This is a genomic window from Mesorhizobium sp. M0011 (assembly GCF_040324155.1).
GTDB lineage: Bacteria > Pseudomonadota > Alphaproteobacteria > Rhizobiales > Rhizobiaceae > Mesorhizobium.
In genome coordinates, this window is the sequence record NZ_JAMYVQ010000022.1 from 1 (window position 1) to 56,382 (window position 56,382).

Sequence of the window (56,382 nt, forward strand, 5' to 3'; positions counted from 1 at the left end):
CCACCATCATCGGCCGGCCGCTCGAATTCTATTTCGGCATGCGCGGCCGCGAGCGCGACAGGCGCGTTACCGAACTGCTCGACAAGATCGAGATGGGCAAGGGCTTTTCCGATCGCTACCCGGCCGAGCTTTCCGGCGGCCAGAAGCAACGCGTCTGCATCGCCCGGTCACTTGCCGCCAAGCCCAAGTTGATTATCTGCGACGAGGTCACCTCGGCACTCGATCCGCTGGTGGCACACGGCATTCTCGAGCTGCTGCTCGAGCTGCAGAAGGAAGAGAACGTCGCCTATCTGTTCATCACGCATGACCTCGCGACGGTGAAGTCTATCGCCGATTCGATCGCGGTGATGTATCGCGGCGAAGTGGTGCGCTATGGCCCCAAGAGCAAGGTGCTGAGCCCGCCCTTCGACGCCTATACCGACCTCCTGCTCTCCTCGGTTCCAGAGATGGAAATCGGCTGGCTGGAAAAGGCAATCAAGGGACGGCGCATGGCCAGCGCGGGGAACTAAAGCAATTCCGGGAAAACTGGAGACCAGTACTCCCGGAAGAAATGCAGGGCGCTTCCCTGGAAATCGCGTCAGATCAAGCCGCCACATCGGGGCGCCGGCGACCGTCATCCGGATGCAACACTAGAACGCCAAACGTCCTTCGGGACAAGCGCCGCTCGCACGACTTTTAAACAGGGGTAGGACATGAAGACTGAACTCGATTATCTCGCTGAACTCGCCGGTCAAGGCCGGATATCGCGTCGCGCCTTTCTCGGGCGCGCCGCCGCGCTCGGCGTATCGGCGGCCCTGATGCCGGCGCTGGCCGGCAAGGCATTTGCCCAGACGGCGGTGAAGGGCGGTATCATCAAGGCCGGCCTGCAGGGCGGTGAATCCACCAACAGTCTCGATCCCGCGCTGAACCTCAGCCAGGTTACCTTCAGCTTCGGCAAGCTTTGGGGCGAGTATCTCGTGCGCCTCACACCGGACAACAAGCTGGTCAACCTGATTGCCGAGGAGATTGGCGCCTCGGCCGACGCCAAGACATGGACAATCAAGATCCGCGACGGCATCGAGTTCCACAATGGCAAGACGGTCGGCGCGGAGGATGTTGCCGCCACCATCGAGCGCCATGCGGACGAGAAGTCCAAGTCCGGAGCACTCGGCATCCTCAAGAACATCAAGGGGATCAAGGCGAGCGGCAAGGAGGTCATCGTCACGCTCGGCGACGCCGATGCCGACTTCCCTTATCTGATGGCCGACTATCATCTCACCATCCAGCCGAATGGCGGCAAGGACGATCCGAATGCCGGTATCAGCGCCGGACCCTACAAGGTTAGCGTCAACCAGCCAGGCGTTCGCCATGGCGGCGAGCGTTTCGCCAATTACTGGCTGCGCGACAAGGCCGGCCATGCCGATCAGGTCGAGATCATCGTCATCAATGATGCGACCGCACGGCTTGCAGCCTTGCAGGGCGGCCAGGTGCACATGATCAACCGCGTCGAACCCAAGGTCGTCGATCTGGTCAAGCGCATCGCCGGCGTTTCCATCGAGAACGTCTCGGGCAAAGGCTACTATCCGTTCAACATGTTCTGCGACACCGCACCTTTCGACAGCAACGACCTGCGCATGGCGCTGAAGCTAGCCATGGACCGCGACGAGATGCTGGAAAAGATCCTGCGCGGCTATGGCTCGGTGGGTAACGACTTCCCGATCAACGAGGCCTATCCGCTGTTTTCCGCCGACATCGAACAGCGCAAGTTCGACCCGGAAAAGGCAGCGGCAGCCTACAAGAAATCCGGCCACAGCGGCTCGATCGTGCTGCGCACCTCGGACGTCGCTTTTCCGGGCGCCGTCGATGCCGCACAGCTCTATCAGCAGTCCTGCGCCAAAGCCGGCATCAAGATCGAGATCAAGCGCGAACCCGGCGACGGCTACTGGTCTGAGGTCTGGAACAAGCAGCCTTTCTCGCTCTCCTACTGGGGCGGACGCGCCACGCAGGACCAGATGTATTCCACCGGCTATGTCTCGACCGCCGACTGGAACGACACGCGCTTCAAGCGGCCGGAATTCGACAAGATGCTGTTTACCGCGCGCGGCGAGCTCGACCAGGCCAAGCGCCAGGCGATCTACCACGATATGGCAGTGATGATGCGTGACGAAGGCGGGCTGATCGTGCCCTTCTTCAACCAGTTCATCGACGCGGCCGCCACCAACAAGATCGGCGGCTATGCCAAGAGCCCTATCGGCGAAATGATGGACGGCTACGCGCTTGCCGAGTGCTGGCTCAACGCTTGAGCGGACTCTGATCGTCCGATTTCATCTATCAAGAACGCCGTGTGCCCGGGACGGCACACGGCGTTCCCGTTTCAACCGCCAACCGCATGGAGCAGCTCATGGCGCTCAAATCCAAGCTTCTGCTGATCATCCTCGATGGCGTGCCCTACCGGAACTGGCGCCGGCTGATGGGCAATCTCGAAGGTTGGGTGCAATCGGGCGAGGCGCGCGTCTGGAAGATGCGCTCGGTGCTGCCGTCGACCTCGGCCTGCTGCTATGCGTCGATCCACACCGGGGTCTCACCGCAGGTGCACGGGATTCTCTCCAACGAGAACCGGTTCCGCGTCGAGCAGCCCGATATCTTCTCCGAGGTCAGCAAGGCAGGCGGCAAGACGGGGGCGGTGACCCATTCCTACTGGTCGGAGTTCTTCCGCGCCTATCCGTTCGACCTGGTCGAGGACATGGAGTTCGACGAGCCAAGCGGGCCGATCACGCATGGCCGCTTCCACACCATGACCGGTTACAATCTTCGCAACCAGATGACGCCGAGCGATGTCGACCTGTTCGCGACACTGACGATGCTGACGAAACGCCATGGCATCGACTACGGCATCCTGCACACCTGCACGCTGGATTCGATGGGGCACCGCTTCGGCCACGACTGCCATGAGATGGACCACGCTGTCTATGCGATGGACGGCATGCTGGCGGCCTTCCTGCCCCGTTGGATCGAAGCCGGTTACGAGGTGATGGTCACCGCCGACCATGGCCAGACCGATCGTGGTCATCATGGCGGCCATGACGACGAGATGCAGGATTTCGCGCTGTATTATTTCGGGCCTGGCACGGGGCCGCAGGCCGATACTCTGCTCGACCAGTTGCAGCTGGCGCCGACAATCTTAAGCCGGCTGGATGTTCCCGTGCCCGCGACGATGAAGGCGAAGTCGTTCTTGGGATGAACTGAATGCGACGTTGGCGTCTCCTCTCCCCGTCCTTTACCGGGAGAGGGTGAGGGGCAGCGCCAAAGTCGAATATAAGACCTCACGCCGGCGCCGCCCCTCATCCGCCTGCCGGCACCTTCTCCCCGTATAGTGACTGGGAGAAGGGATGCTCTGGCAACCGCCTCGCTCTTCGGTTAGCCTCCCAAAAATTCCTTGGCGGAGGATGAACCTTTTTGGACCGATCAGCGACAGAGCAGACAGGAGCCAGGCGGCTCGACCGGCCATGACGGCAGCGACGGAGACCGATCGCGCGCTTGTCGACCGGGTCGCGAAGGGCGACCGTGCCGCCGTGCGGCTCCTGTTCATGCGTCACCACGCGCGGGTCTACCGCTTCGTGGCGCGCCAGACGGGATCGGAAATGATGGCCGACGATATCGCCAACGAAGTCTTCCTCGAGCTGTGGCGCCAGGCGCCCGCCTTCGAAGGGCGTTCCGAAGTCTCGACATGGCTGCTCGGCATTGCCCGTTTCAAGGCGCTGTCCTTGCTGCGTAAGAAGAAGGAAGACTGGATCGACGACGAGGCCGCCGCCGCGGTGCCCGACGGCGCCGACACGCCGGAAGTCGTCACCATGAAGGAAGACAAGGCTGCCGCCCTGCGGCGCTTCGTTAACGCCTTACCCGAAGAGCACCGCGTGGTGATCGACCTTGCCTACTATCACGGACAGTCGGTGAACGAGATCGGCGAGGTGCTCGACATTCCGGTCGCAACCGTCAAGACCCGGATGTTTTACGCCCGCAAGAAACTCGGCGAAGCCCTTAAGGCCGCCGGTTACGACAGGGGGTGGCCATGAGTGCCGCTGAAAAAATGTCGCGCCGCGACGAAATGGAAACGCTGCTGCCGTTCTACCTGAACGGCTCGCTGGAAGGTTCCGACCTGGAAGCGGTCGAGGAATGGCTGGCCAGCGATCCGGCCGCACTTGCCGCCCTTGGCGAGGCTGAAGCCGAATTCTCCGGCGCCACGGCCGCCAACGAAGCAATCCGGCCGCCGGCCGATGCGCTCAGCCGCTTTGCCAAGGCACTCGACGCCGAGGCCGGGCCTGCGCGCAAGCCGGCAGGATCGTCCTGGCTGGCGCAGGCCTGGGGCCGCTTCATGGCGGTGCCGGTCGGTGTCGCCTGGGCGGCAGCCGCGGTTCTGCTGGCTCTGGTCATGGTGCAGTCGTTTGTCGAACCCGGCGGCAAGGGCAATGATTTCGAGATTGCCGGCGCGGAAAACGATCTGGCGAAAATGCCGTTCGCTCTGGTCAAGTTCAAGCCGGATGCCAAGATGTCTGACATATCCGCCTTCCTCGGCAGCAACGGGCTGAAGATCATCGGCGGACCGACCGCCGACGGCGTGTTCCGGCTTGGCATTTCGGCCGCGACCGCTGCCGACTACAACAAGCAAGTCGGCCTTGTTGCCGCCCAGGCTTTCACGGAAACTGTGATCGAGGGAAGGAAACCGGTTGATGGCGGCTGAGGCGGTCATTCGATTTGCGGCAATGCTTGCGGCGGCGATGACAATCGTCGCCGTGCCCGTGTCGGCGCAGACCAACGACCCCAATCCAGACCAGACGAAAATCGACTGCCGCGACGGGACCAACGCGGCGGGCGTCGACTGCGCCAAGGATGGCAGCGACACAAAGGGCGGATCGGACGCAGGCCAATCCGGCCCCGTCTTCCTGCCGGCGCTGATCGTCGACCTGTTTCCCAACCCGGTGGCGTCTCCAACACCGGTGCCGACGCCCCGGCCGGCGCCCGCAACGCCCCCGGCCGATACTCAAGCCGGCCCCCCGCCCGGTGGCCCGATCGTCTCGCCGACCGATCTCATTGCCGTTCAGCCGCGGCGCGCGGTAGTCGGCGATTTCGTGCCCGACGAGGTGCTGGTGACCGTCGACGGCGATGCCGGCGCCGTCCAGCAGATCGCCGCTTCCTTCGGCCTCCAGGTGCGCTCGCAGCGCCAGTCGCGGCTGCTTGGCACCACGCTGGTGCGCTTCGGCATTCCCGACGGCCGGCCCGTCGGCGTCGTGCTGGCGCAACTGGCCGCCGACGGCCGCACCCAGCGGCGCGAGCCCAACCATGTCTATTCGCTGCAGCAGGCCGCCGGCATCGTAAACTATGCCTTCGATCGTATCGCGCTCGATTCCAAGCAGGCCAGCGGCGAGAACGTCCGCATCGCGGTGATCGACACCGGCATCGACGACACCAATCCGGCGCTGTCAGGAGTCATTGCCGGGCAGTTCGACGCCATGCCCGACGTGCCGACAGAAAAGCGCGATCACGGCACGTCGATCGACGGGCTGATCGCCGGCGTCGGCGCGCTGGAAGGCATGGCGCCGGGCGCAAAAATCTATCACGCCCGCGCCTTCGAGGGCGGCAAGTCGACCATGGATGTCATCCTGTCGGCGCTCGACTGGGCGGCGGAACAGGACGTGCGCATCATCAATATGAGTTTCGTCGGGCCGAAGAACGATTTGCTCGGCGTCGCCTGCCGCAATGCCCGCGCGCTCGGCATGGTGCTGGTCGCTGCCGCCGGCAACAACGGGCCGAAAGCGCCTTATGGCTATCCGGCCGCCTTCGACGGCGTCATCGCGGTGACCGCAACCGACGCCAGGGACGGACTGATGCCGCAGGCCAATCGCGGCGCCTATGTCTTCATTTCGGCGCCCGGCGTCGAGATGGTGGCGCCGAGCGGCGGCGGCTCGGACGTGGTCACCGGCACCTCATTCGCGGCGGCGATCGTAAGCGGCGCCATCGCCAATCTCATCCATGCCGCGCCTGATCGCTCGGCCGACGACATCGAGAAGGCGCTCGCCGCAACGGCCAGAGATCTCGGCCCCAAGGGCCGCGACAATGATTTCGGCTATGGGCTGCTGGACATCAAGGCGGCGGCGGTGGTGAAGGAATGAGGTCGGCGCTTGCAGCGCTTCGGGAGACAGTTCTAAACAGGCGCGCCGGCGACCGATCCCCTGACCACCAGATCGACCGGCCAGACCTCGCCTCGCGCCCCCTCCTCCAGTCCTGAAATCCGTGCCGCCAGCCGCTCGGCGACACGGGCGCCGGCGAGACGGATCGATGAACGCGTCGTCGACAACGGCACCGAAAAATTCTCCGGCCTCAGCCAGGGGAAGACGTCATCATGAGCGATCAGCGACACGTCGCCGGGAATGCTCAAGCCGAGGTCGCGCACGGCGCGCACGACGCCGAGTGCCATGATCAGGCTGGAGCAGGCGATCGCCGTCGGCGCGTCACCTTCTTCCAGCAAACGCCTGGTGGCGCGATAGCCGTTCTCTTCGGTCATATCGACCGAGCAGACATGGCGTTCGCTCAATGACAGTCCGCTCGCGGCGAGTGCCCGGCGCACGCCGCGTTCGCGATGGATGGCGAAGGTTTCGCGGTCGTCACCGTTGATCAACGCCAGCCGCCGATGACCGAGCTGGATCAGCAGCCTGGCTGCCTCGTGGAAGGCGCCCTCATTGTCGATGTCGGTGAAGGCATAGTCGAAATCGAAACCTTCGCTGCGGCCATGGACGATGAAGGGAATGCCGAGTGTGTTGACCAGCGCCACGCGCCGGTCGGCGGGCCTTGGAGAGGAGATATAAACAGCGTCGACCTGCCGGTTGGCGACGATGCGCCGGTAGGTCGTCTCCTGGTCGTCGGCGTCGGCCGGCGACAGCACAAGATCAAGCTCGTGCGAGCGGGCATAGTCACCAAGGCCGGACAGGAACTCGACGAAATGCGGATCGATGTCGACCGACGTACCGGTCGGCAGGACATAGCCGATCATGCCGGTCTTGCCGGTCGCCAGCCGGCGCGCGCTCGGGTTGGGACGATAGCCATGGCGCTTGGCGGCATCCATGACACGCCTGCGCGTCTCCTCGTTGACCTCGGGATAGCCGTTCAGCGCACGGCTCACCGTGGTTTGCGAAAGTGCCAGCATGTGGGCGAGCTGCTTGAGGTTCACGAAGTCTCCATTCCCTCAAAGCGCTTTTAAATTGAATCGACCCAAGTGCCACCGGGGCCGAGCCATACGAAGCAGAACCATAGACGCGGTTTGGGCGTGTTTGAAACAGAAATTGCTGCTGCATCGCCAAAATAGTATGTTGCAGCGCACTTTTAGGAGTGAAAACGGGCCAACCTAAATCGATTAACTCGCCAAGCCTCTTGACTTCCCAGCAATTCAATGGCGTGATCGAAAAAGCCAAAGCGCTTTGGAAGACTCTTCGAAAGGTTGCGGTTCCTTTCCGACTGAGTCACAGTCCTGCGGCGTCGGCGGGCGGAATGGAGGTTCCGTCCGGTGTGTGAGACCCACTGGGAGGAATACCGATGAAGAAAATGCTTTTGCTGGGTGCTGCGTTTGCCACGTTCGCCCTGAACGCGCCCGCGCAGGCCGAACTGAAGTTCAAGCCCGGCGAAGACAAGCGCTTCAACTGGGCGAACTACGAAGAGCTCAAGAAAGTCGACCTCAAGGGTGAGACGCTGTCGATCTTCGGACCGTGGCGCGGCGAGGACGAAGGCCTGGTGCGCGGCGTTCTCGACTATTTCGCGGAAGCCACCGGCGTCGAGATCAAATATTCCTCCTCGGAGAATTACGAGCAGCAGATCGTCATCGACACACAGGCCGGCAGCCCGCCGAATATCGCCGTGCTGCCGCAGCCGGGCCTCATCCAGGACCTGGCGTCGAAGGGCCTTTTGACACCGCTCGGCGACGACACCGCCAAATGGGTCAAGGACAATTACGGTGCCGGCCAGTCATGGGTCGATCTCGGCACCTTCAAGGACAAGGACGGCAAGCCGGGCTTCTTCGCCTTCCCTTACAAGGCCGACGTGAAGTCGCTGGTCTGGTACTCGCCGGATAATTTCGAGGAAGCCGGCTACAAGGTGCCGAAGACCCAGGAAGAACTCGCCGATCTCGAAAAGAAGATCATCGCCGATGGCGGCAAGCCGTGGTGCATCGGCCTCGGCTCCGGCGGCGCCACCGGCTGGCCGGCGACCGACTGGGTCGAAGACCTGATGCTGCGCACCCAGCCTCCGGAGGTCTACGACAAATGGGTGAAGAACGAGATCCCGTTCAACGACCCCGCAGTGGTCAATGCCATCGACATTTTCGGCAAGATCGCCACCGACGACAAGATGGTCGACGGCGGCGCCAAGGCGGTTGCGGCGACCGATTTCCGCGACAGCCCGAAGGGCCTCTTTTCGGTGCCGCCGAAATGCTACCTGCACCACCAGGCATCGTTCATCCCGACCTTCTTCCCGGAAGGCACCAAGGTCGGCCAGGACGCGGACTTCTTCTACTTCCCGCCCTATGCCTCCAAGCCTGAACTGGGCACGCCGGTGCTCGGCGCCGGCACGCTGGCGATGATCACCAAGGACAGCAAGAGTGCGCGCGCGTTCATCGAATTCCTGAAGATGCCGCTCGCCCACGAGATCTGGATGGCCGAAGGCGCCTTCGTGACGCCGCTCAAGTCGGTCAACAAGGATGCCTATGCCAGCGACGCGCTGAAGAAGCAGGGCGAAATCCTCGCCAATGCCTCGACTTTCCGCTTCGACGGTTCCGACCTGATGCCGGGCAAGATCGGCGCTGGCGCCTTCTGGACCGGCATGATCGACCTGGTCGGCGGCAAGTCGGCACAGGACGTCGCCACCGACATCCAGAAGAGCTGGGACGCGATCAAGTAGCGGCCGGCACGTAAGCGACCAACCATTCTCGCACTGGATCCGGGCCGTACTGGCCCGGATCCGACGGCGGCCCGTGCCGCAGCCTTTCGTCATGAGCGCATTGACATGAAGCGCGATCGGCAATGTGCGCAAGCCGCCGATGACGCGCTCCAAACAACTGAATCGGCGCCTGGTCCCCGTCACCAAGGTCATTCCTTGTCGGATCATGCGCAGGGGGAGAGGGACCCATGGCGGCTCAGATTTTCTCGGCCATATTCGTCATCATCATCGGGGTCGGCGGTTGCGTCGCCTATTTCTGGGGCGCCAACAAACTGGTCGACCTGATATTCCCGTCACGCGGCGTCGCCGGTGCCGCGGCCATCGACAATCTGCGCCGGCAAGGACTGGTCCGGCCATGGCTGTTCGTCGGCCCGGCGATGATCATCCTCACCATCTACCTGATCTATCCGGTGGTCGAGACGCTGCGGCTGTCGTTCCTCGATCGCAGCGGCATCAATTTCGTCGGCCTGGCGAACTATGAATGGGCGTTCGGCGATCGCGAGTTCCGCAACTCGATCCTCAACAACATCATCTGGCTGGCGGTGGTGCCGGCCGCCTGCACCTTCCTTGGGCTGATCATCGCCGTGCTTACGGACAAGATCTGGTGGGGCACGATCGCCAAGAGCCTGATCTTCCTGCCGCTGGCGATCTCCTTCGTCGGCGCCAGCGTGATCTGGAAATTCATCTACGAATATCGCGGCGAAGGCCAGACGCAGATCGGCATCCTCAACGCCATCATTCAGCATTTCGGCGGCCAGCCGCAGGTCTGGATATCGCTGCCGTTCTGGAACAATTTCTTCCTGATGATCATCCTGATCTGGATCCAGACCGGCTTTGCCATGGTCATCCTGTCTTCCGCCCTGCGCGGCATTCCCGAAGAAACGCTGGAAGCCGCCGTCATCGACGGCGCCAATCCGTTCCAGATCTTCTGGAAGATCATGGTGCCGCAGATCTGGGGCACCATCGCCGTGGTCTGGACCACGATCACCATTCTGGTGCTCAAAGTGTTCGACATCGTGCTGACCATGACCAACGGCCAGTGGAACAGCCAGGTGCTGGCCAATCTGATGTTCGACTGGATGTTCCGCGGCGGCGGCGATTTCGGCCGCGGCGCCACCATCGCCATCATCATCATGATCGCGGTCATTCCGATCATGGTCTGGAACATCCGCCAGGCGAACAAAGAGACGGGAGGACATTGAGATGGCCGTCGCGACCGGAAAATCCTTCGCCAGCCGCTTTGGCGTCCACATCGCAGTGCTCGTCTTCGTCGCCATCTGGACCATCCCGACGCTCGGCATCCTGGTCTCGTCGCTGCGCGACAAGAACCAGATCATCGCCTCGGGCTGGTGGAATTCGTTCTCCAACTCCACCCAGACCGAAGCCGGCCGGCTGCCAGCCGCCTCGACGCAAGTCGAAAAGGACGGCAAGTTCGTTCTCGAGGGCAACATCTTCGGCGACGGTGCTGCCCGCGACATCAGCGCCTTCGGCGTCAAATCGGCGGCACCGACGCAATATCCCGCCGGCACGACGGCCGATCTCGGCGACGGCGTGACCCTGCAGCTCAACGCCGACGGCAGCTTCGTCATGCAGTCCCCGAAAGCATTCGAAGGCGATCGCGGCCAGCGCGTCTATTATGCTTCGTCGGCGCCGCCGAAATTCACCACCGACAATTACAGAACCGTGCTGTTCTCCGAGGGCATCGGACGGTCATTCATGAATTCGCTGACCGTCACTATCCCAGCGACAATCATCCCGATCCTGATCGCCGCCTTTGCCGCCTATGCGCTAGCCTGGATGCGGTTTCCCGGCCGGGCGCTGCTGATCGCGGTTATCATCGGCCTGCTGGTGGTGCCATTGCAGATGTCGCTGATCCCGTTGTTGAAACTCTATAATGGCGTCGGCGCTTTCTTCGGCATGCCGTCGAAGACCTATCTCGGCATCTGGCTGGCGCATACCGGCTTCGGCCTGCCCTTCGCCATCTACCTGCTGCGCAGCTATATTGCCGGTCTGCCGCGCGAGATCATGGAATCGGCGCGCATCGACGGCGCCAGCGATTTCGAGATCTTCGTCAAGATCGTCTTGCCGTTGTCGTTCCCGGTGCTGGCTTCGTTTGCCATCTTCCAATTCCTGTGGGTATGGAACGATCTGCTGGTGGCGATGGTTTTCCTCGGTACAGAGGCAGACCAGATCGTGCTGACCGCCAAGCTCAACGCGCTGTTGGGCTCACGCGGCGGCGACTGGGAGATTCTGACGACATCGGCTTTCGTGACCATCATCGTGCCGCTGATCGTCTTCTTCTCGCTGCAACGCTATTTTGTCCGCGGGCTGCTTGCCGGCTCGGTGAAAGGAGGCTGAGACGATGCAATCTGCTTTGAAGGCCAGCTCGAAGCCGGATCTCGCCATCGATCGCGACTGGTGGCGAGGTGCGGTGATCTACCAGATCTATCCGCGCAGCTACCAGGACTCGAACGGCGACGGCATCGGCGACCTCAAGGGCATCATCGGGCGGCTTCCCTACATCGCGGCGCTAGGGGCGGACGCCATCTGGATTTCACCGTTCTTCAAGTCGCCGATGAAGGATTTCGGCTACGACGTGTCAGATTACTGCGACGTCGATCCGATGTTCGGCACGCTGGCCGACTTCGACGCGCTGACCGCCGAGGCACACAGGCTGGGCTTGAAGGTGATGATCGACGAGGTGCTGTCGCATACGGCGGACAATCATCCCTGGTTCAAGGAAAGCCGGTCGAGCCGCACCAACCCGAAGGCCGACTGGTATGTCTGGGCAGACGCCAGGCCGGACGGCACGCCGCCCAACAACTGGCTGTCGATCTTCGGTGGCTCGGCGTGGCACTGGGACACCAGCCGCCAGCAATATTACATGCACAATTTCCTGGCCGAACAGCCCGACCTCAACTTTCACAACCGCGAAGTCCAGGACGCATTGCTCGACGTCACCCGCTTCTGGCTGGAACGCGGCGTCGATGGTTTCCGGCTCGATACCATCAATTTCTACTTCCACAGCCAGGGTCTGGAAAACAATCCGCCGCTGCCGCCGGAAGAGCGCAACGACCAGACCGCGCCGGCGGTCAACCCCTACAACTACCAGGACCATCTCTACGACAAGAGCCGGCCCGAGAACCTCGGCTTCCTCGAACGGTTCCGTACCCTGCTCGATGAATATCCGGCAACCGCAGCGGTCGGCGAGGTCGGCGATTCGCAGCGCGGGCTTGAAGTGGTTGCCGCCTACACCGCCGGCGGCAAGCGCGTGCATATGTGCTACTCCTTCGATTTCCTGGCGCCGGAAAAGATCAGCGCGGGCAAGGTCCGCTCGGTGCTGGAATCCTTCAGCAAGGTCGCCAGCGACGGCTGGTCGTGCTGGGCCTTTTCCAACCATGATGTGATGCGCCCGGCCTCGCGCTGGGCGGCCAATGAGGCCGACCCGATCGCCTACCTCAAGGTCATCTCGGCGCTGCTGATGTCCCTGCGCGGCTCGGTCTGCATCTATCAGGGCGAGGAGCTTGGGCTCGGCGAAGCCGACCTTCGGTTCGAGGATCTGCAGGACCCCTATGGCATTCGCTTCTGGCCGGAATTCAAGGGCCGCGACGGCTGCCGCACACCGATGGTGTGGGAAGGCAGCGCCAAAAATGGCGGCTTCTCCTCGGCAAAGCCCTGGCTACCGGTGCCGGCCAAGCATCTGTCGCAAGCGGTCGATGTCCAGCAGGACGACGAGACTTCGCTACTCGAGCACTACCGGCGCTTTCTCAGCTTCCGGCGCGCCCATCCGGCGCTGGCCAAGGGCGATATCAATTTCATCGAAAGTGAGGGCGACACCGTCGCCTTCACACGCCGCGCGGGCAATGAGCAGATCGTCTGCATCTTCAATCTGGGAGCCGGGCCGGCCAAGGTTGACCTTGGCGGCCGATCGCTGCAACCTCTGCCCGGGCACGGATTTTCGGGGCAGGCGAACAGCGGTTCCATCGAGCTTGGCGGCTACGGCGCCTGGTTCGGGCGTCTCGACTGAATTTCCAATCACTGGAGGAAACCAATGGCCGATGTCACGCTAAGACAAGTGAAGAAGTCCTACGGCAATCTGAACATTCTCCACGGCATCGATCTCGATATTAAGTCGGGCGAGTTCATCGTCTTCGTCGGCCCGTCGGGCTGCGGCAAGTCGACATTGCTGAGATCGATCGCCGGGCTCGAGGAAATCACCTCCGGCGAACTCAGAATAGCCGGCGAAGTGGTGAACGACGTGCCGCCGTCGAAGCGCGGCATCGCCATGGTGTTCCAGTCCTACGCGCTCTACCCGCACATGACCGTCTATGACAACATGGCGTTCTCGATGAAGATCGGCAAAGAGAACAAGGCCGAGATCGACCGCCGCGTGCGTCAGGCCGCCGAGATCCTGCAATTGACCAAATATCTCGACCGCCTGCCCAAGGCGATGTCAGGCGGCCAGCGCCAGCGCGTCGCCATCGGCCGCGCCATCGTGCGCAATCCGAAGGTGTTCCTGTTCGACGAGCCGCTTTCGAACCTCGACGCCGCGCTGCGCGTCGCCACCCGCATCGAAATCGCCAAGCTCAAGGAATCGATGCCCAACACGACCATGATCTACGTCACCCACGATCAGGTCGAGGCGATGACGCTGGCCGACCGCATCGTGGTGCTCAAGGACGGCCATATCGAGCAGGTCGGCACGCCGATGGATCTCTACAAGAAGCCCGGCAATCTGTTCGTTGCCCAGTTCATTGGCTCGCCGGCCATGAACATCCTGCCCGCGACCATCGAAAAGACCGGCAATCCGACCGTCGTCAGCCATGTCGGCGGACGCAAGGCAACCGTGCCGATCGCAACGCCTGCTTCGGCGAAGGGTGCTGCGGTGAGCTTTGGCGTGCGGCCGGAGGACCTGATCATCGCCAGCGGCGCGGACTATCTGTTCGAGGGGACGGTCGACTATCTCGAGCAGCTCGGCGAGGTTCAGCTGGTCTATGTCGACATCGGTCGCGCCGACCTGCCGCTGGTGACCAAGCTGCCCGGCAATGTCGAGGTCAAGCGTGGTTCGACATTGCGGCTGAGCGCCAATGGCGAGGACCTGCATATCTTCGACGCTGACGGACGGTCGTTTGCCCTTCATGAGGCTGAAGCGAAGGCGGCCTGAGGCAGGAACGCGTCTTGGACGCAAAAGAGCGGCGGGCTAGGCCCGCCGCTCTTTTGTTGAAGATCAGCTTCGGCTGTTAACGGCCGAAGAGGTTCCGGTCGCTGCCCTGAGGGGCGGACTTCTCCACGTCGCCCGACGAATTGAGCAGCTTCTCGACGAGGCCACCGCTGTTGCGGACCGAGCTCGTATGCGCGCTGTCAACCGAAGTAACCGCAGGCTGATTGGCGCCGTTGGAGCCAAAGTTGTCGCTGCCGGCGAACGCGCTGCCGGTGATGGCCAGAACGGCGGCGGCAGCAATAAGGATCTTGTTCATTTTAATCTCCTGAATTCTGGATTTCGCCAGGACGGCAGACACAGCTGCCGTCGCTTGCGAATTGGTTATTAGCGACCGAAGAGGTTACGGTCGCTGCCCTGAGCGGGCGTCTGGGCAGTCGATTCCGCGGTCTTGGTGGAAGCCGTGTACGACTGGTCCACCGTGGCGGCAGGCTGGTTGGAGCCGTTCGAACCGTAGTTGTCGCTGCCGGCGAAAGCGCTGCCGGAGATGGCCAGAACGGCGGCGGCAGCAATGAGGATCTTGTTCATCTTAAATACTCCTGAATGTCTGAATTTCGCCAGGGCGGCGGGCGAGCCCGCCGTCGACTGGGAATCGGCTGTTAGTTGTTGTCGAAGAGGTTGCGGTCAGCACCCTGGGCAGGCGCCTGAGCAGCCGGTTCCGACTTCTTGGTCGAAGCGGTGTACGAGCTGTCGACAGCAGTGGCTGCCGCGGCGTTCGAACCGTAGTGGTCGCTACCAGCGAAGGCGCTGCCGGAAATGGCCAGAAGGGCTGCGGCAGTGAGAATGATCTTTTTCATTTTTGTACTCCAGTATCGTCTTTTTCCGTCCGTCTAGCGGCGTGTCTTGGAAATGAAATCGCGTCGTTCGGACAGCCCCGATGTGGGAGGGCAACCCCGCCTTTTCCAATCACGAAGTTGTTCCGTGTGGACCATGAATCCACACCTTGAAATTGTGCCAAGGGAATCTACGGTATATTTTTCTTCTTTAAATCAGCATGTTAAGTGTAACCGCTGGATGGATCACTGACTGTTTCAGAGGCCCAGCGTTCACACCGTCCTGCACGCACCGTCAACAGAAACGAACCGTTCGGTTCGATTTTAGATCGAGCTAATAGTCACTTTTCGAAACCGTTAACCTTTTTTGACCCCGCCAAGGGGTCCGATTCGGGGATATCGCAGCCGGCAAAATGGTCATCCGGGAGGTGGATTTCAGCCCGCGACGGTCTGCGGGAACGTTCGCAGGCCGTGTCGCGCCGCATGGATACGATGTCGTTTTCATGCCGACGGCGCGCCCCCGATCGTGGTTAGATCATACCATCTCAGGTGCCGCTTCGTGACGACGAGGCGGAGAATTGGGAAGCCGGTCAGAATCCGGCGCTGCCCCCGCAACGGTGGTGGAGTTCAAGTCGCAACGGGAGACCACTGGGCAACTGCCTGGGAAGGTGTCGCGATGGTCCGCAAGGACAACTCCAGAGCCCGGAAACCAGCCCGAGATTGTTAGACTCGACTGATCGCGGTGGGCGGTCAAGAGGTGGATAGCGCATGTCTGGCACCTAGCCGGCCTGCGTTTCAATCCTTCCTCCATCACCACCAGTTCAGTCCTTAGAAACGAGGACAGGACATGGATACCCGCAACGACATGCTGAGGCTCCTGAAGGGGCGCCGGCAAGGCTTTTCGCTGGAGCAGCCCTTCTACACCGATCCGGACTACTTCAAGCTCGACATGGAGCTGATCTGGTATCGCGACTGGCTGTTCATCGGCCATGATTGCGAACTGCCGAAGCCGGGCAGCTACATCACCGTGCAGATCGGCGACTATCCGGTGGTCCTTGTCCGCGACCAGCACGGCAAGATCAACGCCTTCCACAATTCCTGCCGCCATCGCGGCAGCCGTGTATGCAACACGGAGAAGGGCACGGCGGCAAAGCTCGTCTGCCCCTATCACCAGTGGACCTATGAGCTGGACGGCCGCCTGCTGTTTGCCCGCCAGATGGCCGACGGTTTCGACAAGAGTGATTTCAGCCTGAAGCCGGTCGCCTGCGAGAGCGTCGGCGGCTACATCTTCATCTGTCTGGCCAAGGAGCCGGCGGATTTCGCGCCGATGCGGGCGATGATCGAACCCTATCTTTTGCCGCACCGGTTGCGTGAAGCAAAGATCGCCTTCGAGAGCACGATCGTCGAGAAGGGCAACTGGAAGCTGGTCTGGGAAAACAACCGCGAGTGCTATCACTGCGCCGCCAATCATCCTGAGCTGTGCAAGACCTTCCCCGAGGCTCCGACCGTGACCGGCGTCAACGGCGCCGACAGCGACCCTGAAATGGTCGCGCACTGGGCCAAATGCGAGGCATCAGGCCTGCCGAGCAAATTCCGCATCGATCCGGCAGGGCAGTACCGCGCCACCCGCGCGCCGCTGCTGCGCGATGCCGTCAGCTACACCATGACGGGAAAACGGGCGGTCCAGAAGAACCTGTCCGACAGCGTTTCAACCGACCGCATCGGCTCCTTGCTGCTTTATCATTATCCGACAACCTGGAACCATATCCTCGGCGACCATGCCGTCACCTTCCTCGTGCTGCCGATCAGTGCCACGGAAACCGCGGTGACGACAAAATGGCTCGTCCACAAGGATGCGGTCGAAGGCGTCGACTACGATCTCGCTGAGCTCACCCATGTCTGGACCGAGACCAACGACCAGGACCGTCGCATCGTCGAGGAAAACGCCTTCGGCATCTTGTCGCCGGCCTACGAACCAGGCCCCTATTCGGAGCTGCATGAGGGCGGCGTGATCCAGTTCGTCGAGTGGTACGCGTCGTTCATCGGACCGCGCCTTGCAGAAGGCGACCGGCCGGCCCTGCGCAGCGTCGCCTAGCCCAGGGGACAAGAGGATGAATGCGATGACGGACCTTGGCCTCTATCGCCATCTCGACCAGATGACGCCCTGGAACGACAGGCTGCAGGTGCTGGAAGTGATCGGCGTCAGTGACGAAGCGCCTGACGTGAAGACCTTCACCTTCCGCTCCGACAACCAGACCTGGTTCCGCTACAAACCGGGCCAGTTCGTGACGCTGGAATTGCCGACATCGGACGGGCCGCTGATGCGCACCTACACGCTGTCGTCCTCGCCGTCGCGGCCGTTCTCGATCGCGGTGACGGTCAAGGCGCAGGCGGGCAGCACCGGTACGCGCTGGATGTTCGACCATCTGACGCCCGGTTCGCACGTCAAGGCCTATGGGCCGACCGGCGACTTCTCGCTGCACAGCCACCCGGCGGCCAAATATCTGTTCATTTCGGCCGGCTCCGGCGTGACGCCGATGATGTCGATGCTGCGCTGGCTGAACGACTGCGCGCCATGGACCGATGTCGGCTTCGTCAACTGCGCGCGCCGCCCGGAAGAGATCATTTTCCGCAAGGAACTCGAGCTGCTCGGCAGCCGCATGCCCGGCCTGTCGCTCGGCTTCATGATCGAGGAGCGGTCGAGCCGCGAGGGCTGGTTCGGCCATATGGGCCGCATCGACGCGATCCGGCTGCCATTGCTGGCGCCCGATTTCCGCGAGCGCGAGATCTTCTGCTGCGGCCCCGATCCCTTCATGCGCGCCGTGCGCGGCATGCTGGAAGCCGCCGGCTTCGACATGGCGAAATACCATCAGGAAAGCTTCGCGGCGCCTGCCGTGGAGGAGATCCCGGCGCCGTTCTCGCCGCCGGCGGAAGACGGCGCCGCTGCTGCTGTCGAGGCCGTGACACCAATCCGGTTCTCGCTTTCCGATGTCGATGCCGAATGCGTCGCCGGCCAGACCGTGCTGCAGACGGCACGCGCCTCTGGGGTGCGGATTCCCGCCGCCTGCGAGTTCGGCCTGTGCGGCACCTGCAAGGTGAGGAAGGTCGCGGGCGACGTCGAGATGAGTCACAATGGCGGCATCCTCGATCACGAAATCGAGGACGGCTTTATCCTCGCCTGTTGCTCGAAGCCGCTTTCGGCGCTTGAAATCGAAGCGTGACCGGCTGCGCTCGCCCGGAGCCTGCGCCATCTTGCCAAAAACCCTGCAAATGGTTAGACGCCTGCAACGGTGGGGTTGACCGTAAGGCCCGAAGATCATCTCCGCGGCCTGCTCGGCGGGGGAGCAAATATGCGACAATCCGGCATCTATGCCATTGCCAGCAAGGATATCGTCTTTGAATCCTTCGACGGCGAAGCCGTCGTTCTTGACCTGACCACGGGCAAATATTTCGGCTTTTCTGATTCAGGCAGCAGGCTTTGGGATGCACTGTCGTCCGGCGTGCCTGCCTCCGAACTGGTCGGCGCCGCGACCGGAATTGGCGCCCTCGATGCCGCCGCGATTGACGGCTTTGTTTCACAATTGCTCGAATTCGGCTTGCTGGCGGCCGTAACCGATGGCGTGGCAAGACCGGTTTCCAGCGAATTTCTGGCTCAGCTCGCCGCTGCCAGAGAGCCCCTCAAGGTCGATATCCATGATGATCTCGCCGATCTCATCGTCGTCGATCCCATCCACGAGGTCGAGGAGCCCCTCGGCTGGCCGGCGGTAAAGCAGGCCAACTGAGCCGCCCACTAGGTTCTCGCTGCCGGACAGCTCCGGAACAGGCAAACCCATGCCGAACATCACTCTCGAAAACTTGGTTGACTACGCACGTCATGTCCTGGCGCAAGCAGAGAGCAGCGCCGCGCATTATCCACTGACCCGCAAGGCGAGCTTGCCGCATCTGGATCTGACCGCGCATGTCAGCGCCGGCGCGTTGGCGGATGCCGTCGCTCATGGCTTTGTCACTGCTCCGGGCAACCGAACGCCTGCCGACATCTGCCGCGTCTTCGTCGCGCATCCCGGCATAGACGGCATCGCGGCACCGGCCAGGTGGGGCCAGGGAGCCTTCACGCAGCATGGCTTCGCCACCCAACTGGCGGAAGCCGGTTTGCGTGGCAACCATTTCCACGACCTGGATTTCTGGCAGTTCTATGATCCGCAACGTCGCGTTGGCGTGCAATTGATGGCTTCGGCCGACGCCTTTCCGCCGTGGGAGCCGGGAGCGCCGCTGCGGGCTTTCCTGCATTGGGAATATGGGGCGCGCGGCATGCGCCTTGCCCATGCCGGCACGCTCGGCGCCAATGGCAAGGGCGTCCTGCTGGCCGGCGCGGGCGGCGCCGGGAAATCCGGAACCGTCGCCGCCGGCCTCCTCAACGGACTGGACAGCGTCGGCGACGACTATGTGCTGGTCGACCTTGCCAACGGCGTGACTGCCCGCCCACTGTTTTCAACACTCAAGCAGGATCCCCAAGGGTTCGCGCGGCTTGGGCTGAAGCATCGGCTGCCGGCGCATGGTCCGCTCAACTGGCAAGGCAAGCATGCTTTTCACATTGATGACATCGCGCCCCGACCGGTGCCCGAAACTCTGGACATCGTCGCGCTGTTGGCGCCACATATCGACGGTGGCGGGGCAAGTTCGATCGTGCCGGTGTCGCGCAGGGATGCCATGATCGCCTTGGCGCCGTCGGGCATAGCGCAGATGCCGGGCGAGCGGGAGAGCGGCTTTCGCTTCTTCAGCGACCTGACCCGCCTGCTGCCGTGCTATCGTCTGTCGCTGGGGACGCAGCCCCAGGAGATAGCCGGCACGATTGCGGACTTTCTCGCGCGGGGCGATTCGTGAAACTGAGCGTGATAATGCCCGTCTACAACCGTGAACGCTATGTCGTTTCGGCATTGCGCTCGCTGGTGCGGCAGCGGGACGCCGCCGATCTCGACATCATCGTCATCGACGACGGCTCGACCGACGGCTCTGCTGAGGCCGTGCGCTCGATGATGCGCGAAAACCCCTGTATCCGACTGTTCCAGCAATCCAACATGGGCGTGGCCAGGGCGCGCAACGCCGGGCTGCGGCAACTGCCGCCGGATGCGGAGTTCGTTTCGTTTCTGGATTCTGACGACATCTCGCCGGCCGGACGGTTCAAGGCCGATCTCGCCCGCTTCGAGGCTACCCCCGGGCTTGAGCTGACCTATTCGCTGATGACGCTGGTCGACCGGATCGACGACGAGCGGCTGGAGCCTACAGTGGATAGCCGTACGATGACGCTTCGGGGAATTTCGCTGAGCACCGCCGTGTTCAGAAGGGCGCTTGTAGACCGGATGGGCCAGTTCGATGATGATTTCGAGCAGGCGGAGGACACCGACTATCTGCTGCGCGTTTTCGAAACGGGACCGAACTATGAGTTGATGGACACCGTCGCGATTTACTACCGACGCCACGCCGGGAATGTTACCAAGGAGCGTAGCGGCAGGGTCCGCAACCATCTGCGTGCAATCCACAAGTCGATGCGGCGACGCAAGGCCGATCCGTCTCTGCTGGAGGTCCAGGGTATTTTCGAACTGAAGAGCCCCGCTGATTGGCAGATGCTATGATGCTCGACACAATCGGGTCGGATCAGCCAAGCCCGGAACGCTGCTGGAGACTCCGATGAGGCTGAGCGTCATCATGCCGGTCTACAATCGCGAACAGTTCGTTGGCCTGGCGCTGCGCTCGTTGCTCAGGCAGCGCGAAGACATCGATCTCGACATCATCGTCATCGACGATGGGTCGACCGATGGCTCTGCGGCCGTCGTGCGGTCATTGATCGACGAGGCCCCGTGCATTCGTCTTTTCCAGCAGAGCAATGGCGGGGTCACCAAAGCGCGCAATGCCGGGCTGAAGCAGTTGCTGCCGCAGACTCGTCTGGTGTCGTTTCTCGATTCGGACGACATCTCCCCGATAGGGCGGTTCAAGGCGGATCTCGCCTGCTTCGAAGAGGATCCGGGCCTCGACCTGACCTATTCGCGCATGACGCTGATAGACAAGATAGATGGCGAGACGCTGGAACCGGCCGCCGACAGCCACTCCATCACCGTGCGAGGGATCCACCTGTCCGCCGGGATCTTTGCGCGAGACCTCATCGAGCGCACCGGTGGTTTCGACGAGGATTTCAAACAGGCCGAGGACACCGACTATCTGTTGCGTATCTTTGAGAGCCAGGCAAAATACGTTATGCCCGATACGGTGGCTCTCTATTACAGGCGTCATCCCGGCAACATGACCAAGGAAGCCGATGTGCCCTTTCGCGAGTTCATGCGCGCCATTCACAAGTCGATGAAGCGTCGCAAGGCCGATCCCAGCTTGCGCCGGGTGGAGGGGATCTTCGACTTCAAGGATCTCGCGCAGTGGCGGTTCCTTTGATGGCAGGCTACGGCGTCGTCATTCCGGCTTTCAACGCGGCCGCCACCATAGGCGCGGCCCTGAACTCCGTTCTGGCCCAGACGGCAAAGGCGGAGGCCATCGTCGTGGTCGATGACGGTTCAACCGACGATACGGCTGCGGTGATCGATGCGATGAACCTGCCGGTGACGGTGCTGCGACAGGACAATGCCGGACCTGGCAGCGCAACGACCCGTGGCATTGCGGCACTCTCGACGCCGCTCATCGCGACGCTCGATGCCGACGATTTGTGGCTGCCGGACAAGGTCGAAAAGCAGCTGACCTATCTCGGCCGTCATCCCGGGACAGCGGGCGTCTTTACGCATTGGCGGACGTTTCGCGGCGACAGCCCCGATTTGCCCGATGCGACCAGTGGAGCTGGCTGGTCGCGCACGACGATGATGATCCGCCAGGAGGTGGTGCCGCGCATCGGTCCCATCATCGACCCACCAGGCGGTCGCGGCGAGATGATCGACTGGATCGCCCGGGTTCGTGAGGCAGGCCTTGCCCTTGCCATGCTCGACGACGTGCTTGCATTGCGCCGCATCCGTCCGGGCAGCCTTTCCTACGGCCGCGATCCGGCACGCGACCGGGGCTATCTCCAGGTCGCAAGGCTCGCCATGCAGCGGCGAGCCCGGAACAAGGCAGGCTCCAATTGAACGCCAGGCCCGTTCGCCGCATCGGCCGCCGCTTCCCGGACTATGGCTGGTCGTGGCCCACCGGCCAGCTGGACCTGTTGCTAAAGGCGGCGCTGCTCTCCGACGAGGACGCAGCCGCCGGCTGCGCCGCGCGCTGGCTGGACGAGAACGACATCGATCTCGTCTCGTTTCGAGAACATCGCCTGCTCGCCGCCATCTCCGACAGGTTCGGCAGGAAGCTGGCCGGGCATACCGCGCACCCGCGCCTCGTCGGCCTGCAGAAGATGCTGTGGACGAAGTCGCGCATGGCGATGCGCGAGGCCGAACCGGCGCTGAAGGCGATGGCAGACGGCGGCGCCGACATCATGCTGATCAAGGGCGCCAGCCGCATTGCCTTGAACGCGTCGGCGCAGCGTGGCCGGGTGGCGCACGACATCGATATACTGGTGCGCCCGCGCGACATGGCTGCCGTCTTCGACATCTTGCGCGACCGCGACTGGCAGATCGCCTCGGGCGTCAGCGCGCAATATCTGCGAACCCGGTTGGCGTCGCTGCGGTCGATGAACTTCTTCAAGGGCCGTTTCGGTGACATCGACCTGCACCAGCTCGGCTATGACGGGTCGCAGACGAGCGCGGAAGACGACCTGGCGATCTGGCAACGGGCGGTCCCAGCCGAATTCAGCGGCGTCGCGGTCTTCGTGCCGTCGCCGGCCGATCGCATGGCCCTGGCCATCGCCCATGGCGGCCTCGACGCCCACACCCACAGCGACTGGCTTGTCGACTGCGCGGTCGCCATCCATGGCGAAGAGGTCGATTGGGACATGTTCCTCGACATCGTCGGCAGACGCGGCCTGGCGGTTCCAGCGGCGGTGGCGCTATCCTATCTGGCGTTCGAGATCGGCATTCCGGTGCCGGAATCGACAATGGTCAGAATCTTAGAGATGGCCGACGGAGCTGGCTTGTCGCGTTGGTCGTCGGTTCTGCAAGCCAAGCCGCGCACGGATTTCGGCGGCCTGGTCTGGCTGTCGCGCGGGCTTGCCAAGCAGTTGCGCCTGAAGCGGAAGAAGGGCCGGTTGCAACAGGAGCCACCCGCCAAACCTTGGCGCGGCAGACCGGCCGCGCGCAAGCCGCAAGCAGCATCGGCGCCTCTGATGTTTTCGCAGGCCATCGCCTGTCCGCAAACCACCGGCGACATGATGCTCGATATCACCGTCAGGATCGGCGTTCCGCCGGTCCGGCGCCGCATCGAAATGGAGATCAATGACGGTGGCGAGCATATCGCTCGCCTGCGCGCCATGGCCATCAGCCGATCCGGCAGGGAACGCGTGCTGCATTTTCGCGGCAAGGTGACGCTCGACGGCGCGCGAGCTGCCTGGACGCTAGAGGCGCGACCGTCGCGGCAGTTTCGTGAATGGAACGACGCGGCCACGGTGGCTGCTTATGGCGCCTTACCCTTCGAGCTGCTGTCGGCGGATTTCTCGCCGGTTGGCTAACGGCGAATCCGACGAACCTTTCTCGAAAGGCGGCGTCGGTTCACACTCCGTAGCGTTCGGTGCGAATGATTTCGGCTGCAACGCCGGCATCGATCAGTGCCTGGGCGGCCGCGGAAACGAAGGCGTTGGAGCCGCAGACGAAGGCGATGCCAGGCGGCTCCGGCAGCCGCGTCATGGCTTGCACCATCATCGCGACGTCCACCCGCCGCGCATAGTCGGCTGGACGGCGTGCAGCTTCGCGGGTCAGTGTCAGCACCAGGTCGAAGCCGTCCTGGCGCTCGTCGAGAACGATCAGCTCGTCACGAAAGATCACTTCGTCCCAGACCCGGACCGAAAAGACCAGGACGACGGGCACCGCTGAAATACGTGCGGCGCGGTGGCGGAGCATCGACATCAAGGGCACGACGCCCGAACCGCCGCCGACCAGAACAAGCGGCCCACTCTCATCCTCGGGCCAGACGAAATGCCCGCCAAGCGGCCCGCGCAGTTCTACTTCATCGCCCACTGCCGCGACCTCGTGGAAGAAGGGCGAGACCTCGCCATCGTCGAGTTTTTCGATCGCCAGTTCAATTACGCCATGCGTTTCGGGCGCGGAGGCGATGGAATAGGAGCGGCGCGCCTGATAGCCGTCCGGCGCCGTTAGCCTGACGTCGACATGCTGCCCTGCGCGATAGGCGAAGGGCCGAGACGGCTGGAAAAAGAAGCTGGTGACACGCGGCGTGCGCTTTTCGATGCGGACGATGCTGGCTGTTTGCCAGGGCGACTGCACTGCTGCCGCATCGCTCATGGATCGTCCGTGTAGCGCTGCTCGCGCCATGGGTCGCCATAGATGTGGTAGCCGCGCAATTCCCAGAAACCGGGCTCGTCGCGCGTGGTGAATTGCAGGCCGTTCAACCATTTGGCCGATTTCCAGAAATAAAGATGCGGCACCAGCAGCCTTGCCGGGCCGCCATGGTCCGGTGTGATCGGCTTGCCTTCGTAGAGCAGCGCCACCATGGCCTTGCCGGCGGTGAGATCCGTGACCGGCACGTTGGTGGTGTAGCCGTCGAACGCGTGCGCCAACGTGAAGCCGGTCGGCGGCTCGACCCCCGCATCGGCAAGGATATCGTCGACCAGCACACCCTGCCACGGCGTGTCGAATTTGGTCCATGCTGTCACGCAATGGATATCGCGTGTCATTTTGGTCATCGGCAGCGCGTTGAACTCGGTCCAGTTCCATTTCTTGATCGGGCGTGGCCCGTGTTTCAGCGTGAAAGACCAATCCTCGGTACGCACGCGCGGCGTCGGACCGGCCGACAGCACCGGGAAACCCTGTTCTAGATACTGGCCTGGCGGGATGCGGGCATCGCCATCGGTTGGCGGGCGCCGTCCTGAAGAGAAACCTCGGGTGACCATAGCGGCAATCCCCATGCGATCAGGCCACTATCGGCCTGACGCAATGTTCTCGAAGATGTCGTGACGGGCAACCTAAATCTTGACGGGCGGAGACCGGCGGGACCGTCACCGATGGACCTGCCGCTCCGCGTGCACGTCAACGCCATTTCTCAGCCATTGGCGAAAGGCACCGCGATGTACATTTGAGCGTCGCCACGCTCGACCAGCAACAGCACCGATTTCCTGCCGGACTTGCCGGCCAAGGCGATCGCCTGGGTTACCTGCCTGGCATTCTTGACCGGCACCTGATTGACGGCAACGATGATGTCGCCGGCCTGTATTCCGGAAGCGGCGGCCGCTTTGTCGGGGTTGACGCTGGCAACCACCGCGCCGTGCTGCTTGCCGGCAAGGTTCATCTGCTGGCGAATGTCGGGTGTTATATCCATCAAGCCGAGCCCTATCGCCGGAGCGCGCCCGGCGCTCGGCGCGTCGGACCCGTCGTCCAGCGACGCGGTCCTCGCATCGGCGCTGTTTTGGCCGACATCGACGGAAATCCGAATCGGCTTGCCTTTGCGCCAGACATCGACCGTTTCCCGGGCGCCCGGCGCGACATCTGCGACCGCCCGCGACAGGTCCTTGGGATCCTTCACGTCCTGCCCGGCAAAGCTGGTGATGACGTCACCCGTCTCGATGCCGGCCTTGGCCGCCGGCGAACCGTCGTTGACCTCTGAAACCAGCGCACCGCCGGAATGGTCGAGCCCGATGGCGCTCGCGACATCCGGCGTCACCTCCTGGATCTGAACGCCGATATAGCCGTACTGGATGGAGCCGCCCTTCATCAGCTTGGCGACCACCTTCTGGGCCTGGCCCGACGGAATGGCAAAACCGACGCCGACGCTGCCGCCATTGGGTGAATAGATCGCCGTGTTGATGCCGACGACATTGCCGGCGACATCCACCAGCGGGCCGCCGGAATTGCCGTGGTTGATCGGCGCGTCGATCTGGATGAAATCGTCGAAAGGCCCACTATGCAGGTCACGGCCGCGCGCCGAGACGATGCCTGCCGTGACGGTGGTGCCGATGCCGAACGGGTTGCCGAAGGCCAGCACCTGGTCGCCTGGCATGAGCTTGTCGGAATCGCCCCATTTAACTGTCGGCAGGGGTTTGTCCGACTTGATCTTGAGTACGGCGAGATCGTTCTTGGCATCGCGGCCGACAAGCTTGGCCGGAAGTTCGGTGCCGTCGTCGAGCGTAACCTTGATCGAAGAGGCGCCATCGATGACGTGATTGTTGGTGACGATGGTACCATCCGCGCCGACGATGAAGCCGGAACCCAGCGCCTCGGCGCGCTGCGGTTGCTGTTGTGGCGGCGTCTTGGGCGTCGGCATGCCCTGGTCACCGAAGAACTGGCGGAAATAGTCATCGAAAGGCGAGCCGCCGTCGAAAGGAGAGGCACCGCTCATCGTTTCAGGCTGTGCCTTCATGACGGTGGTGACCGTCACCACCGCCGGCTTGTCGGCGGCAACGATGGGTGCGAACGAGCCATTGGGCGCGGTGATGCCGGCGACAGGCGTCTGGGTCGTCGGAATAGTGTTGCCCTCGCCTTGGGCGAAAGACATGACGAAGGGGGATATGATCAGCGCAGCGCCCAGCAAGGCCGCGACGCGATGCCTACGAAGGATATCTGACATGGTCGTTTGTCCGGGCGAGAGTTGATCCAGCGCCGTGGCCTCTCCCGTGCGGGGAAAATCGGTCATCGGCGTGTCGAGGTCGCAATTGCCCGTCTCGCCTACATGGCAGTCAACCGGATCGACGGCCTTGCATCTAGGGCGCGGATTCGCCCGATTTAGGGTTTTAGGGCGACTTTACGAAGATTTAATATCCGCACGGCGGCAGCGTCGCAAAGTCGTCGGGCCCCGCCTTGCTGCCTCGCTGGAGCCTCAGCCACCGGCGGTTCGCTCGAGATAGGCCGTGGCAATCTCGCGCATGCGCTTGCCGTCGAAGCTCGGTCCGTGTCCTCCGTGACCGATGCGGATCGGCAAGTCGAGCAGGCGCTGCATCGTGCTGACATAGGCGGCTCGGTCGGAATCCGGCAGGTCGTCGATCAGCATGGCGTCGTAGATGGCATCGCCGCTGAAGAACAGGCCGTCGACCTCGTCGAACAGCGCGATCGAGTCGGGCGAATGGCCAGGCAGATGCAGCACACGGAATTGCCGGTCCCCGAGATCGACGATGTCGCCCTCGTCCAGGGTCCGCGTCAACGGCGCACGCGGGATCTTGTAGTCGGCCGCCTTCCAGCCCGGCGCCGGCGGTTTCGAAACGGCGCCCTCGAGATCGCGGAACATGTAAGCGTAGGTCGCCGCCTCATCCATGCTCTCGAACTGTTCCGCGCTGTACCTTGGCCCTGCTCGCCATGGGAATTCGTGCAGCGAGCCGACATGATCGAGATGGATGTGGGTGGCGACGACCAGCAGCGGCTTGCCCTGCGGCGTCTGGATCTGCGGCGCCAGCGGACGGATGCCCATGCCGGTGTCGACCAAAAGATCGGCGTCGCGGCCGCGCAGGTGCCAGATGTTGGCGCGCAGGTACTCATGCACGAACGGTTCGGTCAGCATCGTCATCTTGTCGTCGACGATGCTCCTGCTGAACCACTCCGGCATCAGCTGTGAGCCAGGCATCAGCTGTGACCCGGCATCAGACGAAGGGCTTCCCAACCTTGTACTTTTCCGGCACCAGCCGCTTGAGATAGGCCATGCCGGCATCGGACAGCTGATTGACATCGGGCTTCATGAAATTATCCGGCATGTGGCGGGTCTTGCCGGCGACGTTCTTCAGCGGCACCTTCTTCAGCACCGTTCTGGTGCCGTCATATTGCAGCGCCACCGAGCCGCCGCCCTGTTCAGCGACAGTGACGGCGAAAGCGCCGGCATCGAAGGCCTCCTGCGCGTCGACCGCGCTGATGGCGCCGATATAGCCGCGCGGCATGTAGCCGAGCGCATCGACGCGGGCGCGCTTGCCGGGCAGGCCTTCGGCCAGTGCGCGCTCAAGTGCGGCCGGCAGATCGCTGCCCGACAGCTTGACGTTGCCATGCGCATCTCGCTCGAGCTTGTCCGGCGGCACCAGGCTTTCGACCAGCGCCTTGCCGTCGGCGGTGCTGACGCCTTCCGAGACAGCGACGATACAGCGTTTGTGGCGGTCGAGCGTGGCGCGCACGTCGTCGATGAAGCCGGCGGCCGAGAACGGGCGTTCGGGCACATAGACCAGGTGCGGGCCGCCGTCGGGGTCGAGCTGCCATGCTGCTGCGGCGGCGGTCAGGAAGCCGGCATGCCGGCCCATGACGATGCCGACATAGATACCGGGCAGCGCTCGGAAATCGAGATCGACGGACAGGAAGGCGCCGGCGACGAACTCGGCCGCCGAAATGAATCCCGGCGTGTGGTCGTTTTCCTCGAGATCATTGTCGATGGTTTTTGGCGCATGGACGAAGGCGATCTTGCCGCCGGCGGCATCGGTCAGGATCTGCTGCGTACCCGACGTGTCGTTGCCGCCGATATAGACGAAGGCGTCGGCGCCGGCCTTCTTCAGGCCGTCGAGGATGACATCGCAATAGGCGGCGTCGGGCTTGTCGCGGGTCGAGCCGAGGGCGGCGCTCGGCGTGCCGGCAATCAGCCGCAGCCGGTCCTCGGGGATGGCGGAAAGGTCGACATAATTGCCGTCACGGATGCCGCGCACACCATGGATGGAGCCCAGCACCTTGGCACCGGGATGCCGCTTGCGGATCTCCAGCGTCGCTCCGACAACCGTCTGGTTGATGACAGCGGTTGGGCCGCCGCCCTGCGCGATGACAAACGTTCCAGCCATGCTTGATTTCTCCCGGCGCGATGGTTTTCAAGGCACCTTGGCCTGTCTTGCCGCATCGCGCAACGGGAGTTTCGAGCGGCGCCAACACGCCGCATAAGCGTCAGACGACGACGACCGGATTTTTCTTGGAGACGCGGCTGTAGAGGTCGATGATGTCCTGGTTGATCAGGCGCACGCAGCCCGACGACATCGCCTGGCCGATGCTCCACCATTCGGGCGAGCCGTGGATGCGATAGCCGGTGTCCTTGCCGTCCTGGTAGATGTAGAGGGCACGCGCGCCGAGCGGATTGGTGAGGCCGCCGGGCTGTCCGGCCTGCCATTTCACCAGTTCAGGCTTGCGGGCAATCATCTCCGGCGGCGGCGTCCAGGTCGGCCATTCCCTGCCGTACTGGATGTTGGCGCGGCCGGACCAGCGGAAACCATCCTTGCCGATGCCGACGCCGTAGCGAATAGCGTCGCCACCCGGCTGGACGAGATAGAGCATGCGCTCCTTGAGATGGACGACGATGGTGCCGGGGGCCTCGCCTGTCGTGTCGACGACGATCTGGCGGCGGAATTCCGGCTTGACCTTCAGATATGGCACTTCCGGCACGTTGAAGCCGCCGTCGGTCAGCCCGGCATACATGACGCCGGGGCTGGTGATGTTCTTGTCGACGCTGATGCTTGGCCGGATCGGCCGCACGGAACCCGTGGTGACGTCGTCGAGCTCGAGCGCCGGCAACACCCCGCCCGAGGTCGAACAACCGGCGGCGCTCAGCAGCGCGAGCGCCCCTGCCCCGGACAGGATGGCACGGCGGGAAAGATGATGATCGGTTTCGATTGCGTCGCCATTTCGCGGCGGCGTCAGACCTTCCGGCAACTCACGCATATACCCAGACCCTACGCTGTCGGCGGGAAGCACGGTCCGGCCGGATAGCGGGCATTTTCATCATTCATGGTTGATAAAGCGTGAAGACCTTGCACAGCCTGCATTTGCGCATGGCCTTGACGATGTTCGACCTTCTTGCCTGAGCTTGAACGAAGGCTGCTGCACAAAAAGACCTCGGCCGGGTCATATTCCCGGCGCCGGCGTTTCCTACTCCTCGAACCATCAGCGAGGGCCCTCCATGTGCAAGACCTTAAAAACCGACATCAAGCTTTTTGCCGCTGCCATTGTCGCGGCGGCAACCGTTCTCGGTGCCAATGTCAGCCTGGCCGATATCGTGAGCACGCTGAGCGGCGCGAACTGACACCGATCCGCCGCTGGCGCAGTCAGGTCAATCGCCTCTTTACATTCTCCCGGGCCTAAGGATTTATCCTCTTCTTTAAGCTCAAAGGAGACGAGCATGTCCTTCGAAAACTGGGCCGCCTTCGGCGCTGCATCGACGATCCTTCTCATCATTCCGGGACCGACCATCCTTCTCGTCGTGTCCTACGCGCTGGGCCAGGGCTGGCGTACCGCCTTGCCGATGGCCGTCGGCGTGGCGCTGGGCGACTTCACTGCGATGACCTTGTCGATGCTGGGCATCGGCGCGCTGCTGGCGGCTTCGGCGACCGTCTTCACCATCCTGAAGCTGATCGGCGCCGGCTATCTGATCTATCTCGGCGTGAAACTGTTTCGCGCCGGCGGCGCGCTGAAGGCCGAACCGCGCACCGACGCGGTCTCCTCGGCCAAGATGATGGCGCATGCCTGGCTGGTCACCGCGCTCAACCCGAAAAGCATCACCTTCTTCGTCGCCTTCCTGCCGCAGTTCCTCGACCGGCACGCCGATTTCTGGACGCAGATGCTGATCTTCGAGACGACCTTCCTGGCGCTCGCCTTCGCCAACGCTTTCGGCTATGCGCTGATCGCCTCACGCGCACGCAACGTGGTGCGCAATCCCAAGGCGATCCGCATCTTCAACCGCACCGGCGGCACGCTGCTGGTCGGCGCCGGCATCGCCACCGTGGCGATGCGTTCCAGCAATTAGGCTCTCTGTCTGACCATGACCCCGAAACTGTTTTTCGGGGTCGTGACCGGCCTTACCATTTGACGCTGAACCCCAGATTGCCTTCGAGGATCCGACGCTCGTCGCCGCCGAGATTGGTGGTGTAGTCGCCGGTGGCGAAGATGTTGACCTTGTCCGTCACCTTGGCGATCACACCGCCACCGAATTCGAACGAGGTCGATCTGCCCTCGGTGGAGATATCGGTGGTGTCGAAATTGACCTGGCTCGTGCCGCCGAAATCGTGCCAGATGTTGGCCTTGAGGTACGGCTGCAGCGCCATGCCATTGATCGTTGTTTCGCCTTGCAGCCGTGCGCCGAGCCGGCCGGTCACGCTGCCGTCCGTATCAAAGGAAACCGAAGCAAAGCGGTCCAACGCATCGTCGAGCGACAGTTGCTGCCAGACCAGTTGCGCCTGCGGTTCAAGCGTCCAGCCTTGCCCCAGCGCGATGGGATAGCCGCCTTCCAGCGAAGCGGTGATGCCGGTCCCGCCGACATCGATGCCGATGTCGCGCGACGATGTTGGGTTTCCACCGAAGAAGGTAGCCATGAGGACGCCGTCCAGGTACCAGCCACCCTGGCCGATCCGGGTCCAGTAGCCGCCGACGCTGGTGCCGTTGATATCCATGCTGCCGACGGACAGATCGTTCCAGCCCAGCGCCTGGCCGCGCACGTCGCCATTCATGCTGGCATAGGCGACGACCAGGCCGGCGCGATCGGTCTGGCCCGACGCGGTTTCGCGGCCGAACAGATCGAAGCCCGCCTGAAGGCCGAACAGGGTGCCGTCGAAGGACGGCGATACCGTTCCTGAATATGCCATCTTGCTGTCCTGACCGAAGATGCGGCCCCAGACCGGCGACAACTCGGTGTTCGACAACAGGCTCTGCTCGCCGCGCCGTTCGTGGAAGGTGCCGAGCGTCGTCATCGCCAGATGTTCGGCGACCGGCGGCAAGGCCGAATAGACCGGAACCTCGATGCGATAGAGCAGGATCTCCTCGCCCGCCGCTGGTGTCGGTAGGTCGGGCACCTCCGTTGGCACCACCGGCGGCGGCGGGGGCGGATCTGCCACTGGTGCCGGCGGTGGTGCCGGTGGTGTCGCGGGCGGCGGATCGGTCGGCACGACCGGCGGCGCCGGATCAACCGGATCGGGGTCGCCGGGGGTGGACTCCGGCGGCGGCGGCGGCGCAGGGTCGATGGGCGGCGGCGGCGGCGGTTCGGCCGCCGGCGGCTCAGGTTCCGGCGGCGGAGCAGGTTCCAGCACCGGCGGGGCTGCGGCCGGCGGGGCCGGCGTGTTCAGCGTCGAGCGCAGGTACCAGTTCTCCTCGCTGCCGGCGCTGACGCCGCCCTTGAACAGGTAATATTCGAAGGCACCGGCGGCGACCGGGGCGTCGAGCGCAAATGTCGTGGCGCCCGAGGTGGCCCCGTTGATTGCCTGGACGACCATGATGCCGTCCTGCGTGGTCGCAGCCCCCGCGCCGCCGAGATTGACCACGGAGATGCCGGTCGAACCGGAAGCCGTTCCGCTCGACAGGACCAACTTGTCGGATGCGGAGGAATCGTCACCGAGCTCGGTCTGGATAAGCAGCAGGCCACCCAGGCCGACATAATTGCCCGAAATCGTCAGGCTGTCGGTGGCGCCGGTGCCGCCATTGGTCAGGTCGATGCGTCCGGCATTGGTGACCTGCGCCAACTGGCCTGCCGTAAAGGCCTGGATCGCTGCGTTGAAACCACCGCCATAGAGCGTGCTTGCGGCATCGACACTGAGCGAACCCGTGCCGGTGCCGGTGTCGCCGAGCACCAGATTGCCGTCGAGCGTCAGCTCGGTGTCATTGGTGGCGTCGATGCTCTCCCAGTTCTGAAGCCGGCTGACCCCATCCAGTTTGACGTTGTCCAGGGTCAGCGCATCGGTGCCGGCACCACCTGATATGGCGTCCGTGGCACCGAGATTGGCGTTGGTGAGGTTGCTGAGCTTGGCGGTGTCGTTATCGCCGCCGAGATCGACGGAACCATAGATGATGCCGCCACCGTTCCAGACGAAACTGTCGGCGCCAAAGCTCATCAGTATATCGCCACCGACCGTACCGCCGGTGACCGTGACGCTGTCGTTGCCGCCGCTGACGCTGATGTTGCCGCCGATGGTGCCGCCCGACAGGATGATCGTGTCCTTGTCGAAGCCGGTGACGAGGTTGCGGTCGATGGTGCCGCCGGACATGTTGAAGTAATTCTGATCGAGCTTCATGTTGACGCGGCCGATACGGCCACCGGTCATCACGGCACGGTCGCCGTCGTCGAAGAAATCGACGATGCGCCCGCCGGTCATGGTGAAGGTGTCCAGGCCGTCGCCCTGGTTGAGCGAACCGATCTGGCCGCCGCTCATGTTGAAGTCGTCGATGCCGGCGCCCTGCTGGACATTGCCGGCGACGGTACCCGCGCCGATGGTGAAAAAATCGGTGCCGCCGCCCTGATCGACGGTGCCGGTGATGGCGCCTGACTGCATATCGATGCGGTCCGTGCCGACACCAAAGGTGACATTGCCTGATATCTGCCCGGTGCCCCCGGCGGGAAAATTGAGCGTGTTGTCGCCATCGGGATCGGCGAGGCTGCCGCCTGAATCGCCGCTGTCGCAGGTGTAAACGGTGTTTCCGGCGGATGGACCCAGCACGCATGCGGCAAACGCGGCGGAGTTGGGCAGCAACGCAAAAGCCGTAGTTGAGAGGATGCTAATAAGCCACGGGTGTAGCGGATGCGGCTTTCGCCGTAGCGAAGCAACTGCCACCTGCACATCCTCAGAATGACTGTTCGGAAGTGAGTTCTTCATATGCCGCATCGCGTCCCCTCTCGATTCGCGATTTCCAGCCCCCGCCAGTCGCCGTAATGAAGACACAATTCATTCGATTTTACAAAGCCTAATCTGCCCCGCATGGTTGCTAAACTGCAAAGACTACTCAAATGACCTGGCGTAGCGCGCGGTTGGCGTTGCCGTGGCCCATGCTTTAGGATCGGTTTGGGCCGAAGGATCGAGGCCTGTCACGGGTCGATAAAAGGACATCGCATGGCAACCAGGGACGCATTCGGCCTGGCACTTTCGGGCGCCACGGAGGCGGGATTCACCCCCTACAGCCAGGCAGTGCATGAACTGCAGTGCTTCATCGGCGATCCCGTAGCCTCCGTCGACCGCGCCATCGCGGAAGATCCCGGCTTCGTCATGGCGCGCATGTCTTTCAAGGGTTATCTGTTCGGCCTCGCCACCGAGCGGGAGGCGACGGCCGTGGCCAAGGCCTGCCATGAGGCCGCACTGCCGCTTGCCGCGACCACGCGCGAGCGGGCGCATGTCTCGGCCCTCGGGCATCTCGCCAGCGGACGATGGCATCAAGCCAGCCGCATTCTCGAGGACATCACCATCGAGACCCCCCGCGACGGGCTGGCGCTGCAGGTCGGCCACCAGATCGATTTCTTCACCGGCAATGCACGCATGCTGCGCGACCGCATCGCACGGGCCCTGCCGTCATGGCAAAGCTGCATGCCCGGCTACCACGCCATGCTCGGCATGCAGGCCTTCGGGCTGGAGGAAATGGGTGATTATGTCAGGGCCGAGCAGCTTGGCCGCGCGGCAGTCGACATGGAGCCGCGGGACGGCTGGGCACAGCACGCCGTCGCCCACGTCATGGAAATGCAGAGCCGGCAAAGAGATGGCATCGCCTGGATGCAGGCCGACCCGGAAGCGTGGACAAGGGAGAGCTTCCTGCAGGTCCACAATTGGTGGCACCTGGCGCTGTTCCACTATGATCTCGGCGAGACCGACGCGGTGCTGGCCCTCTATGACGGCCCTATCTACAGCGTGCAATCGACGATGGCGCTCAACATGGTCGATGCCTCGGCAGTCTTGTGGCGGCTCGCCCTCGGCGGCGTCAATGTCGGCGACCGCTGGGCGGCGCTCGCCGCCAATTGGCACAAGGCCGGCGCCGGCAATTATGCCTTCAACGATGCCCACGCGATGATGGCCTTTGTCGGTGCAGGGTTCGATGCGCCGGCCCTCGCTTTGCTCGAGGCGCAGCGCGAGGCCATGCGTGGCAGCGACGACAATGCGGCTTTCACGCGGGATGTCGGCCATCCGCTGACGCTCGCCATCAAGGCATTCGGCGAGGGCAGCTACACCGAGGCCGTGCGCCTGATCCGGCCGATCCGCTCGATCGCTCATCGTTTCGGCGGCAGCCACGCCCAACGCGATGTTATCGACCTGACGCTGATCGAGGCAGCGTTGCGCGCCGGTGAGGGTGCGCTGGCCAGGGCGCTCACGGCGGAGCGTTCGATGGCGCGGCCCGACAGTCCGCTGTCAGCGCTGTTTGTGCGACGCGCCGCCGATTTGTCGGAGAATTGACCCGAAGCGGATCTTGTTTTAAAAATTGGCCAAGCCAGATTTTTTCGAGACCCGAAAAAATTAACTGGCGTGGGAGGAAGACATGTATCTGGGCCTCGATCTCGGGACGTCGGGCGTCAAGGCGCTGCTGATCGATGCCGGGCAAACCGTCATCGGTTCCGGCCACGGTTCGCTTGATGTTTCACGACCGCATCCCGGCTGGTCGGAACAGAATCCCGAGCACTGGGTCCGGGCCTGCGAAGACGCAATCGCCGAGCTCAAATCGTCCCATCCGCATGAACTCGCGGCAGTCAAGGGCATTGGCCTGTCCGGGCAGATGCATGGCGCCACGCTGCTCGACGCCGCCGACAAGGTGCTGCGTCCCTGCATCCTGTGGAACGACACGCGCAGCCATGCCGAGGCGGCCGTGCTCGACGCCGATCCGCGCTTCCGCGCCCTGACCGGCAACATCGTCTTTCCCGGTTTCACCGCGCCGAAACTTGCCTGGGTGAAGAACAACGAACCCGCTGTCTTCGCCAAGGTCGCAAAAGTGCTGCTGCCCAAGGATTTCCTGCGGCTCTGGCTGAGCGGCGAACACATTTCGGAAATGTCGGATTCTGCCGGCACGTCCTGGCTCGATGTCGGCAAGCGGCGCTGGAGTGCGGACCTGCTCGCGGCGACATCGCTCGACCAGAGGCAGATGCCGTCGCTGGTTGAGGGTACGCACAAGGCAGGCGCACTGCGCAGCGAATTGGCATCGAAATGGGGCGTCCAGGCCGGCATTCCGATCGCCGGCGGCGCCGGCGACAATGCGGCCTCGGCATGCGGCATGGGCACGGTCGGCGCCGGCCACGCTTTCGTCTCGCTCGGCACATCGGGCGTGCTGTTTGCCGCCAACGCTTCCTACCTGCCCAACCCGGCTAGCGCGGTCCACACCTTCTGCCACGCCCTGCCGAACACCTGGCATCAGATGGGGGTCATCCTGTCGGCGACGGATTCGCTCAACTGGCTGTCCGAAATCACCGGGAAGAGTGCCGGCGAATTGACCGCAGAGCTCGGCGACACATTGAAGGCGCCCAGCGGCATGTCCTTCCTGCCTTATCTCTCGGGTGAGCGCACACCCTACAATGATGCCGCCATTCGCGGCGCGTTCACCGGGCTGGCGCATGAATCGAGCCGTGCCGTGCTGACCCAGGCCGTGCTGGAGGGTGTGGCCTTTGCCTTCCGCGACAGCCTCGAAGCCCTGGCCACGGCCGGCACGACCTTGACGCGGGTGACGGCGATCGGCGGCGGCTCGCGCTCGCACTACTGGTTGAAGGCGATTGCCACCGCGCTTCAACTGCCTGTCGACATTCCCGCCGACGGCGATTTCGGCGCCGCCTTTGGTGCCGCACGGCTCGGTCTGATTGCTGCGACGGGTGCCGATCCGCTGGCTGTGTGCACGGCGCCCAGGACGGATGCTACCGTTGAACCGGACGCTGCGCTCGCTGGGGCGTATGCGGATGCATATCAGCGCTACCGGTCGCTGTACCCGGCAATTAAGAGCGTGACCGCGTGAGTGAGCGCGAGGCACCCCCCTCTGCCCTGCCGGGCATCTCCCCCGCAGGGGGGGAGATTAGCAGCGTTGGCGGGTATGCCAGTCCTGCAAGGTGGGTGATTGGCGAAGGCGCGGATGCCAACCAATCTCCCCCCTTGCGGGGGAGAAGGCCGGTAGGCCAGAGGGGGGCGCTTCACGCCCGCCTCCCCCAGAAGTCCTCACTGCGCCGGCACCTTGTCGAGAAAGCCGGTGACGCTCTTCAGGCGGCCGTTCTCGATGATTCCGATGTCGGTACCTTCGATCACCGAAGGCGTCCCCTCAGGTCCGAGATTCCACGAGAAGCGGATCTTGTCGGCAAAACCGTCCGGCGTGCCCTTCAGCGAGAACCGGAAGCCGGCAAAGCGCTGCTGCACGCCGTCGATCAGAGCCGCGACGCCTTCATGGCCGTCGCCCTGCATGAGCGGATCACGATAGCTGACGTCTTCCGTGAAGGTCGCCTTGAGCAATTCGGCCCGGCGGCCGGCATCGCTTTCGTTCCAGGCGGTGATGTAGTTTTCAGCGATCTTGGTGAGGTCGGTCATGGTCTGTCTCCTTCATTTGACGGTTTTGACATGACCCTTTTCGACCAGCGCTGGCCTGAAACCAATTACGCCTGAGGTAATGGCGGCAGAACTTTGTGAGAGGACAGAAATCATGAGCAGCGGATTTTTCGGCGACATCAAGAAAATCAAATATGAAGGGCCGGATTCGACCAATCCGCTGGCCTATAGGTTCTACAATCCCGACGAGGTCGTCGCCGGCAAACGGCTGGAAGACCATCTGCGCTTCGCCGTCGCCTACTGGCACTCCTTTGCCTGGCCGGGCGGCGATCCGTTCGGCGGCCAGACCTTCGACCGGCCGTGGTTTCCCAAGGCAGGCGGCACCGACACGATGGAGCTGGCAAAACTGAAAGCAGACGTCGCCTTCGAGATGTTCTCGCTGCTCGGCGCGCCCTATTTCTGCTTCCATGACGCCGATGTGCGGCCGGAGGGCAAGGATTTTTCCGAAAGTGCCGCGCGCCTCGACGAGATCGCCGATTACTTCGCGGGGAAGATGAAGCAGACCGGCGTCAAGCTGCTTTGGGGCACCGCCAATCTGTTCTCCAATCGCCGCTTCATGTCGGGTGCGGCCACCAATCCCGATCCGGATGTCTTTGCCTACGCGGCGGCGACGGTAAAAAGCTGCATCGACGTCACCAAGCGGCTGAAGGGCGAAAACTACGTGCTGTGGGGCGGGCGCGAAGGCTATGAGACGCTGCTCAACACCGACCTCGCGCGCGAGCAGGAACAGGCCGGCCGGTTCCTCAGCATGGTCGTCGACTACAAGCACAAGATCGGTTTCAAGGGCACGATCCTGATCGAGCCGAAGCCGCAGGAGCCGACCAAGCATCAGTACGATTACGATGTCGCCACGGTCTACGGCTTCCTCAAGCGCTTCGGGCTGGAGAAGGAGGTCAAGGTCAATATCGAGCAGGGCCACGCCATCCTGGCCGGCCATTCCTTCGAGCACGAACTGGCTCTGGCCAACGCGCTCGGCATTTTCGGTTCGATCGATATGAACCGCAACGACTACCAGTCGGGCTGGGACACCGACCAGTTCCCCAACAACGTGCCGGAAATGGCGCTGGCCTACTACCACGTCTTGCAGGCCGGCGGGTTCAAGACCGGCGGCACCAATTTCGACGCCAAGCTGCGCCGCCAATCGCTCGATCCGCAGGACCTGCTGATCGGCCATATCGGCGGCATGGATTCTTGCGCACGCGGCCTGAAAGCCGCGGCCCGCATGGTCGAGGACAAGGCGCTGTCAGCGCCGCTGGCCGAACGTTATGCCGGCTGGAACACGGCCGAGGGCAAGGCGATGCTCGCCGGCAAGCGTACGCTTGAGGATATCGCCGAGCGTGTCGTCAAGAAGAAGATCGAGCCGCAGCCGAGGTCCGGCCGCCAGGAACTGCTGGAAAATATCGTCAACCGCTACGTGTAAGGCGAGCGCCGCTCCATCTCTGGGCCGACATCCGGCACCACTGGCTGAAAGCCGCCGCCATCGCCATCTGCTAGTCAGCCCACTTCGCGAGAGGCTGCCGAGGATCGCACACATCTTCGGCAGCCTGCGTGAGACCAGGACGCCACGCCCGCCGCCGAAAGAAGGCCCGCGCGGCAGCCTTTATTTTTATGCATGTCGCCATCCCAAAATCGCTGTGCGCTTTTGGGCGACATGCATTGGCGGGAGACGGAAAATGGCAGGGGATCGAATCATCGTGCGCCCGGCGCAGGCGAGCGATATTCCGGCGTTGAAGCAGGTGCTGCAGGAAACGTTCGAAGGCACATGGCTGCCGAACATCACCGAAGCAGCGGCGCGGCGCTATGTCGAGACGGATATTGGCGGGCGCTATGTCGACCAGAACTGGCCTGAATTCGCCGTTGCCGAGATCGATGGCGAGGTCGCCGGCCTGATCCATTGGCGCGCGGGTTTCATCGAGGCCCTGCACGTGATGGCGTCCCGTCAAGGCCAAGGTGTCGGCCGCAAGCTGCTTTCCCATGCCGAACAGGCGATCGGCGCCGCCGGATTGGCGCAGGCGCGGCTGGAAACCGACACGTTCAACCTGCCCGCACAAGCACTCTACAAGGCGGTCGGCTATGTCGAGAAAAATCGCTATCCCGATGACGAATGGGACAGTGGCTTCACCACGGTGCTGTTCGAAAAGCGACTGTAGATTTCTCCTTGACCTGACCTGCCAAGGCGCAGGAACAGCTTTGCGCATGGCCCGGTCCCGCGACACGGTTTTGCCCTTCGACGCCCTTCAATGACCTCGCTCTTGCCTTCAAACTGCCGTCACGAATCTCGTATAAGAGTGGCTCGTGGCGGGAGAGGAAGAAGGAGGCGAACCGATATGCAGAACGAACGTGAAATCGACGCCCTGCTCTCACTTGGCGAGGCTGGATCGATCATCGACCGGCTGATGGCGATGCCGAGGAAAACGGACGACGCCAAGATTTCGAATGAATGGGATCGCGCCGTTGCCAGCCGCTTCGAGACCCGTCTGGCCAGACAGATGCGCTCGCAAATCGACGGCGACCGCCAGAACGCAGCCTGATCGTCCGTTGAAACCTACCCCCTCCGCAATCTGACCGGCGCTTCGCCGAAAGTCCTCGAAAACGCTCTCGAAAATGCGGCGGCGGACGAGAACCCGGTCCGCCCGGCAATATCGGCCATGGCAACCCTCGTATCGACCACCAGCCGGCGCGCGGCGCCGAGGCGCAGCCTGAGGTAATAGGCGCCCGGCGTCTCGCCGATCGATTTGCGAAAGATGCTTTCCAGCGTCCGTGCCGTCACCCCGGCACGCTTTGCCACCGCCTCTATGGTCAGAGGCTGGTCGACATGCGCTTCCATCAGCCGGATGGCATGCGCCAGCCGCGGATCGTAGCCGTCGAGCCGGCCGAGCGAGACCAGCGGCTGTGCGTCGGTGGCGGCGCGAGCCTGGTCGTAGATGAAGACGCTGGCGACATCGAGCGCGACGGCCATGCCGAGCCGCGTGCGGATCAGATGCAGCATCAGGTCGAAGGTCGGCGACGCGCCGCCCGAGGTGAACACCGGCCCGTCGATGACATAGCGATCCGGGCGAACATCGACGCCGGGGAAGGCCGAGGAAAAGTCCTCCATGTCCTCCCAGTGGGTGGTGGCACTGCGCCCTTCCAGCAGGCCCGCGCGTGCCACCAGCCAGGTACCCGCCTCGACGCCGCCGCACGCGCGGGCCGTACGCGCCGCCCGCCGCAGGCCGGAAAGCAAGGCCGACGTCGCATAGTTCTGAGTGCCGAAGCCGGCGACGACGACAAGGACGTCGGTTGGCTCGCCCGCGTCGAAACGGCCACTGACCGCCACCGGCAGTCCGCAGGTGGTGACCGGAGCCTCGCCGGTCACCGAGACCAGCCGAAAATCGAACAGGGTCTCGCCGGAGATACGGTTGGCGGCGCGCAGCGGATCGACGGCCGAGGCCACGCACATGATCGACGAGCCCGAAAACACCAGCAGCGTCACCTTGAGCGGCAGACGCTCGGCGCGAAAGATCGTCGGTTTTTCGCTTTTTGTCATGGAAGCTTCGTAAAACGCAAAACAGTTTCCGGCAAGTCGGGCATTGTTGTGTTCTGTTTCTATCGGAGGAGAGTTCCATGCCGCTTGCGATGAACCGTGAGGTCTTCATTACCTGTGCCGTGACCGGGTCCGGCGGCTCGCAGGACCGCAGCCCGCATGTGCCGCGCTCGCCCAGGCAGATCGCCGATTCGGCTATCGATGCGGCCAAGGCGGGTGCGGCGATCGTGCACTGCCATGTGCGCGATCCCGAAACCGGCAAGCCGAGGCGCGATGTGCATCTCTACCGCGAAGTGACCGAGCGCATCCGCGCGGCGGAAGTCGACGTCATCCTGAACCTGACCGCCGGCATGGGCGGCGACATGGTGTTCGGATCGCCGGAAGCGCCGCTGCCGCTCAACGAAAAAGGCACCGACATGGGCGGCGCCACCAACCGCATGGAACATGTGCGCCAGTGCCTGCCGGAAATCTGCACGCTCGACTGCGGCACCATGAATTTCGCCGAAGCCGATTATGTCATGACCAACACGCCCGGCATGCTGCGCGCCATGGGCGGCATGATGACGGCGCTCGGCGTCAAGCCGGAGATCGAGGCCTTCGACACCGGCCATCTGTGGTTCGCCAAGCAGCTGGTCGAGGAAAAGGTGCTCAATCCGGATGCGCTGGTGCAGTTGTGCATGGGCGTGCCGTGGGGCGCGCCTGACGATCTCAACACCTTCATGGCCATGGTCAACAACGTGCCGTCGACCTGGAACTGGTCGGCCTTTGCCATCGGCCGCAACCAGATGGCCTATGCCGCGGCGGCGGTGCTGGCCGGTGGCAATGTCCGGGTAGGTCTCGAAGACAATCTGTGGCTCGACAAGGGCGTGCTGGCGACCAATGCTCAGCTGGTCGAGCGTGCCGCCAGCATCGTCACCAATCTGGGCGCCAGGATTCTTGGGCCGGAAGAGGTGCGGCAAAAGCTCAACCTCACCAAGCGGGCGCCGATCGCGGCATAACTTATTCATCGGGAGGGGCGGCATGACTACCGTAAAATTCACCGCGATGAAGGATGGCGACCGGGACGACTACGAGTTCCTGACCGCGCATGAGATCGACTATGCGGCAAGGACCGGCGAGCGGCTGCTCGATGCGCTGGTCCAGCTCGACGCGGGCCTGTCGGGCTACAAGATCACCCGGCTCGGCCATTCGCTGCAGGCGGCGACGCGTGCCTGGCGCGACGGCGCCGACACCGACTGGATCGCCTGCGCGCTGCTGCACGACATCGGCGACATTTACGCGCCATACAATCACGACGAATATGCCGCTTCGATCCTGAAACCCTTCGTGCGCGAACAATGCACCTGGGTGGTGGAAAAGCATGGCGACTTCCAGCGGCTCTACTATGCCCATCATCTGGGCGGTAACCGCCATGCGCGCGACCGCTTTGCCGGCCACGCCTATTTCGACGATTGCGACCAGTTTTGCGAACGCTGGGACCAGTCGAGCTTCGACCCCGACTATGACACGCTGCCGATCGAATTGTTCCGGCCCTTCGTGCTCGAAGTCTTTGCCCGCAAGGCCTACGACCCGTCCGTGATCCGCGCCGGCGAACGCGTGCCGCTCATCGATCCCGCAACAGCCACGACAAGAGCCGGAGCTTCCGCATGAGCATCATCAACAAGGCAGCCGCCATCGGTGGCGGCGTCATCGGCGCCGGCTGGGTGGCGCGCCTGCTGCTCAACGGCATCGACGTGTCGATCTTCGATCCCGATCCCGAGGCATCGCGCAAGGTCGGCGAAGTGATGAAGGGCGCGCGGCGCGCCTACAAGCAGATGGTGCCCGGCGGCCTGCCCAAGGAGGGCAAGCTGACCTTCGCCAAGACCATCGCCGAGGCGGTCGCCGATGCCGACTTCATCCAGGAGAGCGTGCCGGAGCGGCTTGACCTCAAGCACCGCGTGCTGGCCGAGATCGATACCCATGCGCCGGCCAACGCCATTGTCGGCTCCTCGACCTCGGGCATCAAGCCGACCGACATGCAGGTGGCGATGAAGAAGCACCCGGAGCGGCTGGTCGTCGGGCATCCGTTCAACCCCGTTTACCTCTTGCCGCTGGTCGAGATCGTCGGCGGCGAACAGACCTTCCCAGAGGCGATCGAGGTCGCCAAGGAAATGTATGCCTCGATCGGCATGAAGCCGGTGGTGATCCGCAAGGAGATCGAGGCCTTCGTCGGCGACCGCCTGCTCGAAGCGGCATGGCGCGAGGCGCTGTGGCTGATCAAGGACGGCATCTGCACGGTCGAGGAACTCGACGACATCATGCGCTACGGCTTCGGCCTGCGCTGGGCGCAGATGGGCATGTTCCAGGTCTATCGCGTCGCCGGCGGCGAGGCCGGCATGCGCCACTTCATGGCGCAGTTCGGGCCCTGCCTGAAATGGCCATGGACCAAGCTGATGGATGTGCCGGAGTTCAACGACGAGTTGGTCGACCTGATCGCCACGCAGTCGGACGACCAGGCGCATGGCCTGTCGATCCGCGAACTGGAAAAGATCCGCGACGATAATCTGGTCGCCATCATGGACGCGCTGTCGAAGCAGAACAAAGGCAAGGGCTGGGGCGCCGGCGCCCTGCACAAGGACTATACTAGGCAGTTGGCCAAACTGGCGGCGAAGAAGCCCACGGCCTCCAAGGCGGCCGAGAAGGCCAAGGCGTTGAAGCCGGTGAAGAAAGCCGAAAAGCCGAAGAAAAAGACCGGCAAGAAGAAAGGCTGAGACCATGGATTTCGGGCTGTCGGAGGAACAGAGGCTCATCGTCGAGACGACGCGTGCGTTCGTCGAGAACGAGCTTTACCCGCATGAGCGCGAGGTCGAGCGCACCGGCGTGCTGCGCCGCGACCTGATCGAGGAGATCAAGGTCAAGGCAATCGAGGCCGGGCTCTATGCCGCCAACATGCCGGCCGATGTCGGCGGTGCAGGCCTCGACACCGTGACCTGGCTGCTTTACGAAAAGGAGCTCGGCCGCGCCAACTATGCACTGCACTGGACCTGCGTGGCGCGTCCCTCCAACATCCTCCTGGCCGGCACACCCGAGCAGCGCGAAAAGTATCTGTTCCCCTGCATCCGTGGCGAGAAATGGGACTGCCTGGCGATGACCGAGCCGGGCGCAGGCTCCGATTTGCGCGGCATGAAGGCGACCGCCGTGCAGGATGGCGACGACTGGGTGCTGAACGGCACCAAGCATTTTATCTCCCACGCCGACCTCGCCGACTTTGCCATCGTCTTCATGGCCTCAGGCGAAGAGGATTCGCCGCGCGGCAAACGCAAGAAGATCACCGCCTTCTTCGTCGACAAAGGGACGAAGGGCTTCACCGTCCGCGATGGCTACCGCAACGTCTCGCATCGCGGCTACACCAACGCCATCCTCGAATTCGACGATTGCCGGCTGCCCGCCGCCCAAGTGTTGGGCGAAGTCCACAAGGGTTTCGACGTCGCCAATTCCTGGCTTGGCGCCACCCGGCTGCAGGTCGGCGCCACCTGCCTCGGCCGCGCCGAGCGGGCGCTTGGCCATGCCGTCGAATATGCCGCGCAGCGCCAGCAATTCGGCCAGCAGATCGGCAAGTTCCAGGGCGTATCGTTCAAGCTTGCCGACATGGCGACCGAACTGAAGGCCGCCGACCTGATGGTGTTCGAAGCCGGCTGGAAGTACGATCAGGGCACAGTCACCGACCAGGACATGGCCATGGCCAAACTGAAGGCCACCGAAATGCTTGCATACGTTGCCGATGAAGCGATCCAGATCCATGGCGGCATGGGGCTGATGGACGATTTGCCGCTGGAGCGCATCTGGCGCGACGCCCGCGTCGAGCGCATCTGGGAGGGCACGTCGGAAATCCAGCGCCACATCATTTCACGGGCGCTGCTGCGTCCGTTTGGGGCATAACATATGCATAAACTTGAGCGTCTCCTGCGGCCGAAGTCGATTGCCGTATTCGGCGGTGCGCAGGCTGCAGCCGTCGTCGCGCAATCGATCAAGATGGGCTTTGCCGGCGAGATCTGGCCGGTGCATCCGACCAAGGACGAGGTCGCCGGCCGCAAGGCCTATCGCTCGGTCGCCGACCTGCCGGCCGCGCCGGACGCCGCCTTCGTCGGCGTCAACCGGCATTTGACCATAGAGGTGGTCAAGGCGCTGGCCGAACGCGGCGCCGGCGGCGCCGTCTGCTTTGCCGCCGGCTTCCTCGAAACCGAGGCCTATGACGACGACGGCGAGCGGCTGCAGGCCGAGCTGGTCGGGGCGGCCGGCTCGATGCCGATCATCGGGCCGAATTGCTACGGCCTGATCAATTATGCCGACGGCGCGCTTCTGTGGCCCGACCAGCATGGCGGGATAAGACTGGCCGAGGGCGGCAAGGGCGTCGCCATCATCACCCAGTCCTCCAACATCGCCATCAACATGACGATGCAAAGGCGCGGCCTGCCGATCGCCTTCCTGATGACCGCCGGCAACCAGGCGCAGACCGGCCTGTCCGAAATGGCGCTCGGCCTGATCGAGGACGAGCGGGTCACGTCGCTCGGCCTGCATATCGAGGCTTTCGATTCGGTAGCCGGCTTCGAGCGGCTGGCGGCACGGGCGCGCGAGCTGAAGAAGCCGATCATCGCCATGAAGGTCGGCCGTTCCGAACAGGCCAGGCAGGCGACTGTCTCGCATACCGCCTCGCTGGCCGGCTCGGACGCGGCCTCGGGTGCGTTCCTGCGGCGGCTCGGCATTGCGAGAGTCGATTCGATCCCCGCCTTCATCGAGGCGCTGAAGCTGCTGCACATCACCGGCCCGCTGCCAGGCTATAGGCTGTCGTCGATGAGCTGCTCCGGCGGCGAGGCCTCCGTCATGGCCGACAGCGCCGAAGGGCGCTGGGTCAATTTCCCTGTGCTGATCGACAGCCACCGCGCCCATGTCAAATCGACGCTCGGGCCGCTGGTCGCGGTCGCCAATCCCTTGGACTATCACACCTTCATCTGGAACAACGAGCCGGCGATGACCGCCACCTTCACCGCCATGGTGTCGGGCGGCTTCGACCTCAACATGCTGGTGCTCGATTTTCCGCGCCCCGACCGCTGCTCGGTCACCGACTGGTGGGCGACGCTGCGCGCCTTCGAATCGGCGCTGAAGACCAACAAGGCGCATGGCGCGATCGTCTCCTCGTTGCCGGAGAACCTGCCGGAGGAATACACGGCCGAGTTGATGGCGCGCGGCATGGTGCCGTTGTTCGGCATTTCGGAAGCCATGGATGCCGCCGGGGCGGCGGCCTTCATCGGCTGGGCTTGGGCTGAACCGCAGGCGCAGCCGATCGACACGTCCGCATCCGGTGCGCCTGGCGGCGACCACGTCACGCCCGATGAGGCCGAGGCGAAGTCACGGCTGATCAAGGCTGGCCTGCCGGTGCCGAAGGGCGAACGCGCCGCCAATGCGGTCGAGGCGGTGATCTCTTCCATGGCGCTCGGCTTCCCGGTGGCGTTGAAGGCGCTCGGCGTCACTCACAAATCCGAAGTTGGCGCTGTCAGGCTCAATCTCAGGGATGCCGAATCCGTCAGCACCGCAGCGCATGACCTGCTGCCGCTCGGCACCGGGCTCTATGTCGAGCGCATGGTGCGCGACGGTGTCGCCGAGCTCATCGTCGGCTTCACCCGCGATCCGATGTTCGGCGCGGTGATGACGCTCGGCACCGGCGGCGTGCTGGTCGAGCTGTTGCGCGACAGCGTTACGCTCATGCTGCCGGCGACCCGCGACGATATCGAGGCGGCGCTGCGCGGCCTGAAACTGTTCCCGCTGCTCGAGGGCTATCGCGGCCGGCCGAAAGCCGATGTCGCGGCTGCCATCGATGCCATTTCGGGCATTGCCGCCTTCGTGCAGCAGAATGCCGGTGAGATCGAGGAACTCGACATCAACCCGCTGATCGTCTGTGCAGAGGGCAAGGGCGCCTGGATCGCCGACGCGCTGCTGGTGCTGGGAGAGAACAAGAATGTCTGACGTCATTTCGACCCGCCGCGAGGGCACCATCCTCGAAGTCACCCTCGACCGGCCCAAGGCCAACGCCATCGACCTGAAGACCTCGCGGCTGATGGGCGAGACCTTCAAGGCATTCCGAGACGATCCGGAATTGCGCGTCGCCATCGTCAAGACCGCAGGCGACAAGTTCTTCTGCGCCGGCTGGGATTTGAAGGCCGCTGCAGGCGGCGATGCGGTCGACGGCGACTATGGCGTCGGCGGCTTTGCCGGGCTACAGGAATTGCGCGACCTCAACAAGCCGGTCATCGCTTGCGTCAACGGCATGGCGGTGGGCGGCGGCTTCGAACTGGCGCTTTCCTGCGACCTCATCTACGCCTCCGGCCATTCCTCCTTCGCGCTGCCCGAAATCCGCGCCGGCACGCTGGCCGATGCGGCAACGATCAAGCTGCCGAAGCGCATCCCCTACCATGTCGCCATGGACCTGCTGCTCACTGGCCGCTGGATGGATGTCGCTGAAGCGCATCGCTGGGGCCTGGTCAACGAAGTGCTGCCCAAGGAGAAGCTCGAGGAGCGCGTCTGGGAGATCGCCCGGCTGCTGGCCGGCGGCCCGCCGCTGGTGTTTGCCGCGATCAAGGAGACGGCGCGCGTGGCCGAGGCGCTGACCTTCCAGGATGCGATGAACAGGGTGACGCGGCGCCAGTTGGCGACGGTCGATGCGCTTTATGGTTCCGAGGACAATATGGAAGGTTTTCGCGCGTTTGCGGAAAAGCGCGATCCGGTGTGGAAGGGGAAGTAGTGGGAACGATGGCGTCCCGTCACACCCCCCTCTGCCCTGCCGGGCATCTCCCCCGCAAGGGGGGAGATTGGATGTCGTTTCTGCTTTCGCCAATCGTCAACGTTGCAAGAAGAGCGCCGCGATCGACGCTGTCGATCTCCCCCCTTGCGGGGGAGATGTCCGGCAGGACAGAGGGGGGTGCCCAGGTTCGACTTCGGCAGCCTCACTCATGACCGACTACAAAACCCTCATCGACGCCGAGACGTGGGCCTTCATCGAGCGGACCAACTCCTATTATCCGCCCGACACGATCGACTACACGATCGCGCAGCAGCGTGAGATTTACGACCGCATGTGCCGCGAATTCTTTGCCGGCTATCCCGACGGCGTTGGGGTGGAAATCTCGGCCATTGCGACGCCCACGCACGATATCCCGATCCGCATCTACCGAAGCCCACTCCAAGCCACCGTGACGGTGCTGTATTTCCATGGCGGCGGCTTCATCCTCGGCGGGCTGGACAGCCATGACGATGTTTGCGCCGAACTCTGCGCCCGCACCGGCTACGAAGTGGTCTCGGTCGATTACCGGCTGGCGCCGGAGCACTTGCACCCAGCCCCCTTCGACGACGTGATGAGCGCCTTCGAATGGGCCACCTCCACCCGCAACCACCCAATTCTGCTGTGCGGCGACAGCGCCGGCGGCAATCTCTGCGCCGCCGTCAGTCACGCCACGCGCGGCCATTCGAAAAGGCCGGTTGGCCAGGTGCTGATCTATCCCGGCCTCGGCGGAGACCGCTCGAAAGGCTCCTATGTCAAGCACGCCGAAGCGCCGATGCTGACCGTGCGCGATCTCGAATTCTACAAGCACATCCGCACCGGCGGCGTGGATAGGACCGGGGACATCACGCTGGCCCCGCTCGCCGACATCGACTTCTCCAACCTGCCGCCGACAATGCTGATCACCGCTGAGTGCGACCCGTTGTCGTCGGATGGTGAGAACTATCGAGACCTAGTCGTGGCGGCGGGCGGACGCGCGACCTGGTTCGAGGAAGCGGGGCTGGTGCATGGTTATCTCCGAGGCCGGCACACGGTCGGCCGCGCCCGCACCAGCTTCACCCGGATCGTCGATGCGGTGACCGCGCTTGGACAGGGCGATTGGCGCTGGTGATCGCGGCTAGACTCTGAGGGCCGACCGGCGCCGGCTCACCCTACCGAAGCGGCCGCCGACCGGCCGGCGCTGCGGCCGGAAAAGATGCAGCCGCCGAGGAAGGTGCCTTCGAGCGCCGCATAGCCATGCACGCCGCCGCCGCCGAAGCCGGCGGCTTCGCCGACCGCATAGAGCCCGGCGACCGGCAGGCCATCGGCACCCAGCACGCGGCTGTCGAGATCGGTCTGCAGGCCGCCCAGCGTCTTGCGGGTCAGGATGTTGAGACGCACCGCGATCAGCGGGCCGTTTGCCGGATCGAGCATCTTGTGCGGCTTAGCCGTGCGGATCAGGCGGTCGCCGAGATAGGCGCGCGCCCCGCGCAGGGCGGTGATTTGCATGTCCTTGGAGAACGGGTTGTCGAGCTGCCTGTCGCGGGCGCGGATTTCCCGCTCGACCTGGGCCACCTCAAGCAGCGGCTCGCCGCCGGCAAGCGTGTTCATGCGCGCGACCAGCGCCGGCAAATCGGCCTCGACGATGAAATCCTCGCCCTTCTCCATGAACGCCTTGACCGGACCCGGAATGCCTGATGTGGCGCGGCCGAGCACCTGGCGCCAGCTCTTGCCGGTCAGGTCCGGGTTCTGCTCGGAGCCCGACAGCGCGAACTCCTTCTGGATGATTTTCCTGGTCAGGATGAACCAGGAATAATCGAAACCGGTGCTCATGATATGGCTGAGCGTGCCCAGCGTGTCGAAGCCGGGATAGAGCGGCACCGGCAGGCGCTTGCCGCGTGCGTCGAGCCACAGCGATGACGGGCCAGGCAGGATGCGGATCGCATGGTCGGTCCAGATCGGCGCCCAGTTCTTGATGCCCTCGACATAATGCCACATGCGGTCGCGGTTGATGATCGAACCGCCGGCCTCTTCCGTGATCGCCAGCATGCGGCCGTCGACATGGTCGGGCACGCCGGTGATCATGCGCTTTGGTGCCGCGCCCAGCCGTTGCGGCCAGTTTTCGCGGACAAGCTGATGGTTGGCACCGATGCCGCCGGAGGCGACGATCACCGCTTGCGCATGAAGCTCGAAATCGCCGGCGACATTGCGCGAACTCTTGTGGCCGCGCTCGACGATGCTGGGCTGCAGGATGTCGCCACGCACACCGGTTACAACAGCGCCCGTCCGTGTCAGTTCATTGACTCGGTGCCGGAACCTGAAGCTGATCAATCCACGCTTTTGCGCCTCGCGCACGCGTAAGACAAAAGGTTCGAGCACTCCCGGTCCCGTGCCCCAGGTGATGTGGAAGCGCGGCACCGAATTGCCGTGGCCGATGGCATTGCCGCCTCCGCGCTCGGCCCAGCCGACGACGGGGAAGAATTTCAAGCCGCGCTGCAGGAGCCATGAGCGTTTCTCGCCGGCGGCGAAGCCGACATAGGCTTGCGCCCATTTGCGTGGCCAGAAATCCTCGGGCCGGTCGAAAGCGGCGGTGCCCATCCAGTCCTCGAGCGCCAGGTCATGCGAATCGCGGATGCGCATGCGCCGCTGCTCGGGCGAATCGACGAGGAAAAGGCCGCCGAACGACCAGAACGCCTGGCCGCCGAGCGACTGCTCCGGCTCCTGGTCGACGATGATGATTTTCTTGCCGGCCTCGGCAAGCTCGGCGGCGGCAACCAGCCCTGCAAGGCCAGCGCCGACAATGATCACGTCCGCATCGTCAGCCATCTTTCCTCCCAGAATTAGCCGGCTATTTCAACGCAAGGGGTCAGACGGCCTCCCAGCCTTCTTTGCCGCCGGCGCGGAAGATGGCATCGATGACTTTCTGATTGAGCACAGATTCCTCCAGCGTGAAGACGCGCTCCTTGCCGCCCTGTGCCGCACGCGCGAAGGTCTCGACCTCCAGCCGGTACTGCTGCGTGCCGGGAAAGCGGAACACCTGCGCCTCGGAGTGGTTCTGGTTGTGCAGTTCGACGCGGTGGTGGTCGTAGAGCCCGGCATTGAAAGGCGAGAACAACTCGATGAAACCCTTCTCACCGTGGAACACCATGACCTGGCGCGCCGCCATCTGCGTCGACAGGTAGAAGGACAGTTCGAAGTCGCCGAAATCGGCGCGGATCGAGGAGTAGATGTCGGTGCCGAATTTCTGGTCGCGCTCGATCGTCGCCTGCACGCGCAGCGGCTCCTTGCCGGTCGAAAAGCGCGTCGACACGGTCGGGTAGACGCCGATGTCGGGCAGCGCGCCGCCGCCGAGGTCGAGCTGGTTGCGCATGTTGCTGGGGTCGACATTGTAGTAGGAGAAGGCACCCTGCACATGGCGCAGCCGGCCGATGGCGCCGCTGGCGATCAGGTCGCGTACCTTGATCCATTGCGGGTGGTAGATGACCATGAAGGCCTCGCAGACCAGCACCTTTTTCTGGTCGCGCAGCTTGATCAGCGGAAGAATGTCGTTGGCGTCGAGCGCCAGCGGCTTTTCGACCAGCACGTGCTTGCCGGCTTCGATGGCCTTTGCCGTCCATTCGACATGCTGCGAAGTCGGCAGCGGGATGTAGACGCCGTCGACCTCATTGGAGGCAAGCAGTTCCTCATAGGAGCCGAAGGCATGCCGCGCGCCGAAGCGGTCGGCGAGCGCCTTGGCCTTCGACAGGTCGCGGCTGGCGATCGCCGACAGCACGCCATTCTCCGCCTCGACCATGGCCGGCAACAAATGCTCGCGGCCGATCTTGGCCGTCGACAACACACCCCATCGGAACATCAGGCTTCTCCTCTCGATTACAGGCGACGAGGTTTGCCCGAAATCGGGAGAAAAGCCAATTAGAGACTGTCCAACGAACCGCGCCTTCGTCATCCTCGGGCTTGACCCGAGGATCCATGCCGCGACATCCGCCAAGGAATGCAGCGGAACGGATTCTGGACCGTGGCAACGCCTTGATGTCGCGGCATGGATCCTGGGGTCTGCGCCGCGTCGCTTCGCTCCTTGCTACGCCCCAGGATGACGATGCGCGAGGTATGTCTGCCAATCGCAAAGGTGCTGACAGAGAGCTAACCCCTTTTGCCGGTCAGCGTCATATCGAAGTCGACGATGTTGGAATAGATCGGCGTGCCGACATCCATGCCGTAGCGTGACCTCAACACCTTGCCGGTGACATGGAATTTTATGGTGCCAGCCTTGAGACCGCCAAGCTCGGCCGTGAATTTTTCCGGGAACGTCTTGCCGCGCGCCGTCAGCCGGCCGCTGACGAGGGCCGTGGTGTCGCTGGTTCGGGTCACGCTGGTCGAGCGGAACTGGATTTCCGGGTTCTTGGCGGCATCGAACACCGCGTCGGAGCGCAGGAAGGCATCGATACGGCCCTGGCCGGTGCCGACGCTTTCGGGAAAGATGGTGAAATTGACCTGCGAGCGCCCGACATCGCTGTTGTCGATGCGGATCGACCCCTTGAAGCGGGCAAAGGCGCCATTGAGGCCGCCGCCGACCTTGTCGATGGAGAAGCGGATGCTGGAGCTGGCCGGGCTGATCGAATAGCTGCCGGCGGCGTCACCAAGCGCGACGGCCGCTGAAACAGGCATGGCAAGGCAAGCGGCGACCGCCGCAAATCCGAGGATGCGCGTGTACATGGGATGTTCCTTGTTGGAGGCAGCGCATTTCTTGCGCCCTCACTCCATGAACGAATGAACCGCTCGCTCTATTCCGGATCTGACGAAGGCGTGATCATGCGCGTGAGCACGCCATCCCTGAGCTGGAAATGATGCCGCAGTGCCGCCGCGACGTGGAGCGCGACCAGAGCCATGCCGGCATAGCCGAGATACCAGTGCGCCGCCGCCCAGAAGCTTTCGGCACCATCCGATTCGGCCAGCGGCAGGTTCGGCATGATGAACAGGTTGAACGGCAGGCTGGGAATCTCCAGCATCGAGACCGACACCAGCGCCCAGCCGGACAAGGGCAAGGCAAGCTGGAACGAGTAGAGCGCAAAATGGGCCAACGGTGCCGCCCGACGCTCCAGAGTCCCGACCGAGCGCGGCAGCGGCGGCCATACATTGCCAAGGCGCCAGGCGATGCGCAGGACGATCAGGCCGAGCAGCAGAAAACCGAAGGATTTGTGCAGCTGGATCAGTTCGAAGGCGGTGCGCTGGCTGGTCAGCCGCACCATGACGAAGCCGAGTCCGAACTGGCCGATGAAGATGAGCGCAATCAGCCAGTGGAGAATGATCGCGCCCCAGCCGTAGCTGGTCGTGCTATTGGTGATCGATGTTTGCATGGGACGTGAACGAACGGTGAGGCGGCTTTCTTCCGGCGCGCGCTTCACCCTCCCCTTGTGGGGAGGGTCGACCCGCGGTCGGAGCGAAGCGAAGACTGCGAGACGGGGTGGGGATGCGCCCTACGAGGCCCCCACCCCGCTTCGCAAAAGCCGCCTTCGCGGCATTTTGCTACGCGACCCTCCCCACAAGGGGGAGGGTGGGCTAGCCACTCACCTTGAAGAAATCGACAAACGCCCTGAGCGCTGGCCGCATCTGACGGCGGCTCGGATAATAGACAAAGAAGCCGTCGAAGGGCGGGCACCAGTCCTCCAGCACGCGGATCAGCCTGCCGTCGGCGAGCGGTGCGCGGACATAATCCTCAAAGACGAAGGCAAGCCCGGCGCCGTCGACCGCCGCCTGGGCGATCAGATGGTCCTCGTCGAGGATCAGCGGTCCCTCCACCGCCATCTCGATCCTCTCGCGGCCTTTCTCGAATTCCCAGCGGTAGAGGATGCCGCTGGAGAAGCGGAAGCGGATGCAGCGGTGGCCGGCTAGGTCGCGCGGGTGGAGCGGCTTGGGGCTCACCTCGAAATAGACCGGGGCGCCGACCACCGCGCCGCGAAGGTCCGGCCCGATGCGCACCGCGATCATGTCGCGCTGCAGGCTCTCGCCTAGCCTGACTCCAGCATCGAAGCCGCCTTCCACCACGTCGGTGAAGCGGTCCTCGATGACGATCTCCAGCACGATGTCGGGATAGGCCGACGCAAAGGCGCCCAGCCGTGGCGTCAGCGCCAAATGGGCCGCCGTGCGCGGCACGGTCAGCCGCAGATTGCCGGCCGGCCGGTCGCGCGCTTCGATTGCCGTCTCCAGCGCCAGGTCGATCTCGGAAAGCGCCGGCCGCAATCGCTCGAGCAGTTGCGCGCCCTCCTCGGTCGGGGCAACGCTGCGCGTGCTGCGTGCCAACAGGCGCACGCCAAGCCGGGCTTCGAGGCTGGATACCGCGTGGCTAACCGCCGAAGGCGCGATGGCCAATTCCCTGGCAGCGCCGCGAAAGCTGCCGCATTGAGCGACAGTCGCCAGCACCGCCAGTTGTGAAAGATGCGCTCGATTCATTGATCTATCTTTTAGTACAGCCCGTGCTGATGAAAACCGATTATCGAACACAAGGCAAGGCGCTATTTCTCCCACATCGCAACAAGGAGACGCGTTATGCAAACCCGCAAGCTAGGAACTGAATTGAACGTCTACCCCGTCGGCCTCGGCTGCATGGGCATGAGCTTCGCCTATGGCGGCCAAGCGGAAGCCGATGCGATCGCCACGCTGCACCGCGCCGTCGACATCGGCGTCAATTTCTTCGACACGGCGGAAGTCTATGGCCCCTTCGAGAACGAGATCCTGCTCGGCAAGGCGCTGAAGTCGGTGCGTGACAAGGTGACGATCGCGACAAAATTCGGCTTCAAGATTTTGGAGGAAGGCACAGGCCTCGACCGCATGGCGGGCGTCGACAGCCGCCCCGAGCACGTCAAGGCGGTCGCCGAGGCCTCGCTGAAACGGCTGGGCACCGATGTGATCGACCTCTACTATCAGCACCGTGTCGACCCCAACGTGCCGATCGAGGATACGGTCGGCGCCATGGCCGAACTGGTGTGCGAGGGCAAGGTGCGCGCGCTTGGCCTGTCCGAGGCGAGTGCCGCGACCATCCGCCGGGCCCATGCCGTTCATCCGATATCGGCCGTGCAGAGCGAGTATTCGCTGTGGAGCCGCGACCCGGAAGACGAGGTGTTCGCCGTCTGCCGCGAGCTCGGCATCGGCTTCGTTCCCTACAGTCCGCTCGGCCGTGGGCTGCTGACCGGCACGATCGCCAAGCCCGAGGCCTTGAGCGACGACGACTGGCGCCGGACCTTGCCGCGCTTCCAGGCCGAGGCGATGGAAGCCAATGCCGCCGTCATCGCCACGCTGGAAAAGCTGGCGGCTGAAAAGGGCGCAACCTCGGCGCAGCTGGCGCTGGCCTGGGTGCTGCACCAGGGCGATTTCATCGTACCGATCCCCGGTGCGCGCAAAATCCGCCATCTCGAGCAGAACACGGCGGCGGCGGACATTGCACTTAGCGCTGTCGAGGTGCAGGCGATTGGCGATGCGCTGTCGCCCGACAAGGTGGTCGGTAGGCGCTATGCGCAGAAGGAGTTGGCGCTGGTGAATGGGTGAAAGCTGGTGAGTAAGCGGAAGGGGTGCTTCGGCGCCCCTTTTTATGCGCGATGGTGCAGAAGGTTGCGTGACGTTGGCGCGAGGCACCCCCCTCTGTCCTGCCGGACATCTCCCCCGCAAGGGGGGAGATCGGATGTCACGCCGGCTTTCGCCAATCACCAACGTTGGAAGAAGGGTGCCGCCGATGAAGTTGCCAATCTCCCTCCTTGCGGGGGAGATGGCCGGCAGGCCAGAGGGGGGTGCCTCGCGCCAACATTCCGGCAACTCCCTACCAAGGCACGACAGTGGTCTCCGGCCAATACTCCTGGGCGCGTCTGCCCTTCACCTCATGCGTGCGCTGATTGTCCATCACCCGGTTCGGTGTGATGCGGAACGAAAAAATATCGTCAAGACCAAATGGAGCCACGATCTCGAGCTGCCCATCCGCATCGTATCGCACACCCACCGCATGGGTCTTCGACGCAAAATAGCTGACGGATTCGCTGGCGCTCGTATAGCGCGGGCACGGCTGTCCGAACTTCTGCGGATACCAAAGATGCACCCGCGCCTGGTTGCGCACCTCGACCGGCAGCGGCAGTCCTTCGAAATGCTTCTCCGCCCGGCGGATCACCGCATCCTCCGCCTCGTAGGATAGATCGGCGTCATCGAAATAAAACAGGTCGACATCCTTGATGCCGTAACCCGGGGGCTTGCCGGTCAGGTGGTTCCAGACACTGTTGTAGAGCGCGCCGGACACCACCAGCCAGTCCGGCAGGTCGAGCGTGCGAGCCCGCGCCAGCGCGTCGCGTAACAGCGGGTCGGCAAGCACGATGGCGAGAAACGCCGCGCGCTGTTCTTCGAAAGGAAGTCCGGAATAGCGCAGATGGTCCATCGCCCTTTGGAGGGCGATTCGCCATCTGCTCGCAAGTCTTAGCCGCGCAGAACGCCGCCCGTCTGCTTGCCGACATTCTCGACGATACGCTTGGCCAGTGCCTCGAAATCCTCGTCGGTCAGCGTCTTTTCGACCGGCTGGATCGACACTTCGATGGCAATAGACTTCCTGCCCTCGCCGAGCGAAGCGCCTTCGAAGATGTCGAAGACCGAAACGCCCGTGATGAGCTTCTTGTCGGCGGCGAGCGCCGCGCGGACCAGCGTGCCGGCCTCGACCGTTTTGTCGACGACGAAAGCGAAGTCGCGCTTGACCGCCTGGAAGGGGGACAGTTCCAGTTTCGGCTTGGTTTTCGTCGGCTTGGTCTTCGGCTCGGGCACAGCATCGACAAACACTTCGAAGCCGCACAGCGGGCCGGAAACATCGAGGCCTTC

54 protein-coding genes and 1 riboswitch (1 of these 55 only partly in view) are annotated in these 56,382 nt (G+C 63.5%); of the genes, 34 read left to right on the plus strand and 20 right to left on the minus strand.

Features of this window, described 5'->3' with window-relative positions; translation table 11 throughout:
- The 6 genes from NKK51_RS22215 to NKK51_RS22240 form a co-directional block, all read left to right on the plus strand.
- A partial coding sequence (locus NKK51_RS22215; RefSeq protein ID WP_352554592.1) for an ATP-binding cassette domain-containing protein occupies positions 1-509 on the plus strand: 509 nt, incomplete at its 5' end.
- A gap of 183 nt (positions 510-692) precedes the next feature.
- On the plus strand, positions 693-2,282 hold the full coding sequence (locus NKK51_RS22220; RefSeq protein WP_352554593.1) for an ABC transporter substrate-binding protein: 1,590 nt from the start codon (positions 693-695) through the stop codon (positions 2,280-2,282).
- A 98-nt stretch (positions 2,283-2,380) separates the two neighbouring features.
- On the plus strand, positions 2,381-3,220 hold the full coding sequence (locus NKK51_RS22225; protein WP_352554594.1) for an alkaline phosphatase family protein: 840 nt from the start codon (positions 2,381-2,383) through the stop codon (positions 3,218-3,220).
- A 265-nt stretch (positions 3,221-3,485) separates the two neighbouring features.
- The gene (locus NKK51_RS22230; protein WP_352554595.1) at positions 3,486-4,052 is read left to right on the plus strand and encodes a sigma-70 family RNA polymerase sigma factor; all 567 of its coding nucleotides are present in this window, start codon (positions 3,486-3,488) and stop codon (positions 4,050-4,052) included.
- A complete protein-coding gene (locus tag NKK51_RS22235) occupies positions 4,049-4,717 on the plus strand; it encodes an anti-sigma factor (protein WP_352554596.1) in 669 nt (222 codons plus the stop codon). The genes NKK51_RS22230 and NKK51_RS22235 overlap by 4 nt, the downstream gene beginning before the upstream one ends.
- Complete coding sequence (locus NKK51_RS22240) at positions 4,707-6,146, plus strand: S8 family serine peptidase (RefSeq protein WP_352554597.1); 1,440 nt, start codon at positions 4,707-4,709, stop codon at positions 6,144-6,146. The genes NKK51_RS22235 and NKK51_RS22240 overlap by 11 nt, the downstream gene beginning before the upstream one ends.
- 32 nt (positions 6,147-6,178) lie before the next feature.
- Here the strand turns inward: NKK51_RS22240 and NKK51_RS22245 are convergent, their stop codons facing one another.
- On the minus strand, positions 6,179-7,201 hold the full coding sequence (locus tag NKK51_RS22245; protein ID WP_352554598.1) for a LacI family DNA-binding transcriptional regulator: 1,023 nt from the start codon (positions 7,199-7,201) through the stop codon (positions 6,179-6,181).
- A gap of 362 nt (positions 7,202-7,563) precedes the next feature.
- Between NKK51_RS22245 and NKK51_RS22250 the strand changes: the two genes are divergently transcribed.
- From NKK51_RS22250 to NKK51_RS22270, 5 genes are all read left to right on the plus strand, one after another.
- Positions 7,564-8,919, plus strand: a complete 1,356-nt coding sequence (locus tag NKK51_RS22250; RefSeq protein ID WP_352554599.1) for an ABC transporter substrate-binding protein — start codon at positions 7,564-7,566, stop codon at positions 8,917-8,919.
- 227 nt (positions 8,920-9,146) lie between these two features.
- Positions 9,147-10,160, plus strand: a complete 1,014-nt coding sequence (locus NKK51_RS22255; RefSeq protein WP_127289686.1) for a carbohydrate ABC transporter permease — start codon at positions 9,147-9,149, stop codon at positions 10,158-10,160.
- A 1-nt stretch (position 10,161) separates the two neighbouring features.
- Positions 10,162-11,316, plus strand: coding sequence for a carbohydrate ABC transporter permease (locus tag NKK51_RS22260; protein WP_352554600.1), 1,155 nt, complete (start codon positions 10,162-10,164; stop codon positions 11,314-11,316).
- Between the two features lie 4 nt (positions 11,317-11,320).
- Positions 11,321-12,985, plus strand: a complete 1,665-nt coding sequence (gene bglA, locus NKK51_RS22265) for a beta-galactosidase BglA (RefSeq protein WP_352554601.1) — start codon at positions 11,321-11,323, stop codon at positions 12,983-12,985.
- Positions 12,986-13,009: 24 nt separating this feature from the next.
- On the plus strand, positions 13,010-14,122 hold the full coding sequence (locus NKK51_RS22270; protein WP_023813651.1) for an ABC transporter ATP-binding protein: 1,113 nt from the start codon (positions 13,010-13,012) through the stop codon (positions 14,120-14,122).
- A gap of 76 nt (positions 14,123-14,198) precedes the next feature.
- Here NKK51_RS22270 and NKK51_RS22275 read toward each other — a convergent pair whose 3' ends face one another.
- The 3 genes from NKK51_RS22275 to NKK51_RS22285 all read right to left on the minus strand — a co-directional run bounded on the left by NKK51_RS22275 (position 14,199) and on the right by NKK51_RS22285 (position 14,973).
- Positions 14,199-14,435, minus strand: a complete 237-nt coding sequence (locus NKK51_RS22275) for a DUF680 domain-containing protein (protein ID WP_023813652.1) — start codon at positions 14,433-14,435, stop codon at positions 14,199-14,201.
- Positions 14,436-14,503: 68 nt separating this feature from the next.
- Entirely contained in the window at positions 14,504-14,704 is a 201-nt protein-coding gene (locus tag NKK51_RS22280; protein ID WP_352554602.1) for a DUF680 domain-containing protein, read from the minus strand.
- A 71-nt stretch (positions 14,705-14,775) separates the two neighbouring features.
- Complete coding sequence (locus NKK51_RS22285) at positions 14,776-14,973, minus strand: DUF680 domain-containing protein (RefSeq protein WP_352554603.1); 198 nt, start codon at positions 14,971-14,973, stop codon at positions 14,776-14,778.
- A gap of 506 nt (positions 14,974-15,479) precedes the next feature.
- Positions 15,480-15,681: riboswitch (cobalamin riboswitch) on the plus strand.
- A 115-nt stretch (positions 15,682-15,796) separates the two neighbouring features.
- On the opposite strand from NKK51_RS22285, the gene NKK51_RS22290 reads away from it, so the two are divergent.
- The 8 genes from NKK51_RS22290 (at position 15,797) to NKK51_RS22325 (ending at position 23,536) form a co-directional block, all read left to right on the plus strand.
- Entirely contained in the window at positions 15,797-17,044 is a 1,248-nt protein-coding gene (locus NKK51_RS22290) for an aromatic ring-hydroxylating oxygenase subunit alpha (protein ID WP_352554604.1), read from the plus strand.
- Between the two features lie 25 nt (positions 17,045-17,069).
- Positions 17,070-18,170, plus strand: coding sequence for an FAD-binding oxidoreductase (locus NKK51_RS22295; RefSeq protein WP_023813655.1), 1,101 nt, complete (start codon positions 17,070-17,072; stop codon positions 18,168-18,170).
- 129 nt (positions 18,171-18,299) lie between these two features.
- On the plus strand, positions 18,300-18,731 hold the full coding sequence (locus NKK51_RS22300; protein ID WP_023813656.1) for a PqqD family protein: 432 nt from the start codon (positions 18,300-18,302) through the stop codon (positions 18,729-18,731).
- A gap of 49 nt (positions 18,732-18,780) precedes the next feature.
- On the plus strand, positions 18,781-19,830 hold the full coding sequence (locus tag NKK51_RS22305) for a serine kinase (protein ID WP_352554605.1): 1,050 nt from the start codon (positions 18,781-18,783) through the stop codon (positions 19,828-19,830).
- A 14-nt stretch (positions 19,831-19,844) separates the two neighbouring features.
- Positions 19,845-20,579 (plus strand): glycosyltransferase family 2 protein, encoded by a 735-nt coding sequence (locus NKK51_RS22310; protein ID WP_352554606.1) that lies wholly within the window; start codon positions 19,845-19,847, stop codon positions 20,577-20,579.
- 55 nt (positions 20,580-20,634) lie between these two features.
- Positions 20,635-21,387, plus strand: coding sequence for a glycosyltransferase family 2 protein (locus NKK51_RS22315; RefSeq protein ID WP_352554607.1), 753 nt, complete (start codon positions 20,635-20,637; stop codon positions 21,385-21,387).
- Positions 21,387-22,064 carry a glycosyltransferase family 2 protein gene (locus NKK51_RS22320; protein ID WP_352554608.1) on the plus strand — a complete coding sequence of 226 codons (678 nt, stop codon included), beginning with the start codon at positions 21,387-21,389 and terminating at the stop codon, positions 22,062-22,064. Before NKK51_RS22315 ends, NKK51_RS22320 begins: the two co-directional genes overlap by 1 nt.
- Entirely contained in the window at positions 22,061-23,536 is a 1,476-nt protein-coding gene (locus tag NKK51_RS22325; RefSeq protein ID WP_352440479.1) for a nucleotidyltransferase family protein, read from the plus strand. The genes NKK51_RS22320 and NKK51_RS22325 overlap by 4 nt, the downstream gene beginning before the upstream one ends.
- A gap of 40 nt (positions 23,537-23,576) precedes the next feature.
- Here NKK51_RS22325 and NKK51_RS22330 read toward each other — a convergent pair whose 3' ends face one another.
- From NKK51_RS22330 to NKK51_RS22355, 6 genes are all read right to left on the minus strand, one after another.
- Entirely contained in the window at positions 23,577-24,323 is a 747-nt protein-coding gene (locus NKK51_RS22330; RefSeq protein ID WP_352554609.1) for an FAD-binding oxidoreductase, read from the minus strand.
- Positions 24,320-24,931, minus strand: a complete 612-nt coding sequence (locus tag NKK51_RS22335) for a sulfite oxidase-like oxidoreductase (protein WP_023813663.1) — start codon at positions 24,929-24,931, stop codon at positions 24,320-24,322. Before NKK51_RS22335 ends, NKK51_RS22330 begins: the two co-directional genes overlap by 4 nt.
- A gap of 149 nt (positions 24,932-25,080) precedes the next feature.
- Positions 25,081-26,601, minus strand: coding sequence for a DegQ family serine endoprotease (locus NKK51_RS22340; RefSeq protein ID WP_352554610.1), 1,521 nt, complete (start codon positions 26,599-26,601; stop codon positions 25,081-25,083).
- Positions 26,602-26,850: 249 nt separating this feature from the next.
- A complete protein-coding gene (locus tag NKK51_RS22345; RefSeq protein WP_352554663.1) occupies positions 26,851-27,570 on the minus strand; it encodes an MBL fold metallo-hydrolase in 720 nt (239 codons plus the stop codon).
- Between the two features lie 34 nt (positions 27,571-27,604).
- Positions 27,605-28,771 (minus strand): diphosphate--fructose-6-phosphate 1-phosphotransferase, encoded by a 1,167-nt coding sequence (locus NKK51_RS22350; protein WP_352554611.1) that lies wholly within the window; start codon positions 28,769-28,771, stop codon positions 27,605-27,607.
- Between the two features lie 100 nt (positions 28,772-28,871).
- The gene (locus NKK51_RS22355; RefSeq protein WP_352554612.1) at positions 28,872-29,639 is read right to left on the minus strand and encodes a L,D-transpeptidase; all 768 of its coding nucleotides are present in this window, start codon (positions 29,637-29,639) and stop codon (positions 28,872-28,874) included.
- 238 nt (positions 29,640-29,877) lie between these two features.
- Between NKK51_RS22355 and NKK51_RS22360 the strand changes: the two genes are divergently transcribed.
- Both NKK51_RS22360 and NKK51_RS22365 read left to right on the plus strand, forming a co-directional pair.
- The gene (locus NKK51_RS22360; protein WP_013528283.1) at positions 29,878-30,000 is read left to right on the plus strand and encodes a hypothetical protein; all 123 of its coding nucleotides are present in this window, start codon (positions 29,878-29,880) and stop codon (positions 29,998-30,000) included.
- 96 nt (positions 30,001-30,096) lie between these two features.
- Positions 30,097-30,720, plus strand: a complete 624-nt coding sequence (locus NKK51_RS22365; RefSeq protein WP_352554613.1) for a LysE family translocator — start codon at positions 30,097-30,099, stop codon at positions 30,718-30,720.
- 52 nt (positions 30,721-30,772) lie between these two features.
- On the opposite strand, the gene NKK51_RS22370 is transcribed toward NKK51_RS22365, so the two are convergent.
- Positions 30,773-33,562, minus strand: coding sequence for an autotransporter family protein (locus NKK51_RS22370; protein WP_352554614.1), 2,790 nt, complete (start codon positions 33,560-33,562; stop codon positions 30,773-30,775).
- A 225-nt stretch (positions 33,563-33,787) separates the two neighbouring features.
- On the opposite strand from NKK51_RS22370, the gene NKK51_RS22375 reads away from it, so the two are divergent.
- Positions 33,788-35,113, plus strand: coding sequence for a tetratricopeptide repeat protein (locus tag NKK51_RS22375; RefSeq protein ID WP_352554615.1), 1,326 nt, complete (start codon positions 33,788-33,790; stop codon positions 35,111-35,113).
- 82 nt (positions 35,114-35,195) lie between these two features.
- A complete protein-coding gene (xylB, locus tag NKK51_RS22380; protein ID WP_352554616.1) occupies positions 35,196-36,650 on the plus strand; it encodes a xylulokinase in 1,455 nt (484 codons plus the stop codon).
- Positions 36,651-36,847: 197 nt separating this feature from the next.
- Here xylB and NKK51_RS22385 read toward each other — a convergent pair whose 3' ends face one another.
- On the minus strand, positions 36,848-37,210 hold the full coding sequence (locus NKK51_RS22385) for a nuclear transport factor 2 family protein (RefSeq protein WP_063169801.1): 363 nt from the start codon (positions 37,208-37,210) through the stop codon (positions 36,848-36,850).
- 112 nt (positions 37,211-37,322) lie between these two features.
- On the opposite strand from NKK51_RS22385, the gene xylA reads away from it, so the two are divergent.
- From xylA to NKK51_RS22400, 3 genes are all read left to right on the plus strand, one after another.
- Positions 37,323-38,648, plus strand: a complete 1,326-nt coding sequence (gene xylA / locus NKK51_RS22390; protein ID WP_352554617.1) for a xylose isomerase — start codon at positions 37,323-37,325, stop codon at positions 38,646-38,648.
- Between the two features lie 253 nt (positions 38,649-38,901).
- The gene (locus NKK51_RS22395) at positions 38,902-39,378 is read left to right on the plus strand and encodes a GNAT family N-acetyltransferase (protein WP_352554618.1); all 477 of its coding nucleotides are present in this window, start codon (positions 38,902-38,904) and stop codon (positions 39,376-39,378) included.
- Between the two features lie 177 nt (positions 39,379-39,555).
- Positions 39,556-39,759, plus strand: coding sequence for a hypothetical protein (locus tag NKK51_RS22400; RefSeq protein ID WP_352554619.1), 204 nt, complete (start codon positions 39,556-39,558; stop codon positions 39,757-39,759).
- 14 nt (positions 39,760-39,773) lie between these two features.
- Here NKK51_RS22400 and NKK51_RS22405 read toward each other — a convergent pair whose 3' ends face one another.
- Positions 39,774-40,754: a GlxA family transcriptional regulator gene (locus NKK51_RS22405; protein WP_023810588.1), complete on the minus strand. Its 981-nt coding sequence runs from the start codon at positions 40,752-40,754 to the stop codon at positions 39,774-39,776.
- Positions 40,755-40,831: 77 nt separating this feature from the next.
- Between NKK51_RS22405 and bcoG the strand changes: the two genes are divergently transcribed.
- From bcoG to NKK51_RS22440, 7 genes are all read left to right on the plus strand, one after another.
- The gene (gene bcoG, locus NKK51_RS22410) at positions 40,832-41,749 is read left to right on the plus strand and encodes a 3-dehydrocarnitine:acetyl-CoA trimethylamine transferase BcoG (protein ID WP_352554620.1); all 918 of its coding nucleotides are present in this window, start codon (positions 40,832-40,834) and stop codon (positions 41,747-41,749) included.
- Between the two features lie 22 nt (positions 41,750-41,771).
- Positions 41,772-42,401, plus strand: a complete 630-nt coding sequence (locus NKK51_RS22415) for an HD domain-containing protein (protein WP_352554621.1) — start codon at positions 41,772-41,774, stop codon at positions 42,399-42,401.
- Positions 42,398-43,501, plus strand: a complete 1,104-nt coding sequence (locus NKK51_RS22420) for a carnitine 3-dehydrogenase (protein ID WP_127322329.1) — start codon at positions 42,398-42,400, stop codon at positions 43,499-43,501. The genes NKK51_RS22415 and NKK51_RS22420 overlap by 4 nt, the downstream gene beginning before the upstream one ends.
- 4 nt (positions 43,502-43,505) lie before the next feature.
- Positions 43,506-44,669: an acyl-CoA dehydrogenase family protein gene (locus NKK51_RS22425; protein ID WP_023810592.1), complete on the plus strand. Its 1,164-nt coding sequence runs from the start codon at positions 43,506-43,508 to the stop codon at positions 44,667-44,669.
- Between the two features lie 3 nt (positions 44,670-44,672).
- Positions 44,673-46,751, plus strand: a complete 2,079-nt coding sequence (locus NKK51_RS22430; RefSeq protein WP_352554622.1) for an acetate--CoA ligase family protein — start codon at positions 44,673-44,675, stop codon at positions 46,749-46,751.
- Positions 46,744-47,526, plus strand: a complete 783-nt coding sequence (locus NKK51_RS22435; protein WP_352554623.1) for a carnitinyl-CoA dehydratase — start codon at positions 46,744-46,746, stop codon at positions 47,524-47,526. Before NKK51_RS22430 ends, NKK51_RS22435 begins: the two co-directional genes overlap by 8 nt.
- 208 nt (positions 47,527-47,734) lie before the next feature.
- On the plus strand, positions 47,735-48,673 hold the full coding sequence (locus NKK51_RS22440; protein WP_352554624.1) for an alpha/beta hydrolase: 939 nt from the start codon (positions 47,735-47,737) through the stop codon (positions 48,671-48,673).
- Between the two features lie 35 nt (positions 48,674-48,708).
- Here NKK51_RS22440 and NKK51_RS22445 read toward each other — a convergent pair whose 3' ends face one another.
- The 5 genes from NKK51_RS22445 to NKK51_RS22465 all read right to left on the minus strand — a co-directional run bounded on the left by NKK51_RS22445 (position 48,709) and on the right by NKK51_RS22465 (position 53,988).
- Positions 48,709-50,367, minus strand: a complete 1,659-nt coding sequence (locus tag NKK51_RS22445) for an FAD-binding dehydrogenase (protein WP_352554625.1) — start codon at positions 50,365-50,367, stop codon at positions 48,709-48,711.
- A 40-nt stretch (positions 50,368-50,407) separates the two neighbouring features.
- A complete protein-coding gene (locus NKK51_RS22450; protein ID WP_352554626.1) occupies positions 50,408-51,394 on the minus strand; it encodes a Gfo/Idh/MocA family protein in 987 nt (328 codons plus the stop codon).
- Positions 51,395-51,681: 287 nt separating this feature from the next.
- Complete coding sequence (locus tag NKK51_RS22455) at positions 51,682-52,254, minus strand: YceI family protein (protein WP_352554627.1); 573 nt, start codon at positions 52,252-52,254, stop codon at positions 51,682-51,684.
- Between the two features lie 68 nt (positions 52,255-52,322).
- Positions 52,323-52,895 carry a cytochrome b gene (locus tag NKK51_RS22460; protein ID WP_352554628.1) on the minus strand — a complete coding sequence of 191 codons (573 nt, stop codon included), beginning with the start codon at positions 52,893-52,895 and terminating at the stop codon, positions 52,323-52,325.
- Between the two features lie 202 nt (positions 52,896-53,097).
- The gene (locus NKK51_RS22465; RefSeq protein WP_352440498.1) at positions 53,098-53,988 is read right to left on the minus strand and encodes a LysR family transcriptional regulator; all 891 of its coding nucleotides are present in this window, start codon (positions 53,986-53,988) and stop codon (positions 53,098-53,100) included.
- Between the two features lie 96 nt (positions 53,989-54,084).
- Between NKK51_RS22465 and NKK51_RS22470 the strand changes: the two genes are divergently transcribed.
- Positions 54,085-55,080, plus strand: a complete 996-nt coding sequence (locus NKK51_RS22470) for an aldo/keto reductase (protein ID WP_352554629.1) — start codon at positions 54,085-54,087, stop codon at positions 55,078-55,080.
- A gap of 268 nt (positions 55,081-55,348) precedes the next feature.
- Here the strand turns inward: NKK51_RS22470 and NKK51_RS22475 are convergent, their stop codons facing one another.
- Positions 55,349-55,951, minus strand: coding sequence for a nucleotidyltransferase family protein (locus NKK51_RS22475; protein ID WP_128302735.1), 603 nt, complete (start codon positions 55,949-55,951; stop codon positions 55,349-55,351).
- A 38-nt stretch (positions 55,952-55,989) separates the two neighbouring features.
- Positions 55,990-56,382: the end of a phenylalanine--tRNA ligase subunit beta gene (gene pheT, locus NKK51_RS22480; RefSeq protein WP_352554630.1), read on the minus strand. The gene runs 2,016 nt beyond the window's last position; the window shows 393 of its 2,409 coding nt (coding positions 2,017-2,409); the start codon falls outside the window, past its right edge; it ends in the stop codon at positions 55,990-55,992.

Bases quoted from the DNA above. Each gene is read 5' to 3' on its own strand.
- NKK51_RS22220 (WP_352554593.1), top strand. From the start codon at position 693: ATGAAGACTGAACTCGATTATCTCGCTGAACTCGCCGGTCAAGGCCGG.
- NKK51_RS22225 (WP_352554594.1), top strand. From the start codon at position 2,381: ATGGCGCTCAAATCCAAGCTTCTGCTGATCATCCTCGATGGCGTGCCC.
- NKK51_RS22230 (WP_352554595.1), top strand. From the start codon at position 3,486: ATGACGGCAGCGACGGAGACCGATCGCGCGCTTGTCGACCGGGTCGCG.
- NKK51_RS22235 (WP_352554596.1), top strand. From the start codon at position 4,049: ATGAGTGCCGCTGAAAAAATGTCGCGCCGCGACGAAATGGAAACGCTG.
- NKK51_RS22240 (WP_352554597.1), top strand. From the start codon at position 4,707: ATGGCGGCTGAGGCGGTCATTCGATTTGCGGCAATGCTTGCGGCGGCG.
- NKK51_RS22250 (WP_352554599.1), top strand. From the start codon at position 7,564: ATGAAGAAAATGCTTTTGCTGGGTGCTGCGTTTGCCACGTTCGCCCTG.
- NKK51_RS22255 (WP_127289686.1), top strand. From the start codon at position 9,147: ATGGCGGCTCAGATTTTCTCGGCCATATTCGTCATCATCATCGGGGTC.
- NKK51_RS22260 (WP_352554600.1), top strand. From the start codon at position 10,162: ATGGCCGTCGCGACCGGAAAATCCTTCGCCAGCCGCTTTGGCGTCCAC.
- bglA (WP_352554601.1), top strand. From the start codon at position 11,321: ATGCAATCTGCTTTGAAGGCCAGCTCGAAGCCGGATCTCGCCATCGAT.
- NKK51_RS22270 (WP_023813651.1), top strand. From the start codon at position 13,010: ATGGCCGATGTCACGCTAAGACAAGTGAAGAAGTCCTACGGCAATCTG.
- NKK51_RS22275 (WP_023813652.1), bottom strand. From the start codon at position 14,435: ATGAACAAGATCCTTATTGCTGCCGCCGCCGTTCTGGCCATCACCGGC.
- NKK51_RS22280 (WP_352554602.1), bottom strand. From the start codon at position 14,704: ATGAACAAGATCCTCATTGCTGCCGCCGCCGTTCTGGCCATCTCCGGC.
- NKK51_RS22285 (WP_352554603.1), bottom strand. From the start codon at position 14,973: ATGAAAAAGATCATTCTCACTGCCGCAGCCCTTCTGGCCATTTCCGGC.
- NKK51_RS22290 (WP_352554604.1), top strand. From the start codon at position 15,797: ATGGATACCCGCAACGACATGCTGAGGCTCCTGAAGGGGCGCCGGCAA.
- NKK51_RS22295 (WP_023813655.1), top strand. From the start codon at position 17,070: ATGACGGACCTTGGCCTCTATCGCCATCTCGACCAGATGACGCCCTGG.
- NKK51_RS22300 (WP_023813656.1), top strand. From the start codon at position 18,300: ATGCGACAATCCGGCATCTATGCCATTGCCAGCAAGGATATCGTCTTT.
- NKK51_RS22305 (WP_352554605.1), top strand. From the start codon at position 18,781: ATGCCGAACATCACTCTCGAAAACTTGGTTGACTACGCACGTCATGTC.
- NKK51_RS22310 (WP_352554606.1), top strand. From the start codon at position 19,845: ATGCCCGTCTACAACCGTGAACGCTATGTCGTTTCGGCATTGCGCTCG.
- NKK51_RS22315 (WP_352554607.1), top strand. From the start codon at position 20,635: ATGAGGCTGAGCGTCATCATGCCGGTCTACAATCGCGAACAGTTCGTT.
- NKK51_RS22320 (WP_352554608.1), top strand. From the start codon at position 21,387: ATGGCAGGCTACGGCGTCGTCATTCCGGCTTTCAACGCGGCCGCCACC.
- NKK51_RS22330 (WP_352554609.1), bottom strand. From the start codon at position 24,323: ATGAGCGATGCGGCAGCAGTGCAGTCGCCCTGGCAAACAGCCAGCATC.
- NKK51_RS22335 (WP_023813663.1), bottom strand. From the start codon at position 24,931: ATGGTCACCCGAGGTTTCTCTTCAGGACGGCGCCCGCCAACCGATGGC.
- NKK51_RS22340 (WP_352554610.1), bottom strand. From the start codon at position 26,601: ATGTCAGATATCCTTCGTAGGCATCGCGTCGCGGCCTTGCTGGGCGCT.
- NKK51_RS22345 (WP_352554663.1), bottom strand. From the start codon at position 27,570: ATGCCGGAGTGGTTCAGCAGGAGCATCGTCGACGACAAGATGACGATG.
- NKK51_RS22350 (WP_352554611.1), bottom strand. From the start codon at position 28,771: ATGGCTGGAACGTTTGTCATCGCGCAGGGCGGCGGCCCAACCGCTGTC.
- NKK51_RS22355 (WP_352554612.1), bottom strand. From the start codon at position 29,639: ATGCGTGAGTTGCCGGAAGGTCTGACGCCGCCGCGAAATGGCGACGCA.
- NKK51_RS22360 (WP_013528283.1), top strand. From the start codon at position 29,878: ATGTGCAAGACCTTAAAAACCGACATCAAGCTTTTTGCCGCTGCCATT.
- NKK51_RS22365 (WP_352554613.1), top strand. From the start codon at position 30,097: ATGTCCTTCGAAAACTGGGCCGCCTTCGGCGCTGCATCGACGATCCTT.
- NKK51_RS22370 (WP_352554614.1), bottom strand. From the start codon at position 33,562: ATGCGGCATATGAAGAACTCACTTCCGAACAGTCATTCTGAGGATGTG.
- NKK51_RS22375 (WP_352554615.1), top strand. From the start codon at position 33,788: ATGGCAACCAGGGACGCATTCGGCCTGGCACTTTCGGGCGCCACGGAG.
- xylB (WP_352554616.1), top strand. From the start codon at position 35,196: ATGTATCTGGGCCTCGATCTCGGGACGTCGGGCGTCAAGGCGCTGCTG.
- NKK51_RS22385 (WP_063169801.1), bottom strand. From the start codon at position 37,210: ATGACCGACCTCACCAAGATCGCTGAAAACTACATCACCGCCTGGAAC.
- xylA (WP_352554617.1), top strand. From the start codon at position 37,323: ATGAGCAGCGGATTTTTCGGCGACATCAAGAAAATCAAATATGAAGGG.
- NKK51_RS22395 (WP_352554618.1), top strand. From the start codon at position 38,902: ATGGCAGGGGATCGAATCATCGTGCGCCCGGCGCAGGCGAGCGATATT.
- NKK51_RS22400 (WP_352554619.1), top strand. From the start codon at position 39,556: ATGCAGAACGAACGTGAAATCGACGCCCTGCTCTCACTTGGCGAGGCT.
- NKK51_RS22405 (WP_023810588.1), bottom strand. From the start codon at position 40,754: ATGACAAAAAGCGAAAAACCGACGATCTTTCGCGCCGAGCGTCTGCCG.
- bcoG (WP_352554620.1), top strand. From the start codon at position 40,832: ATGCCGCTTGCGATGAACCGTGAGGTCTTCATTACCTGTGCCGTGACC.
- NKK51_RS22415 (WP_352554621.1), top strand. From the start codon at position 41,772: ATGACTACCGTAAAATTCACCGCGATGAAGGATGGCGACCGGGACGAC.
- NKK51_RS22420 (WP_127322329.1), top strand. From the start codon at position 42,398: ATGAGCATCATCAACAAGGCAGCCGCCATCGGTGGCGGCGTCATCGGC.
- NKK51_RS22425 (WP_023810592.1), top strand. From the start codon at position 43,506: ATGGATTTCGGGCTGTCGGAGGAACAGAGGCTCATCGTCGAGACGACG.
- NKK51_RS22430 (WP_352554622.1), top strand. From the start codon at position 44,673: ATGCATAAACTTGAGCGTCTCCTGCGGCCGAAGTCGATTGCCGTATTC.
- NKK51_RS22435 (WP_352554623.1), top strand. From the start codon at position 46,744: ATGTCTGACGTCATTTCGACCCGCCGCGAGGGCACCATCCTCGAAGTC.
- NKK51_RS22440 (WP_352554624.1), top strand. From the start codon at position 47,735: ATGACCGACTACAAAACCCTCATCGACGCCGAGACGTGGGCCTTCATC.
- NKK51_RS22445 (WP_352554625.1), bottom strand. From the start codon at position 50,367: ATGGCTGACGATGCGGACGTGATCATTGTCGGCGCTGGCCTTGCAGGG.
- NKK51_RS22450 (WP_352554626.1), bottom strand. From the start codon at position 51,394: ATGTTCCGATGGGGTGTGTTGTCGACGGCCAAGATCGGCCGCGAGCAT.
- NKK51_RS22455 (WP_352554627.1), bottom strand. From the start codon at position 52,254: ATGTACACGCGCATCCTCGGATTTGCGGCGGTCGCCGCTTGCCTTGCC.
- NKK51_RS22460 (WP_352554628.1), bottom strand. From the start codon at position 52,895: ATGCAAACATCGATCACCAATAGCACGACCAGCTACGGCTGGGGCGCG.
- NKK51_RS22465 (WP_352440498.1), bottom strand. From the start codon at position 53,988: ATGAATCGAGCGCATCTTTCACAACTGGCGGTGCTGGCGACTGTCGCT.
- NKK51_RS22470 (WP_352554629.1), top strand. From the start codon at position 54,085: ATGCAAACCCGCAAGCTAGGAACTGAATTGAACGTCTACCCCGTCGGC.
- NKK51_RS22475 (WP_128302735.1), bottom strand. From the start codon at position 55,951: ATGGACCATCTGCGCTATTCCGGACTTCCTTTCGAAGAACAGCGCGCG.